Source organism: Sphaerospermopsis sp. LEGE 08334, assembly GCF_015207205.1.
Taxonomy (GTDB): Bacteria; Cyanobacteriota; Cyanobacteriia; order Cyanobacteriales; family Nostocaceae; genus Sphaerospermopsis.
Genome location: NZ_JADEXH010000027.1, coordinates 1 through 57,671 on the forward strand (window position 1 = coordinate 1; position 57,671 = coordinate 57,671).

At 36.1% G+C, this 57,671-nt stretch carries 45 protein-coding genes and 2 pseudogenes (1 of these 47 running past the window's edge); 10 read left to right on the forward strand and 37 right to left on the reverse strand.

Annotated features, from left to right (window positions below; genetic code table 11):
• Positions 1-125: 125 nt before the first annotated feature.
• Positions 126-929, reverse strand: a pseudogene (locus tag IQ237_RS15705) (Rieske 2Fe-2S domain-containing protein); the annotation flags it as partial.
• 199 nt (positions 930-1,128) lie between these two features.
• On the opposite strand from IQ237_RS15705, the gene IQ237_RS15710 reads away from it, so the two are divergent.
• Positions 1,129-1,542 (forward strand): heavy metal-responsive transcriptional regulator, encoded by a 414-nt coding sequence (locus IQ237_RS15710; protein ID WP_096572784.1) that lies wholly within the window; start codon positions 1,129-1,131, stop codon positions 1,540-1,542.
• A gap of 100 nt (positions 1,543-1,642) precedes the next feature.
• Here IQ237_RS15710 and IQ237_RS15715 read toward each other — a convergent pair whose 3' ends face one another.
• The 8 genes from IQ237_RS15715 to IQ237_RS15750 all read right to left on the reverse strand — a co-directional run bounded on the left by IQ237_RS15715 (position 1,643) and on the right by IQ237_RS15750 (position 10,479).
• The gene (locus tag IQ237_RS15715; protein WP_194056744.1) at positions 1,643-1,879 is read right to left on the reverse strand and encodes a hypothetical protein; all 237 of its coding nucleotides are present in this window, start codon (positions 1,877-1,879) and stop codon (positions 1,643-1,645) included.
• Positions 1,880-4,144 (reverse strand): heavy metal translocating P-type ATPase, encoded by a 2,265-nt coding sequence (locus IQ237_RS15720; RefSeq protein WP_194056746.1) that lies wholly within the window; start codon positions 4,142-4,144, stop codon positions 1,880-1,882.
• Positions 4,145-4,265: 121 nt separating this feature from the next.
• Positions 4,266-4,460 carry a heavy-metal-associated domain-containing protein gene (locus IQ237_RS15725; protein WP_096570826.1) on the reverse strand — a complete coding sequence of 65 codons (195 nt, stop codon included), beginning with the start codon at positions 4,458-4,460 and terminating at the stop codon, positions 4,266-4,268.
• 188 nt (positions 4,461-4,648) lie between these two features.
• Positions 4,649-5,248: a DUF305 domain-containing protein gene (locus IQ237_RS15730; RefSeq protein ID WP_194056748.1), complete on the reverse strand. Its 600-nt coding sequence runs from the start codon at positions 5,246-5,248 to the stop codon at positions 4,649-4,651.
• Between the two features lie 482 nt (positions 5,249-5,730).
• On the reverse strand, positions 5,731-6,537 hold the full coding sequence (locus tag IQ237_RS15735) for a pentapeptide repeat-containing protein (protein ID WP_194056750.1): 807 nt from the start codon (positions 6,535-6,537) through the stop codon (positions 5,731-5,733).
• A gap of 14 nt (positions 6,538-6,551) precedes the next feature.
• The gene (locus tag IQ237_RS15740) at positions 6,552-7,190 is read right to left on the reverse strand and encodes a hypothetical protein (RefSeq protein ID WP_194056752.1); all 639 of its coding nucleotides are present in this window, start codon (positions 7,188-7,190) and stop codon (positions 6,552-6,554) included.
• Positions 7,191-7,442: 252 nt separating this feature from the next.
• The gene (locus IQ237_RS15745; RefSeq protein WP_194056754.1) at positions 7,443-9,098 is read right to left on the reverse strand and encodes an RluA family pseudouridine synthase; all 1,656 of its coding nucleotides are present in this window, start codon (positions 9,096-9,098) and stop codon (positions 7,443-7,445) included.
• Positions 9,099-9,321: 223 nt separating this feature from the next.
• Positions 9,322-10,479 (reverse strand): serine/threonine-protein kinase, encoded by a 1,158-nt coding sequence (locus IQ237_RS15750; protein ID WP_194056756.1) that lies wholly within the window; start codon positions 10,477-10,479, stop codon positions 9,322-9,324.
• Between the two features lie 1,004 nt (positions 10,480-11,483).
• On the opposite strand from IQ237_RS15750, the gene IQ237_RS15755 reads away from it, so the two are divergent.
• Positions 11,484-12,164 carry a hypothetical protein gene (locus IQ237_RS15755; protein ID WP_194056758.1) on the forward strand — a complete coding sequence of 227 codons (681 nt, stop codon included), beginning with the start codon at positions 11,484-11,486 and terminating at the stop codon, positions 12,162-12,164.
• Positions 12,165-12,399: 235 nt separating this feature from the next.
• On the opposite strand, the gene IQ237_RS15760 is transcribed toward IQ237_RS15755, so the two are convergent.
• Positions 12,400-12,552 (reverse strand): hypothetical protein, encoded by a 153-nt coding sequence (locus IQ237_RS15760; RefSeq protein ID WP_193941571.1) that lies wholly within the window; start codon positions 12,550-12,552, stop codon positions 12,400-12,402.
• A gap of 233 nt (positions 12,553-12,785) precedes the next feature.
• Positions 12,786-12,869 (reverse strand): XisH family protein, encoded by an 84-nt coding sequence (locus tag IQ237_RS15765; RefSeq protein ID WP_228020367.1) that lies wholly within the window; start codon positions 12,867-12,869, stop codon positions 12,786-12,788.
• Between the two features lie 295 nt (positions 12,870-13,164).
• On the opposite strand from IQ237_RS15765, the gene IQ237_RS15770 reads away from it, so the two are divergent.
• Positions 13,165-15,075, forward strand: coding sequence for a hypothetical protein (locus IQ237_RS15770; protein WP_194056760.1), 1,911 nt, complete (start codon positions 13,165-13,167; stop codon positions 15,073-15,075).
• An 8-nt stretch (positions 15,076-15,083) separates the two neighbouring features.
• On the opposite strand, the gene IQ237_RS15775 is transcribed toward IQ237_RS15770, so the two are convergent.
• The 4 genes from IQ237_RS15775 to IQ237_RS15790 all read right to left on the reverse strand — a co-directional run bounded on the left by IQ237_RS15775 (position 15,084) and on the right by IQ237_RS15790 (position 18,286).
• Positions 15,084-15,413 (reverse strand): XisI protein, encoded by a 330-nt coding sequence (locus IQ237_RS15775; protein WP_194056762.1) that lies wholly within the window; start codon positions 15,411-15,413, stop codon positions 15,084-15,086.
• Complete coding sequence (locus IQ237_RS15780; RefSeq protein ID WP_194056764.1) at positions 15,401-15,817, reverse strand: XisH family protein; 417 nt, start codon at positions 15,815-15,817, stop codon at positions 15,401-15,403. Before IQ237_RS15780 ends, IQ237_RS15775 begins: the two co-directional genes overlap by 13 nt.
• A gap of 150 nt (positions 15,818-15,967) precedes the next feature.
• Entirely contained in the window at positions 15,968-17,245 is a 1,278-nt protein-coding gene (ahcY, locus tag IQ237_RS15785) for an adenosylhomocysteinase (RefSeq protein ID WP_194056766.1), read from the reverse strand.
• Between the two features lie 231 nt (positions 17,246-17,476).
• Positions 17,477-18,286 (reverse strand): hypothetical protein, encoded by an 810-nt coding sequence (locus IQ237_RS15790; RefSeq protein ID WP_194056768.1) that lies wholly within the window; start codon positions 18,284-18,286, stop codon positions 17,477-17,479.
• Positions 18,287-18,590: 304 nt separating this feature from the next.
• Between IQ237_RS15790 and IQ237_RS15795 the strand changes: the two genes are divergently transcribed.
• Positions 18,591-19,943, forward strand: coding sequence for a mechanosensitive ion channel family protein (locus tag IQ237_RS15795; RefSeq protein WP_309225770.1), 1,353 nt, complete (start codon positions 18,591-18,593; stop codon positions 19,941-19,943).
• Positions 19,944-20,190: 247 nt separating this feature from the next.
• On the forward strand, positions 20,191-20,454 hold the full coding sequence (locus IQ237_RS15800; protein WP_194056770.1) for a hypothetical protein: 264 nt from the start codon (positions 20,191-20,193) through the stop codon (positions 20,452-20,454).
• Positions 20,455-20,602: 148 nt separating this feature from the next.
• On the opposite strand, the gene IQ237_RS15805 is transcribed toward IQ237_RS15800, so the two are convergent.
• Positions 20,603-21,760 (reverse strand): glycosyltransferase, encoded by a 1,158-nt coding sequence (locus IQ237_RS15805; protein WP_194056772.1) that lies wholly within the window; start codon positions 21,758-21,760, stop codon positions 20,603-20,605.
• Between the two features lie 40 nt (positions 21,761-21,800).
• Positions 21,801-22,979: a glycosyltransferase family 4 protein gene (locus IQ237_RS15810; protein WP_194056774.1), complete on the reverse strand. Its 1,179-nt coding sequence runs from the start codon at positions 22,977-22,979 to the stop codon at positions 21,801-21,803.
• Between the two features lie 603 nt (positions 22,980-23,582).
• On the opposite strand from IQ237_RS15810, the gene IQ237_RS15815 reads away from it, so the two are divergent.
• The 3 genes from IQ237_RS15815 (at position 23,583) to IQ237_RS15825 (ending at position 28,146) form a co-directional block, all read left to right on the forward strand.
• On the forward strand, positions 23,583-25,829 hold the full coding sequence (locus tag IQ237_RS15815; protein WP_194056776.1) for a hypothetical protein: 2,247 nt from the start codon (positions 23,583-23,585) through the stop codon (positions 25,827-25,829).
• 334 nt (positions 25,830-26,163) lie between these two features.
• The gene (locus tag IQ237_RS15820) at positions 26,164-26,940 is read left to right on the forward strand and encodes a PIG-L deacetylase family protein (protein WP_194056778.1); all 777 of its coding nucleotides are present in this window, start codon (positions 26,164-26,166) and stop codon (positions 26,938-26,940) included.
• Positions 26,941-27,033: 93 nt separating this feature from the next.
• On the forward strand, positions 27,034-28,146 hold the full coding sequence (locus tag IQ237_RS15825; RefSeq protein ID WP_194056780.1) for a glycosyltransferase family 4 protein: 1,113 nt from the start codon (positions 27,034-27,036) through the stop codon (positions 28,144-28,146).
• A gap of 80 nt (positions 28,147-28,226) precedes the next feature.
• Here the strand turns inward: IQ237_RS15825 and IQ237_RS15830 are convergent, their stop codons facing one another.
• The 20 genes from IQ237_RS15830 to IQ237_RS15925 all read right to left on the reverse strand — a co-directional run bounded on the left by IQ237_RS15830 (position 28,227) and on the right by IQ237_RS15925 (position 55,125).
• Positions 28,227-29,105: an aspartoacylase gene (locus IQ237_RS15830; protein WP_194056782.1), complete on the reverse strand. Its 879-nt coding sequence runs from the start codon at positions 29,103-29,105 to the stop codon at positions 28,227-28,229.
• 246 nt (positions 29,106-29,351) lie between these two features.
• On the reverse strand, positions 29,352-30,785 hold the full coding sequence (locus tag IQ237_RS15835) for an O-antigen ligase domain-containing protein (protein WP_194056784.1): 1,434 nt from the start codon (positions 30,783-30,785) through the stop codon (positions 29,352-29,354).
• 307 nt (positions 30,786-31,092) lie between these two features.
• Positions 31,093-32,025: a glycosyltransferase family 2 protein gene (locus tag IQ237_RS15840; RefSeq protein ID WP_194056786.1), complete on the reverse strand. Its 933-nt coding sequence runs from the start codon at positions 32,023-32,025 to the stop codon at positions 31,093-31,095.
• Positions 31,943-33,145 (reverse strand): glycosyltransferase family 4 protein, encoded by a 1,203-nt coding sequence (locus IQ237_RS15845; protein WP_194056788.1) that lies wholly within the window; start codon positions 33,143-33,145, stop codon positions 31,943-31,945. The genes IQ237_RS15840 and IQ237_RS15845 overlap by 83 nt, the downstream gene beginning before the upstream one ends.
• A 30-nt stretch (positions 33,146-33,175) precedes the next feature.
• Positions 33,176-34,162 (reverse strand): glycosyltransferase family 2 protein, encoded by a 987-nt coding sequence (locus IQ237_RS15850; RefSeq protein ID WP_194056790.1) that lies wholly within the window; start codon positions 34,160-34,162, stop codon positions 33,176-33,178.
• Complete coding sequence (locus tag IQ237_RS15855) at positions 34,125-35,330, reverse strand: glycosyltransferase family 4 protein (protein WP_228020355.1); 1,206 nt, start codon at positions 35,328-35,330, stop codon at positions 34,125-34,127. The genes IQ237_RS15850 and IQ237_RS15855 overlap by 38 nt, the downstream gene beginning before the upstream one ends.
• A 26-nt stretch (positions 35,331-35,356) precedes the next feature.
• Complete coding sequence (locus IQ237_RS15860) at positions 35,357-36,538, reverse strand: glycosyltransferase family 4 protein (protein ID WP_194056792.1); 1,182 nt, start codon at positions 36,536-36,538, stop codon at positions 35,357-35,359.
• Positions 36,539-36,660: 122 nt separating this feature from the next.
• The gene (gene hepA / locus IQ237_RS15865; RefSeq protein WP_194056794.1) at positions 36,661-38,517 is read right to left on the reverse strand and encodes a heterocyst formation ABC transporter subunit HepA; all 1,857 of its coding nucleotides are present in this window, start codon (positions 38,515-38,517) and stop codon (positions 36,661-36,663) included.
• A gap of 5 nt (positions 38,518-38,522) precedes the next feature.
• Positions 38,523-39,239, reverse strand: coding sequence for a heterocyst development glycosyltransferase HepC (hepC, locus tag IQ237_RS15870; protein ID WP_194056796.1), 717 nt, complete (start codon positions 39,237-39,239; stop codon positions 38,523-38,525).
• Positions 39,240-40,311: 1,072 nt separating this feature from the next.
• Positions 40,312-42,543 carry a polysaccharide biosynthesis tyrosine autokinase gene (locus tag IQ237_RS15875; RefSeq protein ID WP_194056798.1) on the reverse strand — a complete coding sequence of 744 codons (2,232 nt, stop codon included), beginning with the start codon at positions 42,541-42,543 and terminating at the stop codon, positions 40,312-40,314.
• Between the two features lie 157 nt (positions 42,544-42,700).
• Positions 42,701-43,801 (reverse strand): glycosyltransferase, encoded by a 1,101-nt coding sequence (locus IQ237_RS15880; protein WP_194056800.1) that lies wholly within the window; start codon positions 43,799-43,801, stop codon positions 42,701-42,703.
• Between the two features lie 640 nt (positions 43,802-44,441).
• Entirely contained in the window at positions 44,442-45,755 is a 1,314-nt protein-coding gene (locus IQ237_RS15885; protein WP_194056802.1) for an NAD(P)H-dependent oxidoreductase, read from the reverse strand.
• 1 nt (position 45,756) lies between these two features.
• Positions 45,757-46,302: a dTDP-4-dehydrorhamnose 3,5-epimerase gene (gene rfbC, locus IQ237_RS15890; protein WP_194056804.1), complete on the reverse strand. Its 546-nt coding sequence runs from the start codon at positions 46,300-46,302 to the stop codon at positions 45,757-45,759.
• A 46-nt stretch (positions 46,303-46,348) separates the two neighbouring features.
• Entirely contained in the window at positions 46,349-47,191 is an 843-nt protein-coding gene (locus IQ237_RS15895) for a phytanoyl-CoA dioxygenase (RefSeq protein ID WP_194056806.1), read from the reverse strand.
• 56 nt (positions 47,192-47,247) lie between these two features.
• Entirely contained in the window at positions 47,248-48,252 is a 1,005-nt protein-coding gene (locus tag IQ237_RS15900; protein WP_194056809.1) for a glycosyltransferase family 2 protein, read from the reverse strand.
• A gap of 65 nt (positions 48,253-48,317) precedes the next feature.
• A complete protein-coding gene (gene rfbG, locus IQ237_RS15905) occupies positions 48,318-49,421 on the reverse strand; it encodes a CDP-glucose 4,6-dehydratase (RefSeq protein ID WP_194056811.1) in 1,104 nt (367 codons plus the stop codon).
• Between the two features lie 71 nt (positions 49,422-49,492).
• Entirely contained in the window at positions 49,493-50,269 is a 777-nt protein-coding gene (rfbF, locus tag IQ237_RS15910) for a glucose-1-phosphate cytidylyltransferase (RefSeq protein ID WP_194056813.1), read from the reverse strand.
• Between the two features lie 868 nt (positions 50,270-51,137).
• Positions 51,138-53,333: a tetratricopeptide repeat protein gene (locus tag IQ237_RS15915; protein WP_194056815.1), complete on the reverse strand. Its 2,196-nt coding sequence runs from the start codon at positions 53,331-53,333 to the stop codon at positions 51,138-51,140.
• Between the two features lie 151 nt (positions 53,334-53,484).
• Positions 53,485-54,267, reverse strand: a complete 783-nt coding sequence (locus tag IQ237_RS15920) for a PP2C family serine/threonine-protein phosphatase (protein WP_194056817.1) — start codon at positions 54,265-54,267, stop codon at positions 53,485-53,487.
• A gap of 183 nt (positions 54,268-54,450) precedes the next feature.
• Positions 54,451-55,125: a VWA domain-containing protein gene (locus tag IQ237_RS15925; RefSeq protein ID WP_194056819.1), complete on the reverse strand. Its 675-nt coding sequence runs from the start codon at positions 55,123-55,125 to the stop codon at positions 54,451-54,453.
• Between the two features lie 702 nt (positions 55,126-55,827).
• On the opposite strand from IQ237_RS15925, the gene IQ237_RS15930 reads away from it, so the two are divergent.
• Positions 55,828-57,201, forward strand: a complete 1,374-nt coding sequence (locus IQ237_RS15930) for a response regulator (RefSeq protein ID WP_194056821.1) — start codon at positions 55,828-55,830, stop codon at positions 57,199-57,201.
• Between the two features lie 252 nt (positions 57,202-57,453).
• Positions 57,454-57,671: pseudogene (locus IQ237_RS27045) on the forward strand (ABC transporter ATP-binding protein) (its annotated part continues 379 nt past the right edge of the window); the annotation flags it as partial.

Here is a 57,671-nt window from a genome sequence, read left to right on the forward strand (position 1 = left end):
TGGCTAATTCCCAATAGCAGGCATCTTCAGCACTGATTCTAGCGTATAATCTGAGTATCTTTGCACTTTACCTTCATTTCCTCAAAAGCAGTTGTGGTGAAGGTTAGATAGTTTTCGGAGATGTCTATTAATATTGTCATTATTTCTGCTCTACCCGCTTCTATTAAACGGGAAGCAAATATAAGATTAAATTGTAAAAAATCTACACTAATTGTAATCATTCCTGTCGTGCCATACCAATAACAAAGATGATAATGAACAGGTTTTTTATAAAAGGAACGAATCAATTTCATTAACCAGTAATCAGGAGTTGAGTGAGTAGTATTAGTAAAAGTAATGGCATTTTCATTGATTTCTTGTTTTTCAAAATTAAATTCTGATAGTAATTTATGAACTGTGTTAAAATGTTGAGCATCAATAGCATTAATCATAAAAACATTAGGGTGACAGTTGGTGATAAATCTTGCACTCAAAGCACTTTCAGATTCTTCCATTTCCAACTCAGGAATAAACGGTAAAGGTTGTTGAGGTGTTTCTCCTGTCCAAACCCAAATTAAACCATATTTTTCAGCAGTAGGCCAACTTTTAGCTTTAACTTTAACAGGTTCTTCTAAACAAGGAATTTCTACACAAAAACCTTCAGAATCAAATTTCCAGTGATGAAAAAAACAGCGTATTTCATTACCTTCTACTGTTCCTTCTCCCAGATGAGCGCCAAAATGAGGACAGTAAGCATCTAAAATCACAGCTTGTTTATCTTCACCACGATAAATTACTAATTCTCTACCCAAAATTGTCACGGGTTTAACTTCACCAACTCGTAACTTTTTAGAAGGTATTACCCAATACCAACCTTCAATAAAACGTTCTGGTTGATTGAAAATTTTAGGTTTTCTAGTATAGTTCAAATTTGCTGAATTGACGTTCATTTTTAGATTTATACTTATAGTCAAGGGGGTAATCTAGAAATATCACACCCAGCAAATAAAAACGGTTATTTTTGGTACTTCATTGGTAATTGGTAATTGGTGATTGGTGATTGGTGATTGGTGATTGGGTAAGATTGTTAACCGATTCTCTATTCCCATTCGTATGTTATCATCAAAATAAGAGTTGGAAAAATCTGCTGTGTTAATTGAAGATAAACAACTACTTTTAATTGGTCAGGTAACAGAAAAAAGTGGTGTTCCTATTAGAACAATTCGTTATTATGAAAGTTTAGGTTTAATTCAAGCATCAGCACGTACTGAAGGAGGTTATCGGCAATTTTCGTCTGATGTATTAACTCGATTATCTTTTATTAAAAGAGCGCAACATTTGGGGTTAAGTTTAGAAGAAATTAAAGATATTTTGGAAGTTTATGATCACGGTAAACCCCCTTGTTGTGAAATTCAAGAAAAACTGCAAGCAAAGTTATCACAGATTGATCATCAAATTGAGCAATTATTAACTTTACGCTCAGAAATTAATCAATTACTTTCCGGTTGGCAAAATACAGAAATCAAACCTGAAGATACTATTTGTCCAATTATTCAGAAATAAATTTTAATTGGTGGTTGGTGGTTGGTGATTGGTGATTGGTGATTGGTGATTGGTGATTGGTGATTAGTAAAATTATTCCCTATTCCCTATTCCCTATTCCCTATCTTCTCACCTCTGATTTACTGAAAATAAACCACCATAATTCTAAACCTATTAAACCTAACCCAGCAATAATCACACCGACTTTTACACCTACAGGTTGTGCAATAATTTGAAATTGACTATTATTATGTTGTGAATGAGAACTGGATATTTCTGCGGTTGCTGGACTTGATGTTAATAATACTAAACAAGCAAGAATTACCCAAAAAATGTTTTGATTTTTTTGCTTTAACACTTAATTGACTCCTGCTTGAAACTTACGTAATCTTAAAGCATTGCTAACTACAGAAACGGAAGAAAGTGCCATTGCTGCACCTGCAAGAATGGGGTTAAGTAACCAACCGAAGATAGGATAAAGAATACCTGCTGCAACAGGGATACCAATGATGTTATAAATAAAAGCAAAGAAGAGATTTTGCTGAATATTATTAATGGTAGCGCGACTAAGTTGAATAGCGGTGACAATTGCTTGCAAATCTCCAGAAATTAAAGTTATATCACTTGCTGCGATCGCCACATCTGTACCTGTTCCAATAGCTATTCCTACATCTGCTTGCGCTAACGCTGGTGCATCATTAATACCATCCCCCACCATGGCGACAATTTTAGATTTTGGATTTTGGATTTTGGATTGCAATGATTTAATGATAGCAGCTTTTTGATCAGGTCTGACTTGAGCAAAAACTTGAGAAATACCAACTTGATGAGCGATCGCTTCCGCAGTAGGTTGATTATCTCCTGTTAACATTACCACTTCTAAACCCATCTTTTGCAATGTTTTTACCGCTGCTGTTGAGGAAGGTTTTAAAGCATCCGCAATACCCATTATTCCTGCTAATTCTCCATCAACAGCCATTAAAATGACAGTTTTTCCTCCGGTTTCCCAAGCAATTTTATATTCTTGCAAAGCATCGGTATTAATTGCTAATTGATTTAACCAGTATTCTGTCCCAATTTGCACTGAATGATGATTAACAATACCTTGTACACCACAACCAGCAACAGCTAAAAAATCCGTAACTTCTGTTAAATTAACCTGTTGAGATTCGGCATATTTTACCACAGCTTCCGCTAGAGGATGTTCAGAATTTCTTTCTACAGATGCAGCTAATTTTAATAAATTCAATTCATTTTGATTTGCTGTACCTTTAGCAGTCACAAAATCTGTAACTGTGGGTTTACCTTGAGTTAAAGTCCCGGTTTTATCAAGTACAATAATTTTAATTTTATGTGCTAATTCTAAACTTTGGGCATCTTTAATTAAAATACCATTTTCCGCACCTTTACCAGTTCCTACCATTACAGAAGTAGGAGTAGCTAAACCCAAAGCACAAGGACAAGCGATAATTAAAACACCCACCATTGTAATCAGAGAAAGGGTAAAATTACCTGTAAAATTAAACCAAATCAAAAAAGTAGCGATCGCAATAGCAATAACAGCAGGAACAAACCACCCTGTTACCTGATCTGCTAATCTTTGAATAGGAGCTTTAGAACCTTGAGCTTCTTGGACTAATTTAACAATTTGTGCTAAAAAAGTATCCTTACCTACCCTAGTTGCTCTAAATTTAAAACTACCAGTTTTATTAATTGTCGCCCCAATAACTTCATCACCAGCTTGCTTTTTCACAGGTAAACTTTCACCCGTTACCATCGCTTCATCAACCATTGAATTACCATCAATTACTTCCCCATCAACGGGAATTTTTTCCCCAGGACGCACCAAAATTATATCATTAATAATTACATTTTGAATAGGAACATCAATTTCTTTTCCATCCCGCACAACTCTAGCTGTTTTTGCTTGCAAACCTATCAATTGTCTAATAGCTTCTGAAGTTTGTCCCCTAGCACGATGTTCCAAAAACCGCCCCAACAAAATTAAAGTTACAACCATTGCTGCAACTTCATAATAAACATGAGTTTCTAAACCTTGGGCAATAAAAAAACCTGGAAACAGCGTCACAAATAAAGAATAAAAATAAGCAGCACCAGTACCCAAAGCAATTAAAGTATCCATCGTGGCGGTGTGGTGTTTTAAAGACTTCCAACCATTTCTAAAAAACGCACCTCCACACCAAAACTGCACCGGAGTTGTTAATATTAACTGCAACCAAGGATGATGTAAAAAATCAGGAATAAAAGGTAATTTTAATCCCGTCATCATCGGTAAAGAACCGACAAACAGAAAAATGCTAATTATCCCCCCTGTCCATAATTTAAGCTTTAATTCTTGTTCTTCTGCTATTTTTTGGACTTGTTCCATATTATCTTCACCCTGTGCTTCTGCCATAGCAAAAGATGAATAACCAGCATCTTCAATAGCAGCTTGAATTTCTGTTAAATTAGTCTGTTGTGGTTCATAATTAATAGTTGCTTGTTCTGCACCAAAATTAACATTGCAATCAATCACACCAGGAACTGCAAGTATAGCTTGTTCCACATTATTAGCACAGGAAGCACAACTCATTCCTTTGAGTTTGAGAGTAATATTATTCATAATTTAGAGTAGGGAATAGGGAATAGGGAATAGGGAACAGGAAAAGGCAAAAGGCAAGAGGCAAAAGGCAAAAGATAAATATTCTTCCCCTGCTTCCCCTGCTTCCCCATCTCCCTAACTATTAAGCAGGAGGATAACCAGCAGCAGTTAAAGCTTCTTTAATAGCAGTTTCTGAAGCTTGAGTATCGACATTGACAAGTTTGGTTTTGGGATCAGCTTCCACGTTAGCGTTAGCATCTACGGCTTTAACTGCATTGGTAATATTGTTGGCACAAGCAGAACAAGCCATTCCCGGTACTGTAAGTTTGATTGTCATAACTTTAAACAAGAAAGTGAAAAAATCAAGTGAACAAAAAATTAAGATTCAACTTATACAGCAGTTTCGAGGTAAATGAGGTACAAGGTTAACAAGCAGGATGCCTGTTCCACAAGGGTTTTATGATTTGAATTTGTACCTCACTGGTATGAAATATGCTGTAACTGATAACTGATAACTGTCACCTGTCACCTGTCACCTGTCACCTTTTCTAACTGCTGCAATTTCTCCAGTTGGGCAGTTTGCGTTTTGATGATAGCTTGAGCTAAATTGCGAATTTGTGGCTCATTAGCATTTTCAGCAGCTTTCTTTGCCATCTTCACTGACATTTGTTGATGATCTATCATCCGCCGCAAAAATTCCTGGTCAAAGTTGGGGGCATTTTCTAAAGATTCTAAACTCATCATTCCGCCCATACCACCCATACCCATACTCATACCCATACAATTCATTGTACCGGCAGGAAGTTCTGCGCTATATAACTGTTTGTGCAAAGCTTTTAACTGGGCAATTTCTTTAGTTTGCTCGGTTTTTATCTCAGTAGCTAATGCTCTTATTTGCGGATTTTTTGCTTTTTGTATGGCTAAATCTGCCATTTGCAAGGTTTTTTGGTCATGGTGAACCATCATGTTTAGAAAACGCTGATCTCCCTGTTGTTGGGGCATGGTGTTTGTCTCACCCGCAGGGATAGAAGGCGAGTTTTCCTGTTGTTGTGCTTGTACGCTAGGAGTTAGGGATATAGCAACAAGTAAACCCAAAAGACCAAAATTGACTGATTTGTTAAGCATAGCTTTTGCTCCTTTCGCTTCTCAAGGAAGGCTTAGGGCATTTCTGCCAAAAATCAGCAATTTGTTTTGCTTATGTTACCAATTTTTGGCTGAGAGTCCTGTTGTGTTGTCTAATTTATCCTAAACCCTCTAGTCGACTAGAGAGTCTAGATTGATTTTACAAATCTTAATATTTTGCCATTGATATCATGTCCGACCCATCACTGACGATATAGCTGTGTCATCATTGTATTTTCTTTTCCCAATTACCAATTCCTCAAAATCCCGATTTTTGTATTTTGGATATGATACACCCTTGGATTTTTCTCAAGCCTATATTACCATAACCACTCAAGAAGTCAAGACCCTTGGAAAATCGTTATCTGAAAAAAACTTATTGACAGTAATTCTCAGACATTTAGCGGGAAAAATGACTTGTGTAACTTTTTTGGCAAAATGCTATTTAAATAATTTATATATTTACGCTGATTAGTTTGCCGATTCTAATCATAGCTAAAAGTAACTGGTATAATTGCATCTTGTAAATTTGCACCTTTGAAGTTAGCACCTGTTAAAATTGCACCTCTGAGATTAGCACCTTGAAGATTTGCACCTGCTAAATTGGCATATTTTAAATTAGCCCCAGTTAAATCAGCATTCGTTAAATTAGCTTCACTGAAATTAGCTCGAAATAGATAAGAACTACCTAAATGTACTCTAGTTAAATTAGCCTTATAAAAATTAGCTTGATAAAGATAACTTTGCATAAGTTCTGCTTCATATAAATTAGCTTCTGAAAAGTCAGCATTAATTAAATTAGCACCCATCAAATTAGCAAAACTCAGATTACTGCGGATGAGTTTACTAGCAGCCAAATCAGCATCTTTTAAATTAGCGTTATGAAAATCAGTACCAATTAAATTAGCGTCTGTGATAATTGCACAGATGAGATTAGCAGCTTTTAAATCAGCACCAATTAAAGTTACCTGAGATAAATTTGCCTGGGTCAAAATGGCATCTTGGAAATTAGCGATACTCAAGTTAGCTTGATAAAAGTTAGCTTCAATTAACTTAGCGTGAGAGAGATTAGCATTACTTAAATTTGCACCTTGAAAATTTGTTCGCACCAGCAAAGCATGACTTAAATTTACCTTATTTAAATTCACACCTTGGAGATTTGCACCCCGAAAGTTTTCTCCTGCTAAGTTAGCGGTACTCAAATCAATTTCAATTTCCGGGTTTTCTTTTCTCCATCCTGTCCAGGTGACAGCACCTGATTTTAATAAAGTTAGATGTTGTTGATGTGCCATTTTTATTAATCCTTTTATTCCTGACGCTGACTTTGAGGAGTGCGGCCTGGTACATTTTCAATTGCGGCTAAAGCTCCTGCCGCACCGGCTAAAATATCTCGTTCCGTTCCTCCTAAATAAAGTCGCCCAAAACTGCCGACAGCTTGGACTTCCAGAATATTAATTGCGGCTGCTTTTTCAGCTTCATTAGCTGCCAGTGCAGCGTAAGCAGCAGGTTCAACTTCTAAGACATAAAGGGTTTGTCCTGCTAATAACAGTTGTCCGCGACGGGTACGGTTGATGAGTTGGGTTTGGTAAGCGTCAATGTTGCGGATGATCTGGCTAGAAACCACACGGGGTTTGAGACAGTCTTCTTTTCTGACTCCCAACAAGTCTAAAATCGCTTGTCCTGCGGCTCGTGTTTCTCCTTGAGAACCGGAATGTATTTCTAAAAGTCCATAGAGTCGTTCGACTATCTGCACTCCCGGACGGACAGAAGCAGATTTTAAGGCTACGTCTGTAACTTTATTGATTTCAATACCGGGTGAGATTTCAATCCACAGGGATGTATCCCCTGGTAATGGTAAAAAACCTTGGGCTACTGTTCCCATATATGCTGCGTGTTGCGGTTGCAGGTTGTCTAGAAATACGAAACTGCGTAATTCTATGCCCAAAGTGTTTTTCTCCAGTTATGAGTATGCAATATATGAGTTTACCGATAAAGGCTACATCTGAGAAGAAGGAGATCAAGGAGTCAGGAGTTCTAGGAGTCAGGAGTTCAAGGAGTCAGAAGGCAGGAGGTAAAAGTCGGGGCATAGCCTCTTGGTGGCATTCCCAGTCTGAGACTGGGAACGAGATCAACGAGATCACTTCCCCCTGCTCCCTGCTCCCTGTTCCCTGTTCCCTGTTCCCTATTCCCTATTCCCTTAAAACGGCGTTACTGTTTGTAAATGCAGATTTGTCCCGGTGTGGGGATGTTTAAATGTGATTTCTCTGGCGTGTAGATGTAATCGAGTAGCGTTAGCATTGCAACCATATAGGCGATCGCCTAATATATTAATTCCCAATCCTTGCACATCCGCAGCATGAACCCGTAATTGATGAGTTCTTCCTGTTAGGGGAATAAATTCTACACGGGTGTAATTTCCTTTTTTTTCAATAACTCGATATTCCGTAACGCTGGGTTTACCTTTTTCCCAATCTACTTTTTGATAAGGTCGGTTTTCAGGATCTCCCCACAATGGTAAATTAATAATACCTTTTTCTCCTTGTTCTGTGGTCAGTGAACCTGAAATAATGGCTTCATATATTTTATGTATTTGTCGGTTGGCAAATTGCTGATTTAGCTGTGCATAAGTGTTTTTATTCCGTGCTAAGATTAAAATCCCAGATGTTTCTTGATCTAAACGATGCACTGACATTAATTCCCAATCATACAAATTTCGTAAACGACTTAAAACACTATCTTGGTTTTCTACATACCGCCCCGGTACTGATAATAATCCCGGTGGTTTATTTACTGCAATTAACCATTCATCTTGATAAATAATTTCTAAGTTGTAAAAATCAGAAGTTGCAATTTTTAAACCAGATAGCAAAAACCCCATTAACGGTTGACATCTTTCAACACAAGCACCATAAAATTCTCCTGGAATCTTATCTTGAATTGTATCATATTCTGAAGATTCACCACACCAAAATTCCGCCATTGCTAGGGGTTTTAATTGATGAGTTGCAGCATAATGTAACAACTTGGGAGCGCAACATTCACCTGTTCCCGTCGGTGTTCCTGTTGGTAGTAATTGTTGGATAGATAAAGATTTTCCCGAAAAATTAGTTAATTTATAAGCTGCGTGCATTTGCTTTTGTAATTCCCTGGATAGCTCTTTTCTCTGTTGTTTAAGTTCTCTAATTCTGCTATCTGCGGCTGTTATTATTTCCTTTAAGGGGTGCAAAATTTCATTTTGACGACGTTTGAGGTATTTTCTTTCAATTCCCTGCTGACGGCTTTCTACTTCTAGTTCTGCTAAAGCAAATTCTAACTTTTCTCCTGTGAGGTTTTGTTGATATTGTTGGCGTTTTTCTTGTCGTTGTTTTTTACTATAATTATATTGTAAATTCATGATTTCTAACTGCTGTTTAAATTCAGCAGCTAAGGTTTCATATTGTTGTCGTTCTGGAATTTGTTGAAGTTGAATAATTTCCTGTTTAATTTTTTCCAATTCTGCTAAAGTTTGCTTTTCTGCTAAAGCTATTTCTTCTCTTCCGGGAATAGGTGAAACCCAACCTGCAACTACACTTAAACCGTTTAAAAGACCAGAAAATGCTTTAATAACTCTTTGTTCACCGTTGGGTAATTCAACTAATAAAATACCATACATTTTTCCTTCATTTTGATAAATTTTATTTTCCCGAAGTTGCTGCATTAAACCTTTAGCAATAGCTTCACTTAACGCTGTGCGTGGTAATTTCAGAAGTTCCCCTGTTTGGGGACATTTTCCCTCATAGTAATAGTTAGGTGGTGCAAGTTCAATCTCCATATCTGGGTTAATAAAATCTGATAAATGATGTAAAATTACCATCTGAAAATTACCATCTATTTTCTAGTGTTTTTTATAGTAATTTTAATGACTATTGAACATTTATTGAAGATTTAACTTAGCTTATTATTGATGCAATACTGTCTCTTTCAAACTCTCTTACCTTTGTGTACTTTGCGCCCTTTGCGGTTCAATCATAAGCAAACGGACATGATTTTACAAAACAATTACCAAAGTTTCCTTAATTGTTTACTAAATGCTTAAATCATCCATTTCCTAAAAATTTAGCTTTCATTTCTTCCAAGTCTTTATCTATAGCATCGTTATTAGTAGAATTATTAGTAGTAACAGATGGTTGTGGTGTCACATTCTGCGGTTGCACTTTAGCACCTGTAAACTGTGTTTTGATTTCTAATAATTCTTGCTCAATTTGACTAGGAGTTTGAGAAGAAACTGTAGGTTGAGAAGTTGAAGGTTTTTGTTTAACTGGTTGAGTAATTATTGTCGGTGGGATAACTGCGGAAGTTTGAATATTTAAATTGTTATTTATGTTATTCAAATCTTGCAGAACTTCCTGAGTTGTTTGATAACGCCGACTAGGGATAGTTTCTACCATTTTATCAATAATTCTCCCTAATTTATCACTAACAGCAGTTGGTAAATTTTGTCTCCACACCCAAGCAGCGTTATGAGTATCATAGCTATCAAAAGGCGATCGCCCTGTTAATAAATTAATACAAGTTACTCCCAAACTATAAATATCACTGGCAAAAATTGCCCTTCCCCGCATTTGTTCTGGTGCGACATATTCAGGACTACCTATACTTGTTCCTGTATGATTTAAAGCTGTACTTGTAAAAGATTTTGCCGCCCCAAAATCAACAATTACTAACTTATTATCACTAATACGACGAATAATATTTTCTGGTTTAATATCGCGGTGAATGACTTGTTTACTATGACAAAATTGCAATACATTTAATAAATCATTCAACAATTGGCGAATTTGATTTTCATTAAAAGCACCTTTGTTTATTAATTCATGAGCTAAATTTTGCCCATCAATAAATTCTTGGACTAAATACTGTCTGTCATCTTGAGTACAATAAGCCAGCAGTGCGGGAATTTGGGGATGTGTTCCCAATTCATCTAACTGAATAGCTTCCTGATTAAATAACTCTATTGCCTTTTGTACCGTATTTGTACCCTGTGCTTGGGGAAAAAATTGTTTAATTACACAGGGAGGTTTTGAGGGTTTATCCTCATCCACCGCTAAAAAAGTCCTACCAAAACCACCTTGTCCGATGGGTTTAATAGCGCGGTAACGTTCTTTTAAAAGTAACTTAGTACCGCAAGTTAGGCAAAACTTGACATCATCAGGGTTTTCCGGTTTAGAACAATGGGGGTTAAGACAGTAACTCATAAAGGCGATTCCTTCGGAGAGGTTTGCTAACGCTCACTTGTCTATATTGTGCCTTGTGCTTTGTTAAATGTTAATTGTTAAGATTATTCAAGAAAAGCATAGTTTAACAAAAAAGATAAACAAATTGGACTTTGATAATCATGAAAAATCAATTTTCTTGGACTCAACAATGATATCCTATTAGTCCCACCCAAGTAGCACAAAATTTACTTTGGGTCTGGTCTGATCATAGTTTAACAGCATTTACAGATTGCACATCCAAACAACCAGCTACCATTCCCGAAACAGAACTGGATATTAATGCAAGCGACTGATTTATGTTTGAAGCACCAATATGTTAATTATCATCAGCTTGTTAGTAAAATTACTCATATAATTGGCAGTAATATCAACAATTATTGCTGTTTGTAGTTCTTTGGCATTTTATTTATTAGATGATCCTAGTAATTATATTGTGTAACAATACCTTAGCCATTTTCCCGTAGGTTGGGTTGAGGAACGAAACCCAACAAATACGTTGGGTTTTACTTCGTTCAACCCAACCTACAAATCAAGATATTTTTGATTTTGGCAAAGGTATTGGTGTAAAAATCAGAATTTCTTAAAAGTTTAAAGTTTAATTTGCACAAGTTTTTATATTAAATTGATAAAATCTTTATTTTCTTCAAAATTTTATATGTTAAGCTAACCAACATTACGGTAAATAAAGTACCAAAACTTTTTACAGTGATATTTTCCAGGTATCAAAGTTAATTCGTGCAAAAAGTAGATAACTTTTAAATAAAAGAAAAGATAATTTTCCCTGCTGAATTAACAATCAAACCGCATCTAATCCAGGTTTTTGGTACTCATACAGGGGCATTTTATTAGTTGGTGAGCAGTCCAGATAGCTAATTATCAATAATAATCATAGACAAAATCAATTTAGCATTATATCTGGACTTATTTAGTAGCCAAAATATCAAAACCTAATTCACTTTTTCCAAATTATTGAGGATTAACACATGGTTCTTACTGTTAGAAAAACAATTCGTGATATTGTCTTCAGCAATCGCCAATTAGCAAAATTGTACTACTCAGTTAGCTTGACTCAACCTGTTTTACCACACTGGGTTGGTAATGACTACTACCGCACAAAATCATCATGGGAATTACAACCCCATCTCTGTCCATGTGATCTTGAATTAATAGAATATTTGCAAAAATATAATATTCAGGATCAGACAGTATTTCATTTTGGTACAGGCGCTCATCACATTTTAGGATTAGAAAATCAGAAGTTAGCAAAACCCAATGAAATTATTGGTATTACTGCTTCTATTCCTGAACATGAAGCTTATGTGCAAATGTGCCGTAAAAATCGCCAACTAGCTAAATTTTACAAGGTACTTTGTACAGATATCTACACTCTCACAGATCGTTCTTTACCAATGTTAGATGTGGTTGCACTCTTTCATATTGGTGAATTTTATATGGCTGAAGAAGCTCCCTTTGTGCATCATAATGATGAATCAATGGTTGATTTATTTCTCAGAAAATTGAATCCTCACGGGAAAATACTGTTCTATACACAGTCTGTAGGTTATGCTAAAGCTGAAGAAATCATCGAATCATTTACAGCCCAAGGTAAAATTTACCTAGTTGAAAAATACAAGAGTCTTTTGGTTTATGCTCAGAAAAAGTAAGTTGAATCAAGCAGTGATGTGATATTAATTTAGAATAGGTAATATTTAGATCCCCCCAACCCACTTTTTAAGGGGGGCTAATACCAATTCTCTGTAATAAGGTTGATTCAAGCGTTTTTAATAGAAACAATGGTGTGGTTATAAGATCAATATTTTCTATCTTACATTCTACCTAAATTCTCAAGCAATACCTTCTTCCCTTCTTCCTTCGTGTTCTTCGTGTCTTCGTGGTTCATTAAAAAAGGGAACAAGCAAAACACTCTGCGGTATTTTGAGCGATTTTAAATTTTTTATAGGCTTTTTCTAGAGCTTTCCTTGCTGTTCCAGTTGGACTCAGTGCAGCACTAATTAAAACATTGGTGTCAATGACAATTAATTTATGATTCATCAGCTAATAATTCTTCTAATATTTCTTCTGTAAGTCCTTTAGCTTGAGCATTTTTACCAATTATATCAAAAACAGTTAGTAAATCTTTCTCTCTGTTTTTAGGCTAATTTTTCTTTATTTGTTGGATAATTTGTTCCTGTTCTTGTGCAGGAAGTTGTAAAACAAGATTAAGAATTTGCTCAAAAGTTAAAGGAAGTGAGTAGGTTTTTTGTGTCATAGTATTTTCTCAAGTATCAACATCGATCATCGGTAATTAACCAACCATCTTTTTTTAAAGCTATTTTAACTGTATTATGAAAAATATCTTTCGCTGACATAAAAATTTAAAGTGATTTTTTATCTTAAATTATACCTAATTTTTTAAGTAATGCCTTTATATTATATTCGTAGATTGGGTTAAGCAAAGCGCAACCCAACGCAATAAAATTATGAAGATGTTGGGTTACGTACCTCAACCCAACCTACATACTACATACTTGTATAAGAACAATTTAATAGAATAAGCATTTGTTCTGATAGTAAATTTTTTAGTTTCGTTATAATATTAACTGAGTTGTTATATATCTTTACCAATACAACTTTACCTAATTAGTTATTGAAAGGGGTATTTCTATGATTACTATTACTATTTTGATAGGTATTATCTTAATTTTGAGTTATCTACTATATAGAGAAAATAATCAACAGCAATTAAATATTACTACACAAGATGTTCAGAATGTGGCTAAATATAATTTAATCACTAAAGTTTTTTTAGATGTATTTTCTCAATCTCAGCAGTTGAATAAAAAAGTTGAGATATTGACTGGTGACAATGAATCTTTAAAACAAGAAATTCAAAAGCTAGAACAACAAATTAATACTTTACTTCAGGAATATCAAACAACTTTAGAGTTGAATAATAAGTTACAGATACAAAATACTATTTTTAAACAAAGAAATCAAGACTTGGAAACAAATCAAAAATCCTTTATTCAAAAGTTGGGAGGTATTGTTTATAAGGAAAACTTGGAAGATAAAACATGGGATTTGGTTTTAGACAAAGTTCAGGTGTTAATGAATGAACGTAATGAAGCTGTGATCAAAATTCAAGCTATTAATCAAGATATTGAAGTTATTAAACAGAAAAATGAACTTCTTGTTAAAGAAAAGAATACATTTGATCAATCATTGCAAGTTCTCAAGTCTATAATTGCTACAAAAGAAAATGAGATTAATTCATTAACTTCAAAGTTGAGTGGTTTAGAATTTAGATGTGAAGAGTTAGTTAAAGATTTACAATCTAGAACTGATAATAGTATTGAGTTAGAGCAAATTAAAAACGAATTAAAAAACCTGCAAGATGTTATAATTTATAAAGATGGTTTGATTCAAAGTTTGGAAATACAAAAAGGGGAGAATTTACAAAATATATCGTTATTAGAAGCAAGTGTTACTAATGAAAAATCTAATTGTGAATCACTGACACAAGAGAATATGAGTTTGCATAGTCGTGTGCAACAATTAGAAGGTGAAATTGAAGTTTTAAATAATAAACCTGTAGATAGTGATATAGAAAGGTTATCATCTCAGATTGCTCAAAAAGATAATGAGATTAAGAAGTTAGAAGTTGAGAATAATCAAAATATTCAAAAAATTGAGCAGTTGAAAATAAAACTTACTGAAAAAGAATTAGAGTTAAAAACAACTATACAGGATAGTAATAATCGTATTCAGGAATTGGAAAAAGAAAGAGATTTTTTGAAATGGAAATTAAGTGTATTGTCGGTTAGTGATAGTAGTGGGTTGACTGAGGAATTACAAAAACAGATTGCTCAAAAAGATGGTGTGATTAAAAAATTGGAATTTGAAAATTATCAAAATCGTGAAAGTATCAAATCATTAGCAGAAAGTTTTGATGAATTAACAGAGAATTTTAATGAGACAGAATATCAACTAGAAGTAGTGACAAGAGAGAAAAATTATCTGGATAACCGTGTTAAAGACTTGGAAGCTGATGTTAGAGAATTGGAAGGAGAAAAGTATTTGTTGATTCAGAAGTTAAGAGATACAGAATCAGAAATTAGTGAATTAAATCAAGAAATTAACGAATTAAAGCAAAAAAATAGTGAATTAGAGCAGGATCTTTCATCAATGTCTCAGTATGCAGATGAACTAGAACAGTATGCAGAAGATTTAGAACAGTATTATTTAGAGAAGTTAGAAACCTATTCAGATACTCCTAATATAAACAAATTAGAGGAGTTACAAAAACAAATTTATGAGAAAGATACTTGTATTAGACAGTTGAAAGTGAAACTAGAAAATTGTTCAAATTTGATCAATATAACCGAAGTAGAGGATATAAAAAAACAAATTGATAAAAAAAATGCTTATATCCTAAATTTGAAATTATCTCATGATGCAGAGATTGATATTGACCTTAACATTATTAGCTCGTTAGAAAATTCTCTGTATGAAGAACAACGGAAAGTCAAACATTTTCGTGGTGTCATAAGAAAGCTAAAAAAGTACATCAGATAAATTAAAATCTAAACCGATGCGAAACCAGTAAACTGTCTGACATAAGGTGATCTAAAACCTAAAACAATATCCGTTTTCGGAACACCTAACTCTACCAACTCATTAGCTACACCTTCCTCTGTAAAATCGCACTGAATCCAGATTTTCCCGTTGATAATATCTATATGAATCATTGAACCATAAGTCCGTTTTTCACCTTCCCATCCTAGATGAATTACTAAATAATGATCTCTTTGATTATCAAATATTAATTGTAGTTCTGTTCCCTTAGCTAAATGACTTTCTGTATGTCTTGCTAATACAGTCTGTACTAATTCTGAATAATTCATTCTTTCCATAAAACAATCTCCTGTTTGCTACCTTCAAATATCAATAGTTTTAAGTTATGTTCACCAATTATGTCTTGAATCACAGGTTTCAGAAAAAATGCTGTATATATTTCATAACTAATTGCTAAATATAAAATACGATCAGGTTCTTCTGTTCTTAAAATAGAACGGTAATTAAGTGTTTGCCCTAAAGCTGTATGAAATTCACTAATTGCCGATTTTCCTAAAAAAGATTTTATCTCAACAGCTATTTTTTGTCCTTCTTTTTCTGCTCCTAAAAGTCGCTCTGCTCCTAAATCAATACGAAATTCTATAGTATCTACTATAAATATTAAAGGATCAGCAGTAATTAACCAACCATCCTTCTCTAAAGCTAACCTAACTGCATTATGAAAAACATCCTTCGCTGACATAAAAAATTAAAGCCATATTTTCTATCTTAGATTATACCTAATTTTTGAAATAATACCTTCCTCCCTCTGCGCTCTCTGCGTCTCTGCGTGAGCATAAAAAAAGGGATAAGCAAAAACGCCCATCCCCAAAAAATCAACTAATTAAATGATTTAAGTTCCAGACTGCCAAGAATTGATATACTCAACCTGATCAGCAGTCAAACTATCAATGTAAATACCCAAAGCTTGCAACTTCAAACGAGCAATTTCTTGATCAACCTCAGTGGGAATAGAATACAAACCAGGTGCTAACTTACCCTTATTCTTCACCAGGTATTCACAAGCTAACGCTTGGTTAGCAAAACTCATATCCATTACCGCGCTAGGATGTCCTTCCGCAGCAGCGAGGTTAACTAAACGACCTTCACCCAATACAATCACAGATTTACCACTGTTGAGGATATACTGTTCTGTAAAAGGTCTTACAGTTTTGATTTCCTTAGCTTGACTTGCTAAATATTTCAAATCTAACTCAATATCAAAGTGACCAGAGTTACAAACGATCGCCCCATCTTTCATTACGTCGAAGTGTTCACCCCGGACTACGTGCTTGTTACCAGTCACGGTAATAAATAAATCACCTTCAGAAGCAGCTTCAGACATGGGTAATACCCGGAAACCATCCATTACCGCTTCAATCGCTTTAATGGGGTCAATTTCGGTAACGATAACGTTAGCACCCAAACCACGCGCACGTAAAGCAGTACCCTTACCGCACCAACCATAACCAGCTACGACAATGGTTTTACCAGCCAGCAATATATTTGTAGCGCGGATAATGCCGTCTAAGGTAGATTGACCAGTACCGTAGCGGTTATCAAAGAAGTGCTTGGTGTCTGCGTCGTTAACGTTCATCGCGGGGAAAGTTAACACGCCATCAGCCAACATAGCGCGTAAACGCACAATACCGGTGGTGGTTTCTTCGGTTGTACCAATTAAATCTTTAATTTGATCTTGACGGTGTTGAACCAATTCGGCGACTACATCACTACCGTCATCAATAATAATGTTAGGACGATGATCTAAAGCGATTTGCACGTGGCGGCTATAGGTGGCTGCGTCTTCGCCTTTGATAGCAAATACAGGAATTTCGTAATCTGTGACTAAACAAGCAGCTACATCATCCTGAGTTGATAAGGGGTTACTAGCGATTAAAACTGCATCAGCACCACCCGCTTTTAAGGCGATCGCCAAATGGGCGGTTTCGGTGGTAACGTGGGCGCAAGCAACTAAGCGCAAACCAGCAAAAGGCTTTTCTTTCTCAAAGCGATCGCGAATTTGCTTTAATACTGGCATTTCCCGGCCAGCCCAGTCAATACGTTGTCTTCCCAAGGGAGCGAGGGCGAGGTCTTTAACCTCGTGCTTTAATCTGGGAGCGGTTGCGGTCATGAACAATTATCCTCTAAAAAATGAAACAGGTTGATAAACCTTTACGTACTTTAACAATATTTTCTGACAAGTAGCCATATTTTCCGGTAAATACTCATTCCCTATTGATCAGCAAAGGTAATTTTTCATTGCTAGATAGTGGAACAGGCTTCTAGTCTGTTGACGGGCAAGATGCCCATCCCACATTTTATATTGAATTATGACCAGCTACTTAGCAGTGAGTAGATTTGATTAAATCAATGAAGCCAAAGTTTGCATCAATAGCTGAGATTCCTTACCCATGTCACCTTGTAATAAAAATTGATACCATTGATATAACTGTTGCCGAGCTAAACTATAAAGTGGCTCATCAATATCTGAGTTAAAAAGTTCCATTATCGCCTGTCTTTGAGTTTTTCCACGTCCTAAAATCCTCAGCCAAAGAGTGGAAATATCTATAGGTAGTTGATTTGTGACCACAATAGTAGTAGAGAAAATTGCAGGTAAATTATAAACCCCTGGAATATTTATAGCAGATGGTTTAATTCCAAATCCTTGCCAATGGTCAGGGAAAATAGAGGGAACGATGATCAATTGGCTTTTATTATCTTCTTCTTTTGATTCTTCCTGATCTGTATCTTTTAAAGTTTCATTGACAGGAATAATCTTACCATCAGCTTCACTTGTCCATGTTAAAAAATGACTGAGACAAGTTCGTAATTCCCAGATATTTGGTGTCCAGCGTAGAGGTGAAATAATACACGGATTTGAAGTAAATTCTCCCAATAATCCCAAGGATGTCCTAGATTTATTGATGTCAGGTTCAAACAATACATCTACCATTTTTGCTTCTGCCACCACTTCAGGACTAACCAATATACGCGGGTTATCGTTAAAAAGTGTTTTTATGTATGTACTTTCCCAGCCTAATCGAGAAGGATGTTTATAGACTCTCAATTTAGGGTTACGGGGAATAAGTTCATTGAGGAAAACATTACCATAATTACTAAGTAGTGCAAAAAGGTAATTTTGGGCAAAAATCACAAAAGATGGTCGAGACATGGGAAATTTTTCCAAAATATTGTTTCTAATCTGTTCTACATTTAATTAGCCATATTTTATCATAAATACCTATTAGCTATTACATACTACCTATATCTTCAATATAAGTAAGATTAAGACCCAATCTAACTTTTGGTTTTTTCATCTTTCTCTGGTAATACTATAATTGCTAAATCCTTACATAGATGATGACACATCTGGTAAAAATTATCGTAGGGACAATTCATGAATTGTCCCTACAGGGGTTTCGTGGTTATACACATTTCATGACCACAAAATGTCTATTACCCAAGGAGGTATTTAAGTGCTAGGTAAATTTTTAGCGATTACGGGTTCAATGATCATATCCATTGCACCTATACCTAAAGCTACAGCCCAGACACCGAATAATTTACCAGAAATACCAGAAAGTTTACATAAAACTACATTTACTAAAACAACATTAACTCAATCACAGCAAGAAAAAGAAAATCAATTTTTAGAACAATTGGCGATCGCCTCTGGTACTACCATCGCTATGGTAATCATGAGTTGGGGAGTTCGTCGTTTCCAAAAACGTTTAAGTAATAATTTCCTCAAAGTCTCTGACTCTGATTCCTCAGAAGATCAACCCATCACTACATTACTAAATAAACAGCAAGAGCGACATCTTCAAGAAGTTAAAACCCGACTATTTCAACTTGCACAAGCTGGAATTTGGGTCAGTGGTAGTTTAATTATTTTAGGACTATTTCCTGCTACCCAAGCCCTACAAATTGGGATTCTCACCATTGCCAAAATTCCCATTAAATTAATAGTTGTTGGTGTGGGAACATATCTAACAGTAAGGTTTACCTATGCCATTATAGATCATTTTACCTCTACTATCATCAGTGGTGGAGCATTACTAACTCCAGAAACTTCCGAACGTTTGCAATTGAGAATATCCACATTTTCTGGGGTTACTAAAAGTATCACTATCATTATTTGGGTAGGTGCAGGAATCCTAATGTCCTTAATTGCTTTGGGAATAAATATTGTTCCTCTTTTAGCTGGTGCTGGTTTAATTGGTGTGGCTGTATCTTTGGCTTCTCAGAACTTAATTAAAGATGCCATTAATGGCTTTTTGATTATTCTTGAAGATCAATATGCTTTGGGTGATGTGATTACTGTGGGAAATGTGGGTGGTTTAGTGGAAAATCTCAATTTGCGAATGACTCAAATACGGGATTCAGAAGGAAGATTAATTACAATTCCTAACAGCGAAATTAAAGTTGTAGCTAATCTTTCTAATCGCTGGTCCCGTGCTGATTTAACTATTCCAGTTTCTTACCAAACTGATATTGATGAGGCTTTGAAATTAATTGAAAATGTCGCTATCCAGATGAATCAAGAACCTCAATGGAAACGACAAATTATTGAAACCCCCAGTATTTTGGGAATTGATAATTTTGGCGATCGCGGGATGATGATTCGTGTTTGGATCAAAACCCAACCCCTCAAACAATGGGATGTAGCGCGAGAATATCGTCGTCGTCTAAAAATTGCTTTTGATGAAGTTGGAATTCATATTCCCGTACCTCAACAGTCAATCTGGGTTAATGATTCTCAGTATTTAACTTCTGCAAATAATGGTTCATCCTTTTTAGGAATCAATCATCAAGATCAAAACCAATAATTCTGGGTTAGCATTCTCTAATTTTGCCTAAATCCGTTTTTAATCAGTAAAACAAACTTCAATCCCTCCTTTTTTGTAGGGAAACCAGTCGCTGGCGGGGGTTATCCCCGTTATACGAACTGGTTTGGGTTGTATCGGAGCTTGAACTCTTGACAGAATAGTATACTTGTACTATAATAAATTCATCGTGTCCGACCTCTAAACAACATCTGGAAGATGGATTCAAGGGTATTACAAGGATATTACTATGATGAAGCACTATATTCTCAATCTTAATCCAACTGCCAAGCATGAATGGGATCGTTGTATTTTACGTGATCCTCTGACCGCAAAACGTCCAGACATAGCAAAATTAATTGCTGAAGCTGTAGGTGCGGATACGGGTAGTTATTTAGTCAGTGTTAATATTGAAGTCAAGGTATTAGAAGAAGCAGCAGCACCCCCAGGAGAACAACTTTCTCTTCCTTTTCCTGAAGTTAACATAACCTCACCAATGCGGGAAGCAGCGTAGTTAGATGTAGGTTGGGTTGACGTAAGGAAACCCAACATTGATGATTAGCAGTCTTTGATTATATTATATTGAGAGCGGATTTTTTGGAACAAACCGCAGAGACGCAGAGAACGCAGAGAAAAGCCAAAAATTCTGATTTTGGTTGTGATTATGTTGTTAATAGTTCTTGAATTTTTTGATGAATTTTTTGATGAATTTGCTGATTAATAATATTCACATCAAAACGTTGACTAGCACTAATTCTAGCATAATTAGCGATATTTTGCATCATGTCTTTTTCCTGAACACAATTATTAATTACCTGTGCTAATTCCTGGGGGTTATTTGGTGTAACTAAAAAACCATTGATCCCATCTTCAACTAATTCTATTGCACCCCCAGCTTTAGCAGCAACCACAGGTTTACCGCACAGCATTGCTTCAACAATAACTCTCCCAAAAGGTTCAGGTGCAATTGATGTATGTGCCACTAAATCACAAGCTGACATTAATTGGGGAATATCATCACGAAAACCTAAAAATTTAACTCGGTTTTCTAAATTTAAAGCTTGTACTTTTTGGTGTAATTCTTGTACATATTCATCCTCACCAAATAAAGCATCACCGACTAAAATAACATGAACATTTTCTGGACATTCTGCCAAAGCATCAATTAAAATATGCTGTCCTTTCCAGGGAGAAAGACGGCTAAAATGTCCCACGACAAATTTATCCTCTAATCCTAATTTTAGCCTTAATTGCTGAGGTTCATTTTCAGAGATTTGATAATTTTCACTAGCAAAACCATTATAGACAACTTCCACAAGATCAGCTTTTCCTCCAGCTTGGATAAATGCAGTTTTACTAGCTTGAGAATTAGCAATTACTAAAGATGCAAAACGATTAATTAAAGTAATAGCAACCCGGAGATTAGTGTTACTAAAATGTTCTAAAGATAGAATATCATGTAAATGATAAACCAAAGGACGACGTGCTAAAAAACTCGCTATTGCACCGACAACTAAAGCTTTTTGAGTATTAGCGTAAATTAAATCATATTCCCTAGCGCGTTGAACTACTTTATTAATTAAAGGTGTGAGTTGTCCTAAACTAGCTAATGCTGTAAATAAACTACTTTGCTTTTTAACATTAATAGCTTGAGTTGCTAAAACTTCCACAGGAATATGATTAATTTCCAGTAACTTTCTAAAATCACCATCTGCAAATAAACCAACTAAACAAGTATCAGCAAAGGGTTTAGCAATATCTAACAAACATAACTCAGCACCACCAGGTTTACCACTTTGATCTAAAAATAAAACCTTCATTATCATTTCCCCTCATCTGCGTTTATCTGCGTTTAATTTATCAATTTTTATCAGCTAAAATAACTTGTCTTACTTGTTGAGAAATATGATTCCAATCATAATTTTGTACTGCATAATTACGACAGTCTTCTCTAGAAGGTGAAATGATTTTTCTTAACATTGCTTGTTCTAATTTATCAGCAATACTATCAACAGTGATTGAATCAGTAATTAAAGCTGGTGCAAAACCCTGTAAAATTTCTGGCATTCCCCCTACCGGTGTACATAAAACCGGAGTACCACAGGCTAAAGATTCCACAATTGCTAAACCAAAACCTTCAAAAGATTGACTAGGCATTACTGTTAAATTGGCAGCTTGGTAAGCAATTGGTAACTGTTCATCTGGCAAAAAACCTAAGAATTTAACATTGTTTTCTAGTCCTAGTTCTATCACCTGTTGTTGTAGTAAATTTTGAATATGTCCACGTCCAGCAATAGCTAACCAAATATCAGGAAGTGTGGGTTTAATTATCGCTATTGCTTGTAATAACTTATCAATTCCCATGCGATAAACTAGACGACGAGAGGTAAATAATATTGGTCGATCCGTTGGCCAACCTAGTTGTTTTCTAGCTGCGAGACGAGATAGATTATATTGGAAGTGATTGATGTCTACTCCACCGGGGATAATATGAATTTTATCCCAGGGAACTTGATATTGTTGATGTAAAATATTACCAAAAGCTTGGCTGAGAACAATAAAGCGATCGCACCGATTATAAGTATTTTTTTCTATCAACTGCTTCTTCATCCAAATACTGAGGTTTTTATTTACTTCTTCTTCCTTACTTTCTGAAGCCCAAGGACCATGAAAATTAAAAGTAATTGGTACTTCTTTCGGTAAAAGATCCAAAATCGGAAAGCTATATAATGCGAAATGTAAATTAATTGCATCAGGTTGATATAACCTAGTTTTTTGGAAGTTAGTCCGAATAGACCATAATCTTTTCCAAATTTGACTATCTGGAGATGCTAAATTATTTAACTTAATATTTGACTTAATGAGTGTATTTTTGTCATCTGGTAAACCTACTCCACATAATTCTATGCGGTCTTTATTTATAGCTAATTTTTGAGTTAGTTCATAAATATACCTTTCTAATCCTCCTGGTGTTTTGGGAAACCAACCTGTTCCCAAGGTGAGGATAGACGCAGAAGCTAATTCCTGAGTTGTTGTCATACCTTCCACCTAATTATCTCCTTAACTTCCTCACAAAATGAAACCTATTTAATAGGTAAGTCTGAAACGATACAATTAATGCTCACAATCATCAATTAACAAACCTTTAGTTTAATCCGGTTAAAAATTTGTAAATCAGGTAGTTTTTGAATAAATTATTTTTATATATCGCGTTTCCTGAATACAGGAAGTCTTGGGATTTTGTACTTAGTAAAATTATTACTGTGATTATGAATATCATTGATATCTATTAAATCCGCACCTTTGATAATTAAATATTTTCTCAAGCTTTCTATCTATCTACAGAACTAGGTTTTGATGAATATTGTATTATAATTAACAAGTTGCGAGGGGAAGATAAATTATTTTTCTGAAAAATCAGAATATTGGCAGATGAGAAAATATCAAAAATATATTTTTTTGATAAAGTTCTGATGAAATTACCTAAAATGCAACATTTATTTGTTAGTTTATTGATATTTAGTACCAATGATGTTTCTGTGTCTTTTCTCCGCTACGGTTTTTAGAAAAGGAACAAGATATCAAAAAGCAAAAGCATAATTTAGCAACTCATTTTTGCCAATATGCAGCCATAGCAATTTTATGAAAAACAGATTCACTTCACAAATTCAAAAAATTCAACAACAGCTAATTCAAGTTATCAATAATGTAGTTAGGAGTAGGTACTGGCGACAAAATATAGCTTTCAAAATTTTACTGTGTTTCACTTGTAGCTTAATTGTCATCTTTGCGGGAATGACAATGGAAAAAGCCACAACTCAAACAGCCACAGCACCAGTATTTAATTATCAAACATCTTGGCTGGGTAATACTATTGGCAAGGGAGAACTGCGGGTACAAAACTATATAGATGCCATGTATGTTACAGGAAATGGACTGGTTTACACTAACAGTATTTGGGATGAAGCTGGCATGGAAGCAGCTATCTATAAAGATGGTAAAGTCATAGGTTTCCTGGAAGATTTGCATGGTTGGTATCGTCTTGGTGGGAAAGCGGTTACAGCCAATAACAAATATATTTATGTTGCTATGAGACAGGGAGGAATGAGTAGTAAAAAAGAAGGTTATCCTTCAGAGGGTAAAACTTGGTACTGTGTGAGACGCTATGATTTAACGGGAAAACCTGCACCTTTTCCTGGGGGAAATGGTTGGGATAAAAGTATGTTAATTATCAGTGACAAAAGCGAAGTTACTGGTTTAGCAATGGTAGATAATAAGTTATTTGTGAGTAATGCTGATGCCAACATTGTGCATATTTTCAATACAGAAACAATGCAAGAAATGGGTAAATTTAGCGTTACCAATCCGGGAGGAATAGCCGTTGATCCACGAGGAAATTTATGGATTATTCAAAATAAAAAAGGTAACACAGCAGCTAAAATAGTTAATTATGATCAAAGTGGTAAAAAATTACCCCAACAAATTGTAGATGTGGTTGATCCTACAGCGATCGCCATTTATCAACCAATCAACAAACAAGATAGATTATTAGTAGCAGAAAATGGCATCCGGCAACAGGTACTAATTTACAACATTAAAAACAAACCTGTACAGGTAGGAACTTTCGGTACTAAAAATGGGATTTATAGTGGTGTTCCTGGAGAAGTGCAAGATTTAAAACTTTATGGTATTACAGCCGTTGGAGCAGATAGCGCAGGTAATCTGTATATCAATAATAATGGCTTTAATAATTCAGGAACAGATTTAAGAAAATTCTCCCCATCGGGAAAACTGCAATGGCAATTACTTGGTTTAATCTTTGTTGATAATGCCGATACTGATCCTAAAAGTGATGGTGTTAATCTTTTCACCAAACAAGAAGAATATTGGATGGATTACAGTAAACCAGCAGGTAAACAGTGGACATATAAAGCTTATACTTTAAATCCTTTCAAATATCCTCAAGATCCGCGTCTACATACATCTCCAGATGCTCCTATTTTCCGTCGTATTCAAGGAAAGCCTTTTTTATTCCTGACAGATATGTATAGCAGTTTTCTACAAATTTATCGGTTTCAACCAAATACAGATGGTGAAATTGCAATTCCTGCCGGAATGTTTGTTAAAACTAATGTGGATAGTCCAGGAATAAAAGGAATAAAAGCTAATTGGCCACCATATCAACCAGCTAAAGGAGAATGGATTTGGCGAGATAAAAATGGTAATGGTGCATTTGATCAAAATGAATATGATAGGAGTGAAGATTATCCCTATTTAGGAGGTTGGTGGGTAGATACAAAAGGCGATGTTTGGAAAGCTTTGCGAACAGAAGATGGTATTCGCCATTATCCTTTACAGGGATTAGATAGTAAAGGAAATCCGATTTATAACTATCGTTCCATGCAAAAGGAAAAGACTCCTAGCTTCTTTAAAGATTTGCGAAGAATTGAATATTTTCCCGAAACAGATACGATGTATTTGTCAGGTTTTACTGTTGAACATCCTGCTATTGGTGATGATTGGGGAGTTGTCGGCTCAGAAATTGCCAGATTTGATAATTGGAGTCAAGGAAATCGCACTCCTCGATGGCGAACTGTCATTCCTTATGACACCACTGGTAAACGAGAAATTGCTACCGCCTCCATGAGTGTAGCAGGAGATTATGTATTTACAGTGACATCTAAAACTGCGGAGGTTAATATCTATAATGCCACTACAGGCAAACTTGTAAAAAAATTTAGTCCAGGTCCAGAAGTTGGTGGAGAAAGTGGTTGGGTGGATATTCCCCACGGTATCCGCGCTTTTCGTCGTCGTAATGGTGAATATTTAGTGTTTGTGGAAGAAAACTGGAAAGGAAAAGTGATTATTTATCGTTTACCAATTTCCTAAAAATTAGGTTATCCAACTTATTGGATTAAGTGTAAAAATCCAGCATTTAGGATTCAGTACGGGTTTAGCATTGCTAAACCCGTACATGAGTCAGAATATTGGATAATTTGCCATCCAATCATGATTTTTAAGTTGAACAAATAACATTTTTTGTATGCTGAGACAGAGAAAATTTAATCTTCATATTTATAGCACAAATTTACAAAATTAATAAATTTCGCTGATTTTATTTAAATATGATGATAATTAAGGTTTTGTCCTTTGACATGATTTTCAATGCTTGAGACTCTGTTAAGAGAATAAATTAAAATAAAAGTAGAGGAAGTAAAAAAATATGCTAAAAACAACGTTGATGGAATTACAAAAATTAATTCCCAGCAATTTACTAAATACAATCCAATATATTCATGCTAGTTTACTTGCAAAATTTATTTTAGGTTGGGGAAGTGAACAGTTTCAATTTAGTGAAGCTTCTGCAATGGTTTTTTCTCCCCATCAAGATGATGAAACCTTGGGTTGTGGTGGAATGATCGCTCGAAAACGGGAACAAGGAATAAAAGTAGCCGTCACTTTTTTAACCGATGGACGTGGTTCGCATGGTACAGATACAAATATTCAAAATCAAATTATTCAAATTCGGAAACAAGAATCTTTAAAGGCGTTAAGTATTTTAGGTGTATCGCCTTCAGAAATTCACTTTTTGGATAAAGAAGATGGCAGTTTACCAGATTTAAACCCTGAAGAAAAACAACAAACAATAGATCAGATTTCCGAACTGTTAAAACGTTATCAACCAGGAGAAGTTTATGTTCCACACCGTAAAGATTGTCATAGAGATCATGAAGCTACATATTACTTGGTAAAAGAGGCGATCGCCCAGAGTGGAATTAAAGTCCAACTCCTACAATATCCTATTTGGGCATTTTGGAGAGCGCCCTTATTTATCCTCTTAAAATTAAACGATATTAAATCAGCGTATCGCTTATCAATTACCTCAGTCCAAGAAAAGAAAAAAAGAGCGATCGCAGCCTATCCTTCCCAAATGCAAACCCTACCACCCGGCTTTATAAAACGATTTTTATCTTCAGAGGAAATTTTCTTTCATAGTTAATTTTTATGTATTGAATCAAAAGCTAAAAGCTAAAATTTCAACATTTTTTGCATGATGAAATTTTTATTAAAAAATTGCCGTGGAGAAAAATAAATGCGAATACTACACATTACGAACCATGTTCAAAAAATCGGTAACGGAATTGTCAATGTCGCAGTAGACTTAGCTTGTTTACAATCAAAACAAGGTTTTAAAGTTGCTGTCGCCTCAGCAGGTGGAGAATACGAAAAATTATTAGCAAATCATGGAATTGAGCATTTTCAACTCAATCAATCACGTACACCATTAAACATCATTAAAGCCGCCTGGCGTTATCGAGAAATTATCAAAGAATTTCAACCAGATATTGTTCATGCCCACATGATGACAGGAGTTGTACTGGCAGGAATTTTGAGAAATAATCATGAATATAGTTTAGTTTCCACTGTACATAATGAATTTCAACGTAGTGCAGTATTAATGGGATTAGCAGATCGGGTAATTGCAGTTAGTCATGCAGTAGCTGATTCTATGATTCGTCGTGGTATTCCCGCCGAAAAATTAAGAGTAGTTGCTAACGGTACTTTAGGCAGTCCTCGACATAGAAAAATCCAAGATTATCAACCTAAAAAATTACATCATCCAGCGATTACTACAGTCGCAGGAATGTATACTAGAAAAGGTATTGGTGAGTTAATTGCAGCTTTCCAACTTATTGCTAAAGATTTTCCTCAAGCCCATCTTTATTTAGTAGGAGAAGGTCCTGATCGTGCGATATTTGAGAACATGGTTAAAAACTGCTATCAACTACGCAAACGTATTCATTTTGAAGGTTTCCAACCAGAACCCCAACGATATATGTTATCCACAGATATCTTTGTTCTCGCCTCACATTGTGAATCATTTGGTTTAGTTTTAACAGAAGCACGAGAAGCCGGTTGTGCCATTGTCGCTAGTGATGTAGATGGCATTCCTGAAACTTTAGATCATCGTCAAGCTGGCATTCTTATTCCACCCAAAGATAGCCAAACATTGGCTAATACCTTAGCGCAATTACTCAAAGATCCTCAACAATTACAAAGCTGGAAATTACGCGCCCAGCAAAATCTAGAAAGATTTAGTGCCATGCGAGTAAGTGAGGAAACATTGGCTGTATACCGTGAGTTAACTAGACAATATGCCGTCATCAACCCAATACAAATTAAAGAATTAGTAGTAGGTAAATAGGTAAGCATTCAGCCATCTGTTTCCGTCAGCTATGTACCTGGAATATTAATTCATCTACCTTACCTATTACCTATTTATTGCTATATATTAATAACTTCTTTTTGACTAAAATACATAGCAATTCCTTTCTCATAATAAGCAGCTTCATTGATAAAGAGAGGATACACAATAGACTCTCCCTCATATAAAATTGCTTCACCTTCAAAAGTGAGGAAAATTGGCTCACCAGGATGAAGAGGTTGATAATCTCTAAATTGAAGTTGGGGATGAATCATCGCTTTAATTTCCCCATCTTCATTTCTAGGATAATCAACCGCACAAATAGATTGATAAATTGTCAGGGTGTGACTATTTTGTGGAATTTTACCTTGGTTAAATTGTTCAAAATAGTCCAAAACATCATAAATTAGTTGCTCTGTTTGTTGAAACAATTCCGCATTTAAAATCCCTTGAGCTACAGCACCAACTTCTATAGCTAAACCTAATTCACTTAAAGAACGGAGAAAACCACTGTTTTTAGGTTGCTGATGAATATAGACTTTTACCAAAGGATTAATTGCACTCAGATGAGCCGCCAAACGTAATAATAGGGGGTGCATATTACCTAAAATAATACATAATCCCATATTGGCTGTAGTCGTATGTAAATCAATAATTGCATTTACACAATCTTGGTTTTGTGGTTGCAAAATTGCTTGAATTTCCTTAGCCCTTAATTCTTCATAAATATAAATTTTGTCATCAGGTAAATTGTCTCCAGTAAAGCAACGATTTAAATCTTTATCAATGTATCTGCTCCCACTGGCAATAGCTTTAGGATTACCGAATAATGACAAAGTTTCAAAACTTGATCTCTGAATTAAATCTGGATGTTTATGGAACTTTTTGATTAGATAAACTCCAATTAATTCATTACCGTGACTGCCTCCAACAATTGCCACACGATTAATTTGATTCATAATTACCTCATACATAATACATACAAAAGATGAAATTACCAAAAAGCAGCTAGATTATAATTAATTCAGCAAAAAATAAATTAGTTAAAAATCAGCCTTTTTTAATAAAACATAAAAATGATTATATAGCATGACGCGATTAAATTCCCGACTTCTCTAAGAAATCGGGAATTTTGTTCTTTACAAGAGAAACTTTGCGTTCTCTCCTTTGTTTACTGTTCAAGTTCTAAATCCTAATCCAATTAATTACATCTTCATTCCTTGCTGCTGATAGTATTTATGTGCTGCCATAGCCATAGCCAAAAATCCCCACATAATCATACCTGACACACTTAACATCCCACTATAAATAATTAACTGAGCGCAGGAACTGATCCCAATAGCACGAGCAGCACTAACAAAACTATCCAACTTTCCTTCAGTATAGTTACTAACACTAAAAAGCATTAATAACAACCCACCAAGATAAGGTATAGCACCGAACCAACCCAAAGTAAAAAACATATCTAAAATGCCGCTGTCAATCACAATCACTTCAATTTGTCCAGTTTTTTCATTAACTTTCCAGATATTTCCTAAACCATTACCAAGAGCAGTAGAAAGGGCTAAATTGAGATTTCGATCATAAGATTTTGATCTATCCTGAAAACTAGTATCTTTTTCCAGATTAGAAAAACTTTCCAAGCGAGTAGTCACAACTTCAGAGATAGGTTCAATATTTAGCAATGGTACAAAACACATAGCCATTACTAAAATGATCATAATTAAACGCATTTGAATCCGGGCTTTTACCGAACCCAAAATTATAATTATCCCTAACAACCAGCCACCCCAGCTAGTACGGACTCGTGAAAGCAAAAATGATAAGTAACCAGCTGCTGAGGCAGGAAAAATTAATGGACCAGAACTGGTAAACAATAAAAGCAAGCCGGTTTGCATCACAGTACCAAAGGGACCTGGTGAGTGCAGTGTACTCCAAACCCGCATTTCAAAAGGTTCAGGATTACCAGAACTGGTAAACATTTTTGATTCTATGAGCCACAATTTATCCCACTCAGGAGCAACTACAAATTGATATATTCCATAAGCTCCTGTGATTAAAACACACCATAAAAATACCCGCTGAATGTGTTGACGATAACTGGGATAATCTCGCCAATTTATAAATAAATGAAATGCAAAAATAATGGGACTTAACCAGTCTAAAAGTCCGCGGATAACTGGAACTGGTTGATTAAAAATTAATCCCACTAAAAAACCATAGATCACCCCGATAAAACCTAAAACAAAAGGTAAACCTCCTTGACGAACAGCACCAGGTAAATATTTTATAAAACTGGCAATAGTAACAAGTACCACTAAATAAGGTGCAAGCATCATTTGCCGGGTGGGGTCCCAACCAATTCGATAGTCAACTAACCGAGTTAAGAAGGGTGTGAGAAACCAAATCCACCAAGTAAAACCAATGTAAAGAATGGGATGACGCAAGTATAAAAATACAGCAACTACGAAGGAAGATGCGGGAAAAACTAAGCGTAATAAATTAGCAGCACCTCCAAAATAGCAAGTTGCTGTGAGCAAGATAAAGCCAGCAATGACTATCCAAGCTTGTGCTGATCTTTTTTCTGGGGAATAATTAGTTTGTAAAAAACTATTGAAAAGGATCTGTTTGGAAATCACTTTTTTGGTAATGGGTAATTGGTGATTGGGAAAAATTACGAATTATCAATTAATTCTGAAGGGGTGACAACTTCCGCTCAAACCCTTATCACATAAGGATGGTAAAGGGGTCAGCCTTAAAATTTTTACAACAAATGGGAAACCTATTCCAACATAAAAATAAGACTTGTGGGTTTTGTTTATTGAGAATGGAATCAATAAAGCCAAAAAATGAGGTTTATTTTTTCATGGTGCAATCGTTTAAAACCCTTGCTGAGTCTCTATTTCAAAGATTTATGTCACCCCCTCAGCAATTAATTATCAATTATCAATTATCAATTATCAATTTATTACTTTGCCATGCTTGCCAACGTCCCCGCAAAGAGGCTTGTAATTTTTTAGTGGCAATTATGCCTTGACTGGGTAAAAATCTCAACCATTGCAATATTCCTAAACTATCCCTAGTGCCGATGAAGATTGCCCAAAATAAAAAGATAATTCGGCGTAAAAGTGGTAAATGTTCTAATAAAACTAGGGTTTCATTATGAACTAAGTTAGTAAAGGCAATTTCATTAAAGTTTTCCCGCTGATCTTCATCAAAACGTTGGGCAGGATAGTGATCTACGGCAACGCTAGGATCATAAATAATTTTCCAACCTGCACGTTTGAGAGCTAGAGTAAATGCCATTTCAAAATGTACCTGTGCGCCAGTTCCTCGCATCCGTTGATCAAATCTTAATTTCCCCATTGCTTGGGTGCGAAAACTCATATTCACACCTTTAAGGACATCAACTTCACGAGGTTTTCCTACTCCTAAATGATGGTTGCCAATGACTCGCCCAAACCACTCTACACGCCCTACTTTTGCACAAGAACCAGTTTCTATTTTCTCGCCTTGGTGTATCCAGTCACGTCCGCCCACAGCACCTATGCAACCATCGCTGTCAAAATGGGCAGTGATTTTTTCTAGCCAGTCAGGATGGGGAGCAGCATCATCATCAGTAATGGAAACTATGTCTCCGTTTACTGCTGTAAGTCCGGTGTTGAGAGCCGCTACTACTCCCGGTTTTGTGACTGTGACAATTTGCAATGGTAGGTTGTGGGGCGGAAATTCCCCCAGGAATTGCCATGTTTCCGTATCTGTATCCCGGACTACGACAATTACTTGATCAACTGGCTTAGTTTGAGCTTGCAGTGCGGTAAGGCAGCGTGATAAGTCCGGCGGACGGCGATAGGTGGGGATGAGAACTGTATTCCTCATTTTTCATTAACTCTGTAAATAAGTCTAAATAGGTTTGTGCCATTATTGTCCAGCTATGTTGTTCAGCAATGGTGCGAGCAGCTTTACCCATTTGTTGGCGCAGTAGGCGATCGCTATTTAATAATTTCAAGGCATCAACTAAAGCATTAACATCGTCGCAGTCGGGTAAAACAATTCCACAATTTGGTGTTACTAAATCAGCTGCTCCAGTGGTTTTGGCAGTGATCACTGGTAAGCCTGAAGCCATTGCTTCAATTATTACTAAGCCAAAGGGTTCATAACGGGAAGGAAATACAAAAAAATCCGCTGCTTGTTGCAGCAATGGCATATCACGGCGATAACCTAAAAAATGTACCCGATCACTTAATTTTAGTTCCGCGACCATCTGCGGATAAGGGCTATCTTTGGTGTCACCTACAACCGCTAAATGTAAATCGGGAACTTTAACTAAGGCATGAAGTACAGTATCTAAATTTTTGCGAGAAATGCGAATATCTCCGGCAAACATGGCTAATGTGACATTTTCTGGTAAACCTAATTTTTGCCTATTAGAAATACCCGGAGTAAATTCTTGTAAGTCTACACCATTAACAATAATGCGAATTTTATCACGGGGGACACCGATGTTTACTAATTCATCAGCAACTTTTCCAGATACAGCAACCACAACTTTGCTTTGACGGAATGCTTGTTTTTCCCAATAAGAATTTATCCCTGTATATAGCCATTGATATAAACCATATAAATCTCGATGTTCACGAGAAATATGTACAGGCGATCGCCACCAAGAATTATGGACAAAATGTACTGCATTTACATCACTCGCACCTTTAGTAATTGCACCATTGACTTTAATTAAATCTACTTCATGGCGATGTTTACGTAACCAAGCAGCACTTTTTTGAGCAAAGATAAAATTGCGAATAAATTCACTAGGATATCCGTTGACAGGAATTTTAATCCAATTTACTCGGCTATTTTCTGCTAGTTCTGGTGAGATTTCACTGGCTAATAATGTCAAATAATGACCACGATTTATGGCTTCTTTAGCCACCTCATAGTTAACTCTTCCTTGACCATCACCTTTTTGAATTTTATGGGTAACAATGCAAAGTTTCACTAATAACCTCTCTAGTTAATTAAATGTTTATTAAACACCCAGTAATTTATGCGTGAATTTGGGAGGTGTAAAACTGAGAGTCAGGGCTATTAAAGTTCGCAAATTAAATTTTTGTTTCTGTAATGCTTGCCAAAAATAAGAACGTGCTGCTGTGGTTTGTTGATCTAGCATCAAGCCAATTCCTAAAGTTGTATGTGCTTCTAACCAGAGCTTTCTAAAATGTGAATGAAACTGCTGTAAACGCTTATCTTCCATAAATGTTTGGTAACAGAAAATTTCACTTTTAGCTTTGCGAATTTTTGCCTGTATATTACGTCTACCACTAAGCAATGTATCAGTTTGTTCATGTTCCCGATAATATGTTAATTTTTCAGGATAATAGTAAACTCCATATCCTGAGATACAACATAAGTACGTTAAATATAAATCCCACATTCCCCCAACTTCTGAAGGAATACTATCCCAATTAATTAAACCATTGCGAATTAAACAAGCTGCTGCTGTAGGTATACTTTTGTCAACTAAAGCAATTTGTTGGAAATTTTCATGAATTCCATAAGCAATTTGATCACGCTTATAACTGCGGGAATTTTCTTCAGTTGCTGCCGGAATAATTTGACTTTGACCATCAATAATATATTGGTCACAAAAAGCTAAAATCAAATTGGGATTAGTTTCTAGATGTGGTACAAGTTTCGCTAAAAAATCCTGATCCCACATATCATCATCATGGAGACTAGCGACATATTTACCTTGTGCCATTTTAAAGGCATTCATTTGATTATTGAGCATTCCCACATTTTCTGGATGTCGCCAAAATCTGATCCGTGGGTCACAAAAAGATGCTACTAAATTTTCAGGATTTTCAGGACTACAATTATCAGAAACGATAATTTCAATGTTTTGATAAGTTTGGTTAACGGCGCTATTAATTGCTTGTTTGAGGTATTCAGGGCGATTATAAGTAGGGATAATCACGCTAATCAGAGGTTCGGATATTTGAATATTTATAGTCATAATTCAGGTTAGTTATTTTTTCATTTCTGCTAGTTTTTAAGCTAAAATTAGCGATAGTTTTGGCGTAAATTGTTTCTAATCTCTGAATGTGAATATCCAGAGTAAATTCTTGTTGAAACCAAGCTTGTCCTTGTTCGCCCATGGCTCGACTTTGATGGTAATTTGTAGCTAGTTGGTTGATGGCATCTGCTAATTTTTGTATATGATTAGCTGGTACGAGAATTCCTGTTTTACCATCTTGTACATATTCAGGAATTCCACCAACACCACTAGCAATGATCGGACGATAATGGGCATAAGCTTCTAAAGTGACTAAGCCGGCAGGTTCAGGCCAGAGACTAGGAAAAACCACAGCCAAACACTGCTCATAAAGTGTTTTTAGTTTTTCTTTATTACACCAACCATGCCAAGTAATACGATTAGTTAAACCCATTTTTTGGGCTAATTTTTCCATCTTACTTTTTATCCAACCTTCACCTGCAATATCAAGATGAATTTGCGAATTAGTTTTGGCTAAAGCTTTCAGTAACCATTCAATTCCTTTGTCGGGGACAAGGCGACCCACAAACAAAATGCGCTGATTTTGATGAATTTCTTCAGTTAAAGATGCTGTAGGATATGTAGGCTGTTGGACACCGCAGTGAAGTGTAATTACGTGGTCGGGTGATAAACCATTATTAATAATTTGCTCTCGTACATAATTACTATTAGCAATTACAGGAATCTTAATTTTTTTGGCAGTGGTAAGAAAATTATAGCTATTCCGCAAATTCTCAAATATTCTTTGTGGTCTGCGACTACCACAACCATCTACCAAATGTCCCCAAGCACAACCTAATGGGTGCATATTGCGATCGCATTGTTTTTGGCGATCGGCTAAATATTTTGTACCACTGGGACAGTATGTACAATGATTATGCAGTGTAAATACTGCTGGACATTCCCCAGTTAATTCTAATAAAAATTCTGGATCATGAAGGTGGAGTAACTTACATTGACTTTGGTCTAAATCCTTAACAGAATTACTATGGTTCTTGATCACTCCATGCATGGGAAAATTGATCAAGGAAGATATGTAAGTTTCCATCCCTCCGTTTCCTCGGATATCAACACCAGAACAGTGATATATTTTATCCTGATCAATTATGTTTTCATGTATGGTTAACATGAGTTGTTCCTTTTTCAGTGAAATTTTTAGTTGAAAATTGGTGTAATTAAATCTTGTTCTAAAAATATTTCCTTTAATTGATGTTGATAAAGTGCCTGATTATATTGTTGTGAATTTATTCTCGCAACTTTTCCCATGTTTCTTCTGATGGATTCATTTTCTGCTAAAAATCTCAATTGATTAGCCATAGTTTGTACATCTCTAGGAGGAGAAATAAAGCCATTTATGCCATGATTTACCACATCCGCTGCACCACAATTAGAAGTTACAATTGCAGGTAATCCACAAGCCATTGCTTCTAGTGCAACCAAACCAAAACCATCTTCTACAGAAGGTAAAACCAGAACCGAAGATTTACCAAAAACTTCAGTAGGATCATCTTGACTAAAATTCCAAAATTCTTGTTTAATATTGCTATGTTTGTTTAATACTTCTGTCATAAATTGTCTTAATCCACGAGTAGAAGCACCACCAACAATCAGTAATTCTGAGTTGGGGATATCAGCTTGTAAAAAAGCCTGAACTAAATAAGGCAATCCTTTTCTGGGTTCAATAGTTCCTACATACAGCACTCGAAAAACTTGATCATTTTTCACAGTTTGATGAAATCTTTGAGTGTCAACAAAAGGAGTGAGAACCTTAATTTTTTCTGGTGCGAATCCGGCTTGAATAAATGTTTGTTTAGCAACTTCAGATAAAACGATAATTAAATCTGCTTGCTGACATTCTTCAGCAAATCTCTTGAGCATTTGAGGATTCATGGTTGCTACAGTAGGATCAGATAAAAAATCTAATTCTTGCTGAATTTGCTGCTGCATAAAAGGCAGATAATTATTTAAACAATATAACCAAGCTTTTGCACCTTGAGCTTTAGCTGCTTTAAATGCTAAGTTAGTTTGTCCAGCTACTCCCATAATTAAATCACAGGGGTATGATTTTAATTTTTTACTTACCTGTTGATCAAAATATAAGTCACTTAGCAATACAGCCCAATCATTACGACGACGCAAAATGGGGGTACTTAATAATCTTTTACTCCAAGGAGAATTACCTACAGGATATACAGTAAAATCGGTTTTTGGCACTGTTAAGCCACTACAAAATATAGTTAAATCTCCTAGTTTATTTAAACCTAATGCAGCATTCTCTAAACAAACACCTTGTCCACCAGTGCCTAAACTTGTATTACAAGTAAGTGTGATTTTCATAATGGATAATTAAAAGTTGAGGTTGAGCAAACAGCATTGAAAATTTTTAAGTAGTCTTGCACTAGGTTTTGATAACTTAATTCTTTGTGTCAATGAATGAATAGAAAAAAAGATCAAATTTGCTAAATTTTCTCACTAGCAGCCATTTGATACTGCATTTGGTGATATTGCCAAAGCTTACCTTTTTGTTCTAGAAGTTCCTGATATTTACCTTGTTCAACAATTCTTCCCTGTTCTAAAACTACAACTTTATCGGCTTTAGCAATAGTAGAAAGACGGTGAGCGATCGCAATTACAGTTCTACCCACAGCCAGCTTTTCTAATGAATCCTGAATTAATCTTTCAGATACAGAATCTAAAGCACTTGTAGCTTCATCCAAAATCAAAATTTCTGGATTACGTAACAATGCACGAGCAATAGCAAGTCGCTGTCTTTGTCCACCAGATAACCGTACACCTCTATCTCCCAATTCTGTATCAAACCCTTCTGGCATTTCTAAAATAAATTCTTCTGCATTTGCCAGTTGCGCAGCTTCTCGAATTTTTGCATCTGTTGCTTCTGGTGTACCGTAAGCGATATTATTCCACACAGAAGTATTGAAAATAAAAGTATCCTGGCTAACAACAGCTATCTTGCGACGTAGAGAATTAATTTCAAATTGCCGCACATCAATTTCATTAACATAAATATAGCCTTCGGTAGGATCATAAAAGCGAGGAATTAAATCGGCAACTGTGGTTTTACCAGCACCAGAAGCACCCACTAACGCTGTCATTTTACCTTTTTCAATTGTTAAGGTAATATCATGCAGCACTTGTTGATTTTGACTATAGCCAAAATTTACAGATACTAAATCAATTGATCTTTTCAAACCTGTAAATTGAATTTTCCCGTTTTGAAAGTAGGTTTTATCCTCTCGTTTCAACAAGTTTTTAATATTGTCGGCCGAACCTTGGAGAGTGCTAAGAAAAGCTCTTGTGCCATTAATATCTTGAATGAATGGTACGAGACGGAACAGTACAAAGAAAAAGGTGAGTAAAGAACTAACTTGTAAAGTTCCATTCACCACAAAGCTACTAAAAGCCAAAATAATCATACCTATCAGCACAGTGGTAGCTGCACTTTCGGCAATGGGTTTTACTAATGTCCAAATCAGAATAACTTTAGTTGAACTGCTGACTATTTGATTACTAGCTTTGTAGTAACGCTGACGCTCTGATTCTTGAGTACCAGAAGCATGAACCGTGCGAATACCATTAATAAATTCTATGGCTATTGATGTAAAATTACCATTCGCAACTGAAGTACCAAAACTGGATTCTCGCACTCTAGCATTGAGATTTGATAACCCAACAGCTAACAGAGTAAATAACAATATGGCAATTAGCGTCAGCTGCCATGAAAGTAAAAGCATTGTAATGAAGTAGACAACAACTGTCAAACCTCTAGTAAATAAAAATGCTCCACCACTAAAACCCTGTTTAATCTTCTCAATTTCTGTGGTAATTGTGTTAACTATTTCCCCAGAACGAGTGGTACTAAAGTAACTCAGAGACAAAGATTGCAACTGTTCAAAAATTTGTTTTCTTAACCTGTCTCCAAGATATAATTGACAAAATTCAGTGTATATTTGAGAGAAATAGTTAAAAGCAGCACGCATCCACGTACTCAACAAAATCAGACAAGATACACGATATAATCTGCTAATTGCTGAGGTATTAACTCCTAAGATCCACTGGTCAAACCAATCTATTCCTATTTGAATGGGTGCAGCATTAGGATTAGTTAAATTTTGCAAAAATGACAGTAAGAAGCCAATACTTATACCTTCAAAAGTTGCTGCTAAAAAGGTAAAGACTAAGGCCAGTATAGTCACCTTACGAAAGTGTTTAAACTCTCGTAAAATTAAATGATTGTCTTGCCAGAATTTAGTAGTTTTTAGCAAATAGCGAAGCGGATTAAAAAAATGAGATTTCATTGATATTATCTAGCAGTATTGATCGATAGCTGATTGAGTTGTTCTGCATTTTCTAAACTTAGGTGGACTGCATCTGTTAAATCCCAACAACGAGAGCCAATCAAACTCATATCCCCACGCAGTACATTGAATAACTTAGGTAAATTATTCAGACCATATTTACGCATCAAAACCCCTAAAAATGAGATGTTCTGTTTTTCCCTTGTACAAAACTTGAGCGATTGAAATAGTTTACCCCGCTCACCAATCTGCCACTCATAAGAAAAAATAAATTCTGGGGATTGTAACCACAAAAGTATAGTTAATCCCAGCATTAAAGGACTAACCAATAGCAACAAAATTAACGCTAAAAGCCAATCAGTTATTCTTTGGATTACCCTGAATAATTGATAACTTTCTTTTGTGAATTGGTTCATAGATGATGGGCTGATATATATTGGTTTTTGAGCTTTTTTACAAGCATTTGCCCAAAATTTTAATGCAGCATTACCTAGTTGTGGATCTATGGTTACTAAATTAACAGGAGAATGTTTTAAACACTCTACTAATAATTGTTCGTTATCTAGAGCAGGTAAATATGGTTGTTGTAAATTTACACGAGACTTCACTAATAGCTGACCCATACGCCACTGAATTGTGCAGTATTGTAATTGATAATTTTTGGGGGACAACTGTGATATGTTGGTGTGTTCTTGTAAACTAGGAAAAATTGAAGTTGTCATAGGTATTTGCGTTTGTACAGTAGCCAATTACTGACCTAAAAATATGAGTTAACCTTTGTGCAATTCTGTAGATATGAAGATGTACAGAAAGCAACAAAAACAGTTAAGCAACAGCAATTAAGATAAATGGAGATTTAGGAAACTTGGTATTTACTCTAGGTATATGTAGAGTGGAATTACCTTTAGGAACGCTCGCTAAATTAATTTAATTGACGCTACTTAATACTGTTGTAGCTATCACAGGAATCCTCTAATTTCAGTCTGTTGAATTGTTGTCCTCAATTTCTAGAATATAATAAAAACGAGAATTAACTAATGATTAAATCAATTCTTTATTGAGTCTTTAAATAGATAGGTTTTTTCACACATAATGTTAAGCTATGATGAATCAATATTTTTTCGTGTTAAACATCATACATAAATTCTGTAATTTAAAAACTAACTAATTGGATTAGAAATATAATTATAAGTAGCTCAAACTAAAAAAAAACTCAGATCCAGATCCCCGATTTATTTAAGAATTCGGGTATCTATACACTTTTTATTTGACGATAATTGCAAAATTCTTTTTGGTATAGCTGTAGACAAGGTAGTTAGGACATTCGCCAAAACTAAAACTTAGACACTTCAACCCGGATTTCTTACTGTCACCTGTCACCTGTCACCTGCTATAGTTGATGTCCTAATCTTGATGGCTATAGCTATATTTTGGGAAAAACCCTCAACTCTCAATTCTTGTCTTTTCATGATAAAAAAAGGCAAGGGTAAAAGGATTAATTTCCTTACCCATAACCTTTTTCATATTTACCAAGCCAAATTTTGAGTCGAATATTTACAAAGGTAAGCATTCAGCCATCAGCAAAACTCACAAAAACACAAATTTCAGCCTGTGAATTTATCTACTCAAAGCCTGGTAATCTAGTAAAATTATGATTTTATTAACAACCACTCTACTTACATCTGAAAGCTGTTAGCGTAGCGTGGCATAGGTATTTACTGATTACTGATAGCTGAATACTTACTCACAAACAAAGTATTGTTGCCACAAAATGGAACCGTGGAAATCATTGAGCTATTTTTCCACAAATTCTTTTAGCACTAATTGTTTTTGTTTGACATAAGGAACATAAGTGCTATCAGAATTAGATACTCCATTAGCCACAACCCCAATCAGATTTAACTTGCTCAACATTGCTGTAGCTTGGGCTAAATGGTTGCGTGTCACCCTACCAATGCTGGCTACCATAACTACACTCCGACAAGATGAAGCTGTCAGCATTGCATCCACCATACCGATAACTGAAGGAGCATCTATGAGTACCAAATCATAGTTTTCTTCAAATGCTGCCATCAGTTCCATCATGCGTGGAGAACTCAAAAGATGAGCCGGATCTACAGGTATTGGACCAGCGGTTAAAATGTCGATATAGGATGAACCGGAGTATGGAATTCCTATTTGATGAGGAAGGCTAACATCACTGGATAATAGAGTGGACAAACCTTGTTCATTAGGAAGATTTAACTGTTTGTGCAAGCTAGGATCACGTAGGTTAGCATCAATTAAAAGCACCTTTTTATGTAACCTGGCCGCACTCATAGCTAAACCTAAAGTGAAAGCTGACTTACCCTCATCTGGCAATGCTGATGTCACCATCAAAGATTTTAATTCAGAGACATTGTGGAGAAGTTCGATATTTTTATAAATCAAGTCTAGTGATTCCCAACGTGGTGGAGATTGTAAGACTTGAATTGTCCAAGGAGCAAGAACTTCAGGTTTACCAAAAGGCAATTTGATGATTGATTCTTTCGGTTTAGCTGGTGGCAATTTGGGAGTTGTTCCCAACAAAGGTAGAGCAACTTGTTTTTCTAATTCAGCAGTAGTGTGTACAGAATCATCCGATGCTTCTCTAATAAAGGCGGCAATACCGCCTAAAATAAATCCCACTACTGCGCCCAACAAAAGATTTTGTTTGAGATTTGGTCCTAATTGTATGCCTCTTTGTGGTTCTTCCACCACTTCCCAATTAAAGCCACCTTTGGCAAGTTCTTGGCGCAATTGTTGTTCTGCTCTCAACAATTGTTCCATTCTTTCCCGACTAAATTCTAATTGGGGAAGTATGCGATTGTAATAAGCTAAGAGAGAAGGAAACCTTTTTAGTTGCGCTCTTAGTTCTTTCTCTTTTTCTGCCAAAGTTTGATCACGGGCGCTTAAAGAAACTATATTGGTTTGAGTTTCTACTAATTCACCTGTGAGGTTAAGGTCAATTTCTCCCAGTTGGCCTTGTTCTAGCAGATTGTCTCCAAAACTGAATGCACTGCTAGACTGTCTACCTAAAGTTCTACTGACTTCTTTTTGCAAAAGTTCTTTTTGACTGTTTAATTGTTCTTGAAGCTTTTGCACACCGGGAGTATCATCAGTAAAACGTAAGCGTTCCTGTGCTAAAGCTAGTTCTGTTTTTTGGATTTCGTTGAGTAAGCCTTGATAACGTGTAGACTGACTGAGACGGGAGGAAACCAAGGCATTCTGAGGAGAACGATTCAACTGTTCCTGCAAAGACCTCTGCTTGGCCACAGCTTCTTCATATTGAGAACGAGTTATTTGTCGCTCTTTTTGAATATTATTCAAAGATTCTTCAATTGCTTTGGCCTGCAATTCTGGATTAATTAAATTCTGGTTTCTCCGAAATCGTTGCAAATTGGCTTCTGATGCGTTCACCTCATCATTAGCTTTTCGCAACTGCTCTCTAATAACTTGCAGACCTCTTTTTAAACGTATATCCTGCTGTTGTTTGTTATATTCAACATAAACTTGCCGAATGGCAGTTAGCACTTTTTGCGTTTTTTCTGGATCACCATCACTATAGTCAACTTGAAAAATTTTAGTAGCGATATTATCTTCTGGAGTTTTGATTTGAGTTAAGACTAAGGATTTTTTAACTTCCTCTACTGTGATATTTGGATATTCCGACTTGAGTTTATCAACTGCTTTTTGGATTAGTCCAGAACTCCGCATCAAATTCAATTGTGTCGCAGTATCAACCACAACGTTAGTATCTGTAAACTGACGTTCTACTGGGTCTACTCCTTCTTTTTTGCCTTGATAGTTAGGTTCTACTAACAGTTGCATTGTGCTTTGGAAGGTGGGCTTGGTCTTTAAAGTTATGATTCCTGCCAGTGCCATAGAACTCAGAAATACTAACACAACCCAGGGCATTCTCCTGAGCAAAACAGCAAACATTTGTCCATAACTTGGTTCTTGATCTGCTACTGGAGTTATCTGGGGATTTAGACTAGTTTGAACCACTTTTATTATCCTTCTTTGGGAGACGCTATGCTTAGTTTGCTACCCTTTATCAATTGATAATTGATAATTGACAATTGACAGTTTTTTCATTTGCTCCAGAGGTAATTGTCAATTGTCTATTGTTAATTTTCCATTGTTAAAGGGTGAAGCTAACTAGTTAAATAAATGAGTGATGCACACCAGCAAATTGAACAAGAATATCCTCAACTTTAGAGAAGAATGCTTGTTCTGAAAAATTGTTTACGGCATGATTACGAATCGTTTCGTAATTCCAAGATATGCCTCTAGCTTCTAATAATGCGGCTTGTAGAGAATCGGGTGTTTGTCTCTTAAAAAAAACTCCCGTTTTACCAGGTATTTGAGTATCTAACACCCCACCGGCTCCATAGGCAATTACTGGAGTTCCACTAGCATTTGCTTCTACTGGAACTAATCCATAGTCTTCTAAAGCGGCAACAATAATCGACTTAGCACTAGAAAATAAGTCTTTACGTTTGCTATCAGTAACGTGACCTAAAAATTCAATATTGCCTAATGCTTTCGATTTTAACCGTTCTAGTTCGGGTCCGTCACCTGATATTAATAAATTCCACCCTAACCAATTAAAAGCCTCGACTATTATATCAAGACGTTTATAACTTATCATCCGCGCCGATGCCAAGTAGTATTCATCCTTAGTATTAGAAAAAACAAACTGATTTGTATCAATTGGATAGTTAATCACAATTGCTTGTTTACCGTAAATTTTCTGAATGCGACGGGCAACAACGCTGGAATTAGCAATGTAGAGGTCTGGTTCTTGAGAATATTTCAAGTCTACATTTCTCATCATTGCAAATATTTTTTCAATTAAGGGGGCAAAATAGCTATAGTCTCCATACTCCCGTAAATAAGTTTCTGTATCCCATAGGAAACGAGTGACATTATGACAGAAACAAATGTGCTTTGCCTGTGGTTTTTTACGCACTGCTTTGGCAAAACTTGTACTACTACTGATAATTAAATCGTAGTCTTCTAAATTTAAGGCTCGAAAGGCAGGAAAGTAAAGAGGAGCCATCACACGAAAATACTTGGCAGCACCGGGAATATTTTGTAAGAAAGTTGTTTTAACTAAACGTTCACCCAGATCAATTGTTTTCTGTGGATCATACAAGGATGTGAAAATGTCGGCTTCGGGGTAGCGTTTACAAAGCAATTCAAACACTCGCTCTGCCCCACCGCGCTGGGTTAAGTAATCATGGACTAGAGCTATTTTCATGGATGATGCCTTATATGATAGTGTTGACTATTTGACTAAATTATTGGCTGTTGCATCAGGGTGTACAGATGTTAATAATCTCTATGTTTATAGCAGTATTATGTCTGTACTAAACCCTTCCTTAGGTAGTTACAAGCTGCAACGTCAGTGTAGCAAGTGTCTGATAGCTTTGGTTAGTCTAGCTATCGCACTGCTAATTTGATGAATGGCAAAACCCACAAGGTTTGTACATTCAATTACATTACTTAATCAGGCATTTATAGTGTTAGTAATTAGTACAACCAAAGGGATTTGACAATACCATTGGCAAACCACGAAAAATCTACTCTATAGATATGTTGATATTTCGCCTTTGGTGTTTTTTCAACTAGGTAGATACTTGTTAATAAAAATTGTAATTTTTCTGATCAAACTGGAAGTTGTAACAGAATACCAGGTCAAGTCTCGTTGATTTGCTCGTTTTGAACAAAAAGATCAATTTGTTCAAATCTCAGTGATAAAAAATTTTCAGCCCCCAACCAAGGGGGCTAAATTTCAGTTTTGATGTAAGTATTCAGCTATCAGTAATTAGCTATTATTGATAATTTTCTTCTTTCTCACTGACTGCTGAATGCTTACGTTTTGTGGTTAATTTTTTACTTTATTTGACACCTGCTAAAGTTTTCGCAGGAGCAAAATAAGCTGTTTGTTCAGCACGTAATCTGTCACAAAGTCTACCTTCTGGAAGTTCTACATCATCATAAGAAATGACTTGATCTTTCTGAATATCTCGTTTTAAACGACATCCTCCAGCTATCCCCATTGGTAGTAAATTTTCTCGCTGCACAATGTCTGAATTTTCACATTGTCCATAGGTCATGTAATAACCAATGCCATCTAGTGTTTCTCCCGCTTTTAAATCAATTTTGGCTGTAGCAACAACATCTACTACTGGACCTGCTAGGGGAGCTAATACAGCATCATGAAATAGTACTGCACGGGCGACAGAAAGGGGTACTTCAAAATGGCAAAGGTGATAGGGAGTATAGAAACTATAAAGGGGTCCTTCACCTAATTTATAAAGGTTGAGATAATGTCTTTGTTTGGGGTCTTCATGGGTAGCAAAAACAAAGACTCCAGGACTGGGTTTTGTTCCTACTACATAGTCAACAATACCGCCTAATTCTTTGAGTTTATCTATGTCATACATTTTGGTCATTTCATCAACATGACCTGTGTATTCATAGCCTAACATTCCCCGTTTTGCGACTTTCATTCCTGTGCCGTTAGCAACAATTGCTTGTTCAAAGGAAATTTTTGTACCGTCTGCAAAACTTGTCACCATTGCGGGATTTTGTCCCCAACGTTGAGCAAAACCGGCTTGAGTTGTAGGGTTACGATAGGGGTCTTGTAAACCTTTAATATTGCCACACAATAAGGGTGTTAAACCGATGCTTTTCACAAAGCGGTAGAGGTTCATTTCTACCCCTGGTTGATCACCATCACAAGCTGTTAAAATCACTCCAGCGCGGTCAGCATGAACTTTGAGAATTGGTCCAATTGTGGCATCAAGTTCTGCATTCATTAAAATGATATGCTTTTGATGGGCGATCGCTCTCATGACTAAATGAGCAGCATATTCAATTGTTCCTGTAACTTCAATGATTGCATCTATTCCTTCTGCTGCACACAGTAACATTGCATCTTCTGTTACTGCATATCCACCTTGAGCGATCGCATCTTCTAAATCTACTACACTAGAAACAGGTTGAAAATTCTCAATTCCTGCTTCTAAATAAGCTCTTTTCGCTGTATCAATGTGTCGGTTTGCAATCGCAACTAATTCCATTCCGGGAACAGAATTAATAATTTGATTGGCAATACCCCGACCCATAAAACCAGCACCAATCATCCCTACTTTTACAGGTTTTCCTAACTCTGCACGGGCTTTTAAAGCTTGATCAAGAATAATCATCTTAAACTCCTATTAAAATAGATTCCAATAAAGGCCAATTGCGATCTTTTTCAGATATTTCAGTGACAGCCAAAGGCCAAGAAATATCTAAAAGTGGATCATCAAACCGCAAACCACGCTCATAACCAGGGGTGTAAAATTCACCCACTTGATAAACAACTTCTGCATTATCAGTTAAAGTTTGATAACCGTGGGCAAACATTTCTGGTACATAAAGAGCGCGACGATTTTCTGCACTCAGTTCTACACCTATATGCGACAGATAAGTAGGAGATTCAGGACGCATATCAATAATTACGTCATAAATTGCTCCTTGAGTACAACGCACTAATTTTGTTTCCGTTGCGGGTGCAATTTGATAGTGCATACCTCGCAATGTACCTTTTTTATGATTAAAAGAAAGATTGCATTGGGAAACCGTTGGTTTTAAACCATGTCTGATAAATTCATCACCACAAAAAGTTCTCGCAAAAAAACCACGATGATCTGGCTTTTCTTCTAGATCAATAATGAAAACACCAGCAATATGAGTCGATGAGAAAATCATAGCTTTTCAACAAAATTATGCTCAAGTTCACAAATTTATTTTTGAATTAGGCTGATCCTTCTAAGCCTACTTGGGGAATGATTCTAGTAAAGGTATCATCATTGTATTGTGTACAAAGCTCAGGTCGTTTTGGTGGGTTAGCTGTGTATGCAAAAAAGATAGTTACTCTTTCTTTCTGTTTGACAGTACCGTGATGTAAAATATTTCTTGTATCTGCAAAAATTACAGTTCCCGCTTTACCAGTACATGATTTCCAAGCAGATTGAGGAATTATTTTCATCATTTTTTCGTTATTAATTCCTAAGAAGCCCGAACGCCACAGTTCATAATCAAGTCGATAATATTTGACTTGTTCTAAGAAATTAACTGGTAGTGGTATATATTCAAATGGTCCATGTTTTTCTGTCACATCATTTAAATAGATAATGACTTTAATCATGCGCCGATCTTCGGAATCTTTATGCCACAGCAATGTTTCTGATTGCTGCTCATTAGGGTAGTCTTTCCGCACATGGACACCATGAAAAGCTATAGGTAAACCTATATAATTTTCAATAATGTTTTGTAGTCGTTTTTCAATTCCCCAAGCCAAAAATTCTGGTAAATCTGTAACCGTGTAAATTTGCGGCAACATATATCCTGCATGCATATTACTATGATTTACCATTTCCTGGGCATAATTATTAGCAATATCCCACATTGTTGAAGTAGATGCTAAACCTAACTCAGATAAAGATGTAATGTAAACACCATCTTTTTTGAGAACATCCACAATCAAGCGATCGCTCGCATTCAGAGCAGGTAAATTTCTTTGATGTTGTCTAAGTTGTGTTTGATAATTCAATTCAGATTGTAACAAAGATAATTTGTCTTGAATCTTGCCAAACATAACATCCCTCCCTACCTACCAATCAAAAATTTAATTTTTAATTACAAAGGGTTTAATTATTTCTTTCTTGTGACTTCTGAACCCTGATTTCTGATAAATTCTGCCATTCTATACTCCCTAACTGGCATTAACTCAAAAGCAGCCATACCAGCTAAAGCTAAAAAAGGAACAACTATTTTAATTGCTGACATTGGCCATCTTCTTAAAGCACCCAAGAAAACTTTTAAATCAACCTCATGGAAATTTTGCAACATCATGCGGCGACAAAATTGCCGAGAATATCCAACTTCTTCCAGCTTTAAAATTACTTCTGGAATGTCTTTATATTGCATTAATAAGGCTGAGTTTCTCTCTTTTTGCCAATAACTCACCCCCACAATACATTCTAAATAGGTTTCTTTAGTAACAATCACTGAACCATGACTAGCACAATACCCAGCGAAATATACTAAAGATAACCAATTGTTTTGAGCATCTGGCCAAATTTTCAGAGAGTGTTTAACCAAGTCAACATGATATATTGAAGCTGAGAGAAAACTAACAGCACCTACACTTTTGCCAAAACAATATTCAAATATTGCCTTACCGTCTCCATTTCCATCTTCGCTATCAGCATCAAACCAGCGATTACCAACAATAGTTGGAGGATATACTGGTTTATTAGTCAACTTATGGCGACCAGAAAAATTCAGAAATAATAATGATAAATTCTCATGAGTCTTCAATTTATCAATTACATAAGCAACGGCTCTTTTCTGAATTGGATCATCATCACCAATTGTCCACACATATTTTGTTTGACTCTGATTCAAACAACAAACAATGTTCTTAATTAATCCCACATTGACGTGATTTATATTAACATGAAATGTCAAATCTTTCAGCTTTTCTTGCCATTTTTTGATCACGTCCTCAGTGTTATCAGTTGAGCAATTATCAGAAACTAAAATCTCACAGTCAGATTCAAATCCTTGAATTGCCTGAGATAGCCATTCTAATTGTTGATCAAGACATTCAGCCCGGTTGTAAGTAGGAATAGCAATGGTGAGTAATTTAGTCATGGTGAACACCAACAATCATGCTCATTGATATTAAAAAAACTGTGGAATTAGTAACTTTTAGCTATTTAAGACAAAACCAGCATGGGTTTTTCAATAGATATTGATAATTGCATGAAGTTCTGAATTTGCTCTTGGGTTTTTTCCTTCATGTCATAGCCTTGTTGCCATGCTTTATTCCAATCAACAATCCAAGCTAATGCAGTTTTTAAATCTAACTGAGCTTCCCAATCTAATTGATTACGAGCCTTAGAACAATCTAATGTTAAATAATTAGCCTCATGGGGTTGAAATCTACTATCTTGAATCCAACTAGCATCATTACCCCAAAGTTGTTTTAGCTGTTCCAATATCCAAGCGACTGTTTTTACTCCTGATTCATTAGGTCCAAAATTCCAGCCTCCTCCATAAATACAGCCTTCAGTAAATAATTTTTCTGCTAACATTAAATAACCATGCAAAGGTTCTAGTACGTGCTGCCAAGGACGAACCGCTTGTGGATTTCTAATTACTACTTCTTCCCCTACTAACCAAGCTCTTAAAATATCGGGAATCAAACGATCTTTAGCCCAGTCTCCTCCACCAATAACATTTCCTGCACGAGCAGAGGCTATTGCAACTTTATGTTGAGCATAATCAATAGGATTGAAAAAAGATTGACGGTAAGCTGTAGTTACTAACTCAGCACATCCTTTACTGCTGCTGTAAGGATCATTTCCTCCCATCGGATCAGTTTCTCTGTAACCCCAAACCCATTCCCGATTTTCATAACATTTATCAGAAGTAACAGAAACTACTGCTCTGACGCTAGATACAGTCCTGACCGCTTCCAGTACATTTACCGTTCCCATCACATTCACCGCATAGGTATCTACTGGGTGATGATAAGATTCACGCACCAATGGTTGAGCAGCCAAATGAATGACAATATCTGGCTGGAAAGTCTGCATTACCTCCTTGAGATAGTTTAGTTCTCTCACATCTCCTATTACCGATGTCATATCATCAGCTACCTGAGCTAACTCAAACAAACTCGGAGATGTTGGGGGCGTTAAAGAATAACCACAAACTTCAGCCCCTAACATCTGTAGCCACAGTGACAACCAACTACCTTTAAAACCAGTATGTCCGGTGATAAAAACTTTTTTCCCGTACCAAAAATTTGATTTCATTACTTAACCTTTCACTTGATTACGTGATTTCAATCCAAAATCTACAATCCAAACTCTAAAATCCAAAATTACTATTCCCAAACTTTCCAAGGAGCTTTACCACTTTTCCATAGCTCTTCTAAATATTGTTTATCTCTTAAAGTATCCATTGGTTGCCAAAATCCATCATGTTTGAAAGCTGATAATTGTTCCATTTCTGCTAACTTCTCTAATGGTTCTTTCTCCCAAACTGTGGAGTCATCAGCAATAAAATTAATTACTTCTGGTTCAAGAACAAAATAACCACCATTTATCCAAGCACCATCACCTTCTGGTTTTTCGTTAAAACTGGTAATTTTAGTTTGTTCTTGTCCTAAAGAAATTGCTCCAAAACGTCCTGCTGGCTGTACTGCACTCAGTGTAACTAAACTTTTTTGTTCTTTATGAAATTTGATTAATTCGGTGATATTTATATCGCTGACACCATCACCATAGGTAAAGCAAACAGTGTCATTACCAATGTGTTCTCTAACTCTTTTTAAACGTCCACCCGTCATACTATTATCACCTGTGTTAACCAAGGTAACACGCCAAGGTTCAGCATATCCAGAATGGATACTCATCTGGTTAAATCTCATGTCAAAAGTTACATCGGACATATGTAAGAAGTAGTTAGCAAAATATTCCTTGATGATGTAACCTTTGTATCCGCAACAAATGATAAAGTCATTAATACCATGAGCCGAATATATCTTCATGATATGCCAAAGAATCGGCTTACCTCCAATCTCAACCATTGGCTTCGGTCTGATACTGGTTTCTTCACTCAAGCGTGTACCAAGACCCCCAGCCAAAATTACTGCTTTCATGCAATTTACCTCAAAAATTTGCCAATAGGTGATGATTTGATTTCGGGATGAAGAGGATGCACAGGAAATAGAGAAACAATGAACTTCTGTAAGAATTCAAGATTCATGATTTTGGGCGTATTAGCCCAGGGTAAGCTCAAAACTTAGAAATTATGTAGGTTGGGTTGAGGAACGTTCACGCAGTGTGCCGAAGGCATAACCCAACTTTTACAAGCGTTTGTTGGGTTTCACTTTGTTCAACCCAACCTACAAAAACTCTTAACCGAACAGTATTGATTCTCGTTGTGGAATTTGAATCCTTACGAATTTTTATATTTTTCCCTAGAAAGAATCTAGAATTAATTTAACTGTAAAATGCTGAATAATTATGAAGAAAAAGTAAATTTAAAACAAGTTATATGTAAAAAAATCATGAATTACAGTAAGAAAATTTTAGTTTTATACAATCCCAAAAATCAACTAATATAAAATAACTAGCATCAAACATTGTCTACCTCCAGAAGTATGATTTCTTGTTAAGAAACAAAAAAACGCTAGTATCACAAAAGTCAGGAGTCTGTAGGGGTTTAGCAGTGCTAAGTAGGGTTTGCTGATAGCGTAGCGTGGCGTTAGCCATATAAATCCGAAAACTTTACAGGTAAAGGGTTTTAGCTAGTTTGACTTTCAAAAAGTGCAAGCTTTTATGAGGTGGCAACTGAAAAACCTTGCACTTAATTCCTACTTAAAGAAAAAATCGTTCCTATCCAACTCTTGAAACTGTCACCTGTCACCTGTCACCTAGCCTAATTTGTTTTTTTCTGATTAGCTACTTAAACCCCTACAGGAGTTAGGAGTCAGGAGTAAAAATCTCTTATTTTGGAAGAAAATTTTAGCGATCAATTGGGTCAAAAATAATTGAGCTTTGGAATAAAGCATCACATTTTTTAGCTACTATTACGCAAATGTTACTCAGGGCTTGCTGATAGTTATCCATGTCCTCTTGTTCCAGGTAAATTTGAGCAGATTTTTCTAAATCTTCAATGGCTTGTGCATGATTTTCTTCAACTTTACTTTCCCCGTATTGAGCTAATTCATAATAAACCATTCCCCGTTTAAGGTAAACTTTAGCCATCTGGGGGTTAATATTTAATGCTTGATTAAAATCTGCGATCGCTTGTTTATATTCTTGGGCATAATTATTAGTATATTGGGCAAATTGATAACGAGCCAGACCGCGATGGAAGTAAGCTTCTGCTTGGGAAGCATTCAGTTGAATTGCCTCTGTAAAATCAGCAATTGATTTTTGATATTCTTGTTGAAAATCATTGCTATATTTAGCTATTTGAGAACGGACAATACCCCGTCTAATATACGCTTCCGTATCACGGTTATTGATGTTGATAGCTTGATTAAAGTTTTGGATAGCTTTCTGATACTCTTGGTCAGGATCATTACTATACTCGGCCAGCATATAGTAGGCATTGCCCCGATTTACAAATGCTTTAACTTCCTGGGGATTAATCTTTAGGGCTTGGTTATAATCTGCCAATGCTCCTTCATAATCATTCAGATTGTAGCGAGAATTACCCCTATGGATATACAATCTAGAAAAATTAGGATTTTTTTTGATACCTTGGGTAAAATTTTCAATTGCTTGCTCATAGTCTTGTTGTCGATAAGCAGCATTACCACGATCATAGTAATCTAAATAAGAAAGATTTTCCTCTTGAGGATGATTATTTTCTGGGCGAGAAATCAAGCTTTGTTGAGTGTAAGGATTTTGGGAAACAAATGGACGAGTAAATTTAATCATTAAGTCCAAATACCCCAATAAACCCAAACCCAAGAGGCTAAACATAATAGTATAAAACCTTGACTTTTGAGTAGTCTTGGGAGGTTGATAAATAGAAAAATTTTGGGTAAAGACTGGTTGCCAATGATGTAGCGGTGATGCAGAAATCACAGGTCGGCGTAAACCAGGATTTTGTGTGTGGCGCTTTTTAGATTTTCGCCGGGGTTTGAGATGTTCTTTAGAAGCGATCGCCTCCAGTGATGGAAAAGGATCACGTCCACCTAAACGCGCCGCACGTTCACACCAAGGACACTTGTCGAGATGATTATGGTAGCGATGCTGGGGGTTAGCAGTACAAGTAACAAGACTCTCTTCAGCGGTGGTTAAAACTGACAACCAAGTTTGAGCAGCAGGACGCAAGTGAGGGTTGTGATGCCCATCCTCAAAACAACGCACAAACAAATCCCGTAAACCGGGAGCGAGCATTTCCCAAGCAGGTGCTATGGGGGTAGGTAAATAGGGAACTTGTTGCCTTTGACTATAAGTAAAATGACCAGCAACGATTCGGACTTCGTAAGTTGGTGGATCAAACTGACCTTGAAAAATCCCGGAAAATGGGTGAGTACCTTCCATTAATAATTGAAATATCAGCACCCCTAACCCAAATAAATCATGGTAAATTTCCCGATCATAGTCAGCAAAAGTTTTATTCTGTAGCTCTGGGGGGGTATACTCTGGTTTACCGACTGCACAACGATAAACAATATTTTGCGCTGGATCACGAACTTGAAATGAGTCTGTATCTACCAAAGTCACTAAGGCAGTATCACTAACTAAAATATTTGACTCATTAACATCACCAATGCAATACTGACTCGCGTGTAAAGCTGCAAAAGCTGCGGCCAAATTACGAGCAGTCCTAAGTAAATACTGATAATTAAATAAAGGACAATTTAGGCGGCGGGTTCCCGGATGATAAAAGTCCATGATCGGACGCATCCCCCGAATTCGGGGCATTAAAAAGCCGACGATACTACCACTACCATCCTCAGCTTCTAACAACTCCTGTGGCCAAGCAATAGAAATATGCCCCAAATTAGCTGTTGGATTTTCTGGGGGGTTGGCAATCATGGCCTGAAGTTTGTGAGCATGGGTCAGAATGGGCTTGTGATAAATTTTGGCCACTAAATTTTCATCTGATGGCACGGCGTAGACACAAGCTTCACCCCCACGTCCCAAATTGACCGTGAGATTGAGAATTTCTTGCTGCCCAAGAGAACGAAGTACCTGCATAGTGAAATGACTGTTAACAGTGGTTATGGAAAGGGACTGGGGATTGAAGTACAGACGACCTGATCGGTCGTCAATACGGAATGAGGAATTTAAAAAACGCTGAACTTGAAACTGACAGTCTGGACTATCAACCCTACCCAATAAACATTGTTTATGAATTGCTTAGTGCTGCGATGATCAGAGTCAAATCATCATCAGTACGCTTCGTAATTCTTTCAGAGCATAAAAATTTGACTAGTTGCTCTTTGGCAACGACCTTATCTTCAGCATTGGCTACAAAGTCAAACAAAGGAAAAAAGAATGGTTTGTGGGGTTCACCAACAAGCATATTCAAAGCCAGCATTTGTAGTCCATCAGTGAGAACGCCGATATTAACTATGTGCTGACGCAAAATTTTTATCTGGGTTGTAGTTAAGGCATCAGGTGAAGTCAAAAATGTGGTTTCGTTAATGTATTCACCCCTGTTAGGGATTGTCAGCGCCTGTAAGTTACCTGTACTATCCTTGGCTACAGCTAAACCATCACCGATTTGGGCTACTGCTGCAACTTTTGGTGTGGCGATCGCAATAATTAAGGTAGTTGCTAAATCTGATGACTGATGTTTGCAGGCCACTGCCTCATCTTCTACTGCTTTTTTAGCAGCTAACATGGCATCAGTTAACAAATTACGCAAAAGAGTATCCTCAGTAAAGGTGCTGTGAGTAATTTCGCAATTTGAAATATGTTCTATTGCTGTTTCTACAGCAATCATCGCTCCCACTTTTCCCAAAGTTGCTGAACCAGCCCCATCTGCTGCTGCTGTCACTAAGACATTATTTGGCAATATCTGCCAATGGTGAGCATCCTGACATAACTGCTGGTTTTTAATGTGGCTAGTTCCACATACCGAAGCGGCTACTATTCGCCATTGAGGAATCTGTTTTGGTGTGTTCATAAATTTTTTCTCACAGCTATAGCAGGTGATAGGTGATAGGTGATAGGTGACAGGTGACAGGTGACAGAGTGGAAAGTCTGCTTGTATATTAGTTTTGTCAATGGCTTACGCCATGCTGCGCTATCAGTTCGTGAACTACCACCTGAGTTGTTGCTATAACTGCTAACTGATAACTGATAACTGTTAAACAGACCCCCAACCGATTGGTGGTAGTGCTACTTGCTCGTCTACTTTGGAATGGGAAACCGCTGACATACTTGCTGAAAGCCAAACAAACATTTCAATAAAGTTTAACCCTTTAAGCTTCAGGGGAGTACGTACAGCTATTTGACTTAAACGGTTCATGTTAGCATTTTCTACTCCTACCGTAAAAAAGGCAACACGTTTATTCGCCTCATCTCCTTGCAGCCTCTGTACTGCTTGTTCTATAACATCATCTAGCTCACCTTGTGGCTCACCATCTGTAATCATAAATACCCAAGGACGGTAGTAAGCAATGCCATTGGCACGATACTGAGATTTGCGTTCTTGAATTATTTCTAACGATTTATTAATTCCCGCCCCCATTGTCGTTAGTCCCTGGGCTGTTAGAATAGGTGGGTTGAATTGGTCTGCGGTTACAAAGTCCTGCACAACATTGACATGACTATCAAAAGTAACAATTGCTACCTCTACCCTTCTAGCTGCCAATGAATTTTTTAGTAGCTCATCCTTAAAACTCAGTAGGCCTTGATTTAAAGCCTCAATCCTTTCTCCTTGCATGGAGCCAGATGTGTCTAGCAATAGCACGCACGGACAACGTGGTTCTGGGTTTTCTGCAAATTCTACAACTTCATCTAGTTTTAATGTATCCAGCATAACCTTTTGTGTTATGTTATAGTCCAAAGCGTTACTTTCCTTTCCTCAAAGTATCATAGTCTCCCAGACTAGTACGACTACAAGTATGGTATTTTGCGGTAGATGGATAAAAATTCATCCATGCAAATTATTCCGATCAAATTATCTATTTCAGGAAACTTGAATCACCATATACTTTAGTTAAAGCTAATTAATCAAGAAGGAGAAACATTATTTTTGGGTAGATAACCTATCTATCATTTATATCCAAATCATTAAGAATATAATATTCAATATATACATTTCTAAGAGATAAAAATTTAAAGATTTTATGTGGAAAATTTGCTAATTATCAACCAATCAGGAAACACAGTTAATACCGCAATGGGAAAATGTGTACCCTGTAATAATGAGAACAGAAAGTTTTACTCTTCTGGAAAATAGGAAAATATTTGACAGTCTAGTATTATTATGTAACTCACGGAGGAGTAATTGATATAGCTGGAGGTAGATTTATGATGTTTCATCATCAATTAGTTGGTTGATAGAGAAATATGAAAATAAGTGAAGGGAGAAAAACCTTTACCTTTGACCCAAACCAACTTACTAATTCCCATTTCTTGACCGAGCAGTATTGAGACATATTTCACCTAATCCAGAAATTCATTATTGCTCCAGACTCAATCAATAGTAAAGCAATTTTTCTTTAAAAACTGTAAAAATATGAATAATATTGGCACATTTACCAAACTATCTCCTAAACGTTTATTAAGACAGTTAAGCAATTCTTCTGACACTACTTGTTTACAAGTTTTAAATAATTCAGTGCTATGGTCAATATACTTAGACCAAGGCAAAATTATCTATGCCACTCATTCAGTAGAACCCTTTGATAGACTGGAACGGCATATACGTCGTCTGAGTCAGCAAATTCCCCTACTGAGTAATGAAATTCGTGTACAATTACGCATGATGTTTGAACCTGACTGGCAAACTCAGTTAATTGAACGTAGTGATGATGAACACCAACAACCGCCGGAATATCAAGCTATTTATTGGTTGGTGAATGAAAAACATTTGCTCTCTCACCAAGCTGCGTTACTGATTCAAGAGTTAGTAAAAGAGGTAATCGAATCATTTTTGCTGATTAGAGAAGGCACGTTTGAATTAACAGCAGCAGTTAATAGTCTACCGAAAATTTGCAAACTTGATGTTGATAGTATTATGGAACACTGCAAAAATCGGTTGCAAAATTTGCAGTCTTTCGCTCCTCAAATCTCTTCTCCTTATCAGCGTCCATACCTGTTGATTAACAGTAAATTTTATGACAAACAATTACCAGAATTACAGCAAAATATCACTACCTGGATGAAGGGTTTTAGCCTGCGTCATTTGGCAGTAATTATGAATCTCGATGAAGTGGAACTGGCTCGAACTTTATACCCGCATATCCTTCAGGGTTCGATTATTTTGCATGAACCGGACCCTCCATTTGATAAACTGCCTAAAATCTTGGAAGATTTTTCATTCGCTCCTAAATACAGCACACTCAGAATTAATGGAAAATCATTTCAGATAGAAGCATCACCATATATTATTGCTGATACTATTTCAGGTGAAGGATCTATAACTCAAGTTTCTGCTCTACCAAAAGAAAAACTTGGGCTATCAACCATACCCAATAACATACCAACCGATGGAGAAAAGGTAAACGCTCGCACTACCGCTAAAAAGCCTTACAAAATTATTTCTGTAGATGATAGTCCCACAATTCTCAAAGAAATCAGCCGTTGTTTGGAAGATGAAAATGTTGCTGTAGTAACCATTAATGATCCCATTAAAGCAGTGATGTCTATTATTAGACATAAACCTGATTTGATTTTATTGGATCTGAATATGGCGGGAATTGACGGTTATGAGTTATGCCGCATTATTCGCAATAATTCCATGTTTAAGGAAATTCCCATTATTTTTGTGACTGGTAGTAAGGGAATTATTGATAAGGTGAAAGCAAGAATGGTAGGAGCTTCTGGTTATTTAACTAAACCTTTTACTCGTGCTGAATTGTTAAAGATGATTTTTATGCACTTGGCGTAAAGGTAACTGGGAACTGGGGACTGGGGAAGAAAATTTTAGATTTTAGATTTTAGATTGGAATTGACAAAAACAATCCAAAATCCAAAATCCAAAATTGTATTACCAATTACCCATTACCAATTACCCATTACCAATTACCCATTACCAATTACCCATTACCAATTACCCATTACCAATTACCAATTGAGAACTGTGGCACAAGTTGTATTAGAAAACGTTTATAAAAGTTTCCCTCCCCGGAAGGGGGAAAGTGTGAAGACACAGCAGTCATTACCAGAAAAAGAGGGTGCAGATAGTATTAATGTCCTCAGACGCATTAATTTAACCATTGCTGATGGTGAATTTATGGTGTTGGTGGGACCGTCTGGTTGCGGTAAAAGTACCTTGCTGCGGCTAATAGCAGGGTTAGAGGTGATGACTGGGGGTAATATTTGGGTGGGCGATAGCGCCAGCGCGCCCGCAGGGCTTCG

Bases quoted from the DNA above. Each gene is read 5' to 3' on its own strand.
- IQ237_RS15720 (WP_194056746.1), bottom strand. From the start codon at position 4,144: ATGAATAATATTACTCTCAAACTCAAAGGAATGAGTTGTGCTTCCTGT.
- IQ237_RS15725 (WP_096570826.1), bottom strand. From the start codon at position 4,460: ATGACAATCAAACTTACAGTACCGGGAATGGCTTGTTCTGCTTGTGCC.
- IQ237_RS15730 (WP_194056748.1), bottom strand. From the start codon at position 5,248: ATGCTTAACAAATCAGTCAATTTTGGTCTTTTGGGTTTACTTGTTGCT.
- IQ237_RS15735 (WP_194056750.1), bottom strand. From the start codon at position 6,537: ATGGCACATCAACAACATCTAACTTTATTAAAATCAGGTGCTGTCACC.
- IQ237_RS15745 (WP_194056754.1), bottom strand. From the start codon at position 9,098: ATGGTAATTTTACATCATTTATCAGATTTTATTAACCCAGATATGGAG.
- IQ237_RS15750 (WP_194056756.1), bottom strand. From the start codon at position 10,479: ATGAGTTACTGTCTTAACCCCCATTGTTCTAAACCGGAAAACCCTGAT.
- IQ237_RS15755 (WP_194056758.1), top strand. From the start codon at position 11,484: ATGGTTCTTACTGTTAGAAAAACAATTCGTGATATTGTCTTCAGCAAT.
- IQ237_RS15760 (WP_193941571.1), bottom strand. From the start codon at position 12,552: ATGAATCATAAATTAATTGTCATTGACACCAATGTTTTAATTAGTGCT.
- IQ237_RS15765 (WP_228020367.1), bottom strand. From the start codon at position 12,869: ATGTCAGCGAAAGATATTTTTCATAATACAGTTAAAATAGCTTTAAAA.
- IQ237_RS15770 (WP_194056760.1), top strand. From the start codon at position 13,165: ATGATTACTATTACTATTTTGATAGGTATTATCTTAATTTTGAGTTAT.
- IQ237_RS15775 (WP_194056762.1), bottom strand. From the start codon at position 15,413: ATGGAAAGAATGAATTATTCAGAATTAGTACAGACTGTATTAGCAAGA.
- IQ237_RS15780 (WP_194056764.1), bottom strand. From the start codon at position 15,817: ATGTCAGCGAAGGATGTTTTTCATAATGCAGTTAGGTTAGCTTTAGAG.
- ahcY (WP_194056766.1), bottom strand. From the start codon at position 17,245: ATGACCGCAACCGCTCCCAGATTAAAGCACGAGGTTAAAGACCTCGCC.
- IQ237_RS15790 (WP_194056768.1), bottom strand. From the start codon at position 18,286: ATGTCTCGACCATCTTTTGTGATTTTTGCCCAAAATTACCTTTTTGCA.
- IQ237_RS15800 (WP_194056770.1), top strand. From the start codon at position 20,191: ATGATGAAGCACTATATTCTCAATCTTAATCCAACTGCCAAGCATGAA.
- IQ237_RS15805 (WP_194056772.1), bottom strand. From the start codon at position 21,760: ATGAAGGTTTTATTTTTAGATCAAAGTGGTAAACCTGGTGGTGCTGAG.
- IQ237_RS15810 (WP_194056774.1), bottom strand. From the start codon at position 22,979: ATGACAACAACTCAGGAATTAGCTTCTGCGTCTATCCTCACCTTGGGA.
- IQ237_RS15815 (WP_194056776.1), top strand. From the start codon at position 23,583: ATGAAAAACAGATTCACTTCACAAATTCAAAAAATTCAACAACAGCTA.
- IQ237_RS15820 (WP_194056778.1), top strand. From the start codon at position 26,164: ATGCTAAAAACAACGTTGATGGAATTACAAAAATTAATTCCCAGCAAT.
- IQ237_RS15825 (WP_194056780.1), top strand. From the start codon at position 27,034: ATGCGAATACTACACATTACGAACCATGTTCAAAAAATCGGTAACGGA.
- IQ237_RS15830 (WP_194056782.1), bottom strand. From the start codon at position 29,105: ATGAATCAAATTAATCGTGTGGCAATTGTTGGAGGCAGTCACGGTAAT.
- IQ237_RS15840 (WP_194056786.1), bottom strand. From the start codon at position 32,025: ATGAGGAATACAGTTCTCATCCCCACCTATCGCCGTCCGCCGGACTTA.
- IQ237_RS15850 (WP_194056790.1), bottom strand. From the start codon at position 34,162: ATGACTATAAATATTCAAATATCCGAACCTCTGATTAGCGTGATTATC.
- IQ237_RS15855 (WP_228020355.1), bottom strand. From the start codon at position 35,330: ATGTTAACCATACATGAAAACATAATTGATCAGGATAAAATATATCAC.
- IQ237_RS15860 (WP_194056792.1), bottom strand. From the start codon at position 36,538: ATGAAAATCACACTTACTTGTAATACAAGTTTAGGCACTGGTGGACAA.
- hepA (WP_194056794.1), bottom strand. From the start codon at position 38,517: ATGAAATCTCATTTTTTTAATCCGCTTCGCTATTTGCTAAAAACTACT.
- hepC (WP_194056796.1), bottom strand. From the start codon at position 39,239: ATGACAACTTCAATTTTTCCTAGTTTACAAGAACACACCAACATATCA.
- IQ237_RS15880 (WP_194056800.1), bottom strand. From the start codon at position 43,801: ATGAAAATAGCTCTAGTCCATGATTACTTAACCCAGCGCGGTGGGGCA.
- IQ237_RS15885 (WP_194056802.1), bottom strand. From the start codon at position 45,755: ATGATTATTCTTGATCAAGCTTTAAAAGCCCGTGCAGAGTTAGGAAAA.
- rfbC (WP_194056804.1), bottom strand. From the start codon at position 46,302: ATGATTTTCTCATCGACTCATATTGCTGGTGTTTTCATTATTGATCTA.
- IQ237_RS15895 (WP_194056806.1), bottom strand. From the start codon at position 47,191: ATGTTTGGCAAGATTCAAGACAAATTATCTTTGTTACAATCTGAATTG.
- IQ237_RS15900 (WP_194056809.1), bottom strand. From the start codon at position 48,252: ATGACTAAATTACTCACCATTGCTATTCCTACTTACAACCGGGCTGAA.
- rfbG (WP_194056811.1), bottom strand. From the start codon at position 49,421: ATGAAATCAAATTTTTGGTACGGGAAAAAAGTTTTTATCACCGGACAT.
- rfbF (WP_194056813.1), bottom strand. From the start codon at position 50,269: ATGAAAGCAGTAATTTTGGCTGGGGGTCTTGGTACACGCTTGAGTGAA.
- IQ237_RS15915 (WP_194056815.1), bottom strand. From the start codon at position 53,333: ATGCAGGTACTTCGTTCTCTTGGGCAGCAAGAAATTCTCAATCTCACG.
- IQ237_RS15920 (WP_194056817.1), bottom strand. From the start codon at position 54,267: ATGAACACACCAAAACAGATTCCTCAATGGCGAATAGTAGCCGCTTCG.
- IQ237_RS15925 (WP_194056819.1), bottom strand. From the start codon at position 55,125: ATGCTGGATACATTAAAACTAGATGAAGTTGTAGAATTTGCAGAAAAC.
- IQ237_RS15930 (WP_194056821.1), top strand. From the start codon at position 55,828: ATGAATAATATTGGCACATTTACCAAACTATCTCCTAAACGTTTATTA.